The 55,433-nt window shown below is 65.3% G+C and carries 57 protein-coding genes and 1 tRNA gene (1 of these 58 running past the window's edge); 28 read left to right on the forward strand and 30 right to left on the reverse strand.

All coding sequences use genetic code 11. The features are described 5' to 3' along the window. Window positions 1-1,381: 1-deoxy-D-xylulose-5-phosphate synthase (gene dxs, locus RMN99_RS01315; RefSeq protein WP_309621483.1), on the reverse strand; the 1,381-nt coding region annotated here is incomplete at its 3' end. A gap of 85 nt (window positions 1,382-1,466) precedes the next feature. Here dxs and RMN99_RS01320 point away from each other — a divergent pair. Next, complete coding sequence (locus RMN99_RS01320) at window positions 1,467-1,853, forward strand: VOC family protein (protein WP_309621484.1); 387 nt, start codon at window positions 1,467-1,469, stop codon at window positions 1,851-1,853. Window positions 1,854-1,857: 4 nt separating this feature from the next. Here the strand turns inward: RMN99_RS01320 and RMN99_RS01325 are convergent, their stop codons facing one another. From RMN99_RS01325 to rpe, 5 genes are all read right to left on the reverse strand, one after another. Continuing rightward, window positions 1,858-2,319, reverse strand: coding sequence for a transcriptional repressor (locus RMN99_RS01325; RefSeq protein WP_309621485.1), 462 nt, complete (start codon window positions 2,317-2,319; stop codon window positions 1,858-1,860). Window positions 2,320-2,357: 38 nt separating this feature from the next. After that, window positions 2,358-2,549 (reverse strand): hypothetical protein, encoded by a 192-nt coding sequence (locus RMN99_RS01330; RefSeq protein ID WP_309621486.1) that lies wholly within the window; start codon window positions 2,547-2,549, stop codon window positions 2,358-2,360. Window positions 2,550-2,683: 134 nt separating this feature from the next. Further along, window positions 2,684-4,273 (reverse strand): bifunctional phosphoribosylaminoimidazolecarboxamide formyltransferase/IMP cyclohydrolase, encoded by a 1,590-nt coding sequence (purH, locus tag RMN99_RS01335; RefSeq protein ID WP_309621487.1) that lies wholly within the window; start codon window positions 4,271-4,273, stop codon window positions 2,684-2,686. A gap of 43 nt (window positions 4,274-4,316) precedes the next feature. Beyond that, a complete protein-coding gene (locus RMN99_RS01340) occupies window positions 4,317-6,191 on the reverse strand; it encodes a heparinase II/III family protein (protein ID WP_309621488.1) in 1,875 nt (624 codons plus the stop codon). A gap of 3 nt (window positions 6,192-6,194) precedes the next feature. After that, a complete protein-coding gene (rpe, locus tag RMN99_RS01345; protein ID WP_309621489.1) occupies window positions 6,195-6,857 on the reverse strand; it encodes a ribulose-phosphate 3-epimerase in 663 nt (220 codons plus the stop codon). Between the two features lie 159 nt (window positions 6,858-7,016). On the opposite strand from rpe, the gene RMN99_RS01350 reads away from it, so the two are divergent. From RMN99_RS01350 to RMN99_RS01370, 5 genes are all read left to right on the forward strand, one after another. Next, entirely contained in the window at window positions 7,017-7,862 is an 846-nt protein-coding gene (locus tag RMN99_RS01350) for a hypothetical protein (RefSeq protein ID WP_309621490.1), read from the forward strand. A gap of 17 nt (window positions 7,863-7,879) precedes the next feature. Next, window positions 7,880-8,149 carry a PqqD family protein gene (locus RMN99_RS01355; RefSeq protein ID WP_309621491.1) on the forward strand — a complete coding sequence of 90 codons (270 nt, stop codon included), beginning with the start codon at window positions 7,880-7,882 and terminating at the stop codon, window positions 8,147-8,149. Next, complete coding sequence (locus RMN99_RS01360) at window positions 8,136-8,549, forward strand: lasso peptide biosynthesis B2 protein (protein ID WP_309621492.1); 414 nt, start codon at window positions 8,136-8,138, stop codon at window positions 8,547-8,549. Before RMN99_RS01355 ends, RMN99_RS01360 begins: the two co-directional genes overlap by 14 nt. 303 nt (window positions 8,550-8,852) lie before the next feature. Next, window positions 8,853-10,778: an asparagine synthase-related protein gene (locus tag RMN99_RS01365; protein WP_309621493.1), complete on the forward strand. Its 1,926-nt coding sequence runs from the start codon at window positions 8,853-8,855 to the stop codon at window positions 10,776-10,778. A gap of 91 nt (window positions 10,779-10,869) precedes the next feature. After that, on the forward strand, window positions 10,870-12,543 hold the full coding sequence (locus RMN99_RS01370) for an ABC transporter ATP-binding protein (RefSeq protein WP_309621494.1): 1,674 nt from the start codon (window positions 10,870-10,872) through the stop codon (window positions 12,541-12,543). Here the strand turns inward: RMN99_RS01370 and RMN99_RS01375 are convergent. After that, window positions 12,536-13,282, reverse strand: a complete 747-nt coding sequence (locus RMN99_RS01375) for an NTP transferase domain-containing protein (RefSeq protein ID WP_309621495.1) — start codon at window positions 13,280-13,282, stop codon at window positions 12,536-12,538. The genes RMN99_RS01370 and RMN99_RS01375 overlap by 8 nt on opposite strands. 66 nt (window positions 13,283-13,348) lie before the next feature. Beyond that, window positions 13,349-14,449, reverse strand: coding sequence for an inositol-3-phosphate synthase (locus tag RMN99_RS01380; RefSeq protein ID WP_309621496.1), 1,101 nt, complete (start codon window positions 14,447-14,449; stop codon window positions 13,349-13,351). A gap of 352 nt (window positions 14,450-14,801) precedes the next feature. Between RMN99_RS01380 and RMN99_RS01385 the strand changes: the two genes are divergently transcribed. Then, entirely contained in the window at window positions 14,802-15,767 is a 966-nt protein-coding gene (locus RMN99_RS01385) for a CDP-alcohol phosphatidyltransferase family protein (RefSeq protein ID WP_309621497.1), read from the forward strand. 1 nt (window position 15,768) lies between these two features. Beyond that, the gene (locus RMN99_RS01390; protein WP_309621498.1) at window positions 15,769-16,983 is read left to right on the forward strand and encodes a M20 family metallopeptidase; all 1,215 of its coding nucleotides are present in this window, start codon (window positions 15,769-15,771) and stop codon (window positions 16,981-16,983) included. Window position 16,984: 1 nt separating this feature from the next. Here RMN99_RS01390 and RMN99_RS01395 read toward each other — a convergent pair. Further along, window positions 16,985-17,061, reverse strand: a tRNA-Arg gene (locus tag RMN99_RS01395). A gap of 110 nt (window positions 17,062-17,171) precedes the next feature. Here RMN99_RS01395 and RMN99_RS01400 point away from each other — a divergent pair. The 11 genes from RMN99_RS01400 to RMN99_RS01450 all read left to right on the forward strand — a co-directional run bounded on the left by RMN99_RS01400 (window position 17,172) and on the right by RMN99_RS01450 (window position 27,400). After that, window positions 17,172-17,594 carry a hypothetical protein gene (locus RMN99_RS01400; protein WP_309621499.1) on the forward strand — a complete coding sequence of 141 codons (423 nt, stop codon included), beginning with the start codon at window positions 17,172-17,174 and terminating at the stop codon, window positions 17,592-17,594. A 146-nt stretch (window positions 17,595-17,740) separates the two neighbouring features. Continuing rightward, the gene (locus tag RMN99_RS01405) at window positions 17,741-18,223 is read left to right on the forward strand and encodes an MmcB family DNA repair protein (RefSeq protein ID WP_309621500.1); all 483 of its coding nucleotides are present in this window, start codon (window positions 17,741-17,743) and stop codon (window positions 18,221-18,223) included. Between the two features lie 58 nt (window positions 18,224-18,281). Further along, complete coding sequence (locus RMN99_RS01410) at window positions 18,282-19,736, forward strand: hypothetical protein (protein WP_309621501.1); 1,455 nt, start codon at window positions 18,282-18,284, stop codon at window positions 19,734-19,736. Window positions 19,737-19,815: 79 nt separating this feature from the next. After that, on the forward strand, window positions 19,816-20,757 hold the full coding sequence (locus RMN99_RS01415) for an alpha/beta hydrolase (RefSeq protein ID WP_309621502.1): 942 nt from the start codon (window positions 19,816-19,818) through the stop codon (window positions 20,755-20,757). A 10-nt stretch (window positions 20,758-20,767) separates the two neighbouring features. Then, window positions 20,768-22,147, forward strand: coding sequence for a M48 family metalloprotease (locus RMN99_RS01420; protein WP_309621503.1), 1,380 nt, complete (start codon window positions 20,768-20,770; stop codon window positions 22,145-22,147). 9 nt (window positions 22,148-22,156) lie between these two features. After that, the gene (locus RMN99_RS01425) at window positions 22,157-22,900 is read left to right on the forward strand and encodes a DsbA family protein (protein WP_309621504.1); all 744 of its coding nucleotides are present in this window, start codon (window positions 22,157-22,159) and stop codon (window positions 22,898-22,900) included. A 42-nt stretch (window positions 22,901-22,942) separates the two neighbouring features. Then, the gene (locus tag RMN99_RS01430) at window positions 22,943-24,100 is read left to right on the forward strand and encodes a histidine kinase (protein WP_309621505.1); all 1,158 of its coding nucleotides are present in this window, start codon (window positions 22,943-22,945) and stop codon (window positions 24,098-24,100) included. A gap of 16 nt (window positions 24,101-24,116) precedes the next feature. Beyond that, on the forward strand, window positions 24,117-24,911 hold the full coding sequence (locus RMN99_RS01435) for a LytTR family DNA-binding domain-containing protein (RefSeq protein WP_309621506.1): 795 nt from the start codon (window positions 24,117-24,119) through the stop codon (window positions 24,909-24,911). 92 nt (window positions 24,912-25,003) lie between these two features. Continuing rightward, entirely contained in the window at window positions 25,004-25,879 is an 876-nt protein-coding gene (gene nadC / locus RMN99_RS01440) for a carboxylating nicotinate-nucleotide diphosphorylase (protein WP_309621507.1), read from the forward strand. Further along, complete coding sequence (locus RMN99_RS01445; RefSeq protein WP_309621508.1) at window positions 25,876-26,583, forward strand: ribonuclease T2 family protein; 708 nt, start codon at window positions 25,876-25,878, stop codon at window positions 26,581-26,583. The genes nadC and RMN99_RS01445 overlap by 4 nt, the downstream gene beginning before the upstream one ends. A gap of 37 nt (window positions 26,584-26,620) precedes the next feature. Further along, window positions 26,621-27,400, forward strand: coding sequence for a MipA/OmpV family protein (locus tag RMN99_RS01450; protein WP_309621509.1), 780 nt, complete (start codon window positions 26,621-26,623; stop codon window positions 27,398-27,400). On the opposite strand, the gene RMN99_RS01455 is transcribed toward RMN99_RS01450, so the two are convergent. Further along, a complete protein-coding gene (locus tag RMN99_RS01455) occupies window positions 27,397-27,852 on the reverse strand; it encodes a nucleoside deaminase (protein ID WP_309621510.1) in 456 nt (151 codons plus the stop codon). The genes RMN99_RS01450 and RMN99_RS01455 overlap by 4 nt on opposite strands. Before the next feature lie 100 nt (window positions 27,853-27,952). On the opposite strand from RMN99_RS01455, the gene rpmB reads away from it, so the two are divergent. Beyond that, window positions 27,953-28,237, forward strand: a complete 285-nt coding sequence (rpmB, locus tag RMN99_RS01460; RefSeq protein WP_309621511.1) for a 50S ribosomal protein L28 — start codon at window positions 27,953-27,955, stop codon at window positions 28,235-28,237. Between the two features lie 84 nt (window positions 28,238-28,321). Here rpmB and RMN99_RS01465 read toward each other — a convergent pair whose 3' ends face one another. The 5 genes from RMN99_RS01465 to RMN99_RS01485 all read right to left on the reverse strand — a co-directional run bounded on the left by RMN99_RS01465 (window position 28,322) and on the right by RMN99_RS01485 (window position 36,525). Then, the gene (locus tag RMN99_RS01465) at window positions 28,322-28,591 is read right to left on the reverse strand and encodes a hypothetical protein (RefSeq protein ID WP_309621512.1); all 270 of its coding nucleotides are present in this window, start codon (window positions 28,589-28,591) and stop codon (window positions 28,322-28,324) included. After that, a complete protein-coding gene (locus RMN99_RS01470) occupies window positions 28,588-30,063 on the reverse strand; it encodes a putative 2OG-Fe(II) oxygenase (protein ID WP_309621513.1) in 1,476 nt (491 codons plus the stop codon). The genes RMN99_RS01465 and RMN99_RS01470 overlap by 4 nt, the downstream gene beginning before the upstream one ends. Beyond that, entirely contained in the window at window positions 30,063-31,226 is a 1,164-nt protein-coding gene (locus tag RMN99_RS01475) for an aspartyl/asparaginyl beta-hydroxylase domain-containing protein (protein WP_309621514.1), read from the reverse strand. Before RMN99_RS01475 ends, RMN99_RS01470 begins: the two co-directional genes overlap by 1 nt. Then, window positions 31,223-33,268 (reverse strand): sulfotransferase, encoded by a 2,046-nt coding sequence (locus tag RMN99_RS01480; RefSeq protein ID WP_309621515.1) that lies wholly within the window; start codon window positions 33,266-33,268, stop codon window positions 31,223-31,225. The genes RMN99_RS01475 and RMN99_RS01480 overlap by 4 nt, the downstream gene beginning before the upstream one ends. A gap of 95 nt (window positions 33,269-33,363) precedes the next feature. After that, window positions 33,364-36,525, reverse strand: a complete 3,162-nt coding sequence (locus RMN99_RS01485) for a TonB-dependent receptor domain-containing protein (RefSeq protein ID WP_309621516.1) — start codon at window positions 36,523-36,525, stop codon at window positions 33,364-33,366. A 248-nt stretch (window positions 36,526-36,773) separates the two neighbouring features. Here RMN99_RS01485 and RMN99_RS01490 point away from each other — a divergent pair, with 248 nt between their 5' ends. Continuing rightward, complete coding sequence (locus RMN99_RS01490) at window positions 36,774-37,325, forward strand: hypothetical protein (RefSeq protein WP_309621517.1); 552 nt, start codon at window positions 36,774-36,776, stop codon at window positions 37,323-37,325. Between the two features lies 1 nt (window position 37,326). Here the strand turns inward: RMN99_RS01490 and RMN99_RS01495 are convergent, their stop codons facing one another. Genes RMN99_RS01495 through xseA form a run of 3 tightly spaced genes read right to left on the reverse strand, consistent with a single transcriptional unit; the run spans window position 37,327 to window position 39,836 of the window. Beyond that, window positions 37,327-38,199 carry a M23 family metallopeptidase gene (locus tag RMN99_RS01495; RefSeq protein WP_309621518.1) on the reverse strand — a complete coding sequence of 291 codons (873 nt, stop codon included), beginning with the start codon at window positions 38,197-38,199 and terminating at the stop codon, window positions 37,327-37,329. A gap of 5 nt (window positions 38,200-38,204) precedes the next feature. Continuing rightward, complete coding sequence (locus RMN99_RS01500) at window positions 38,205-38,408, reverse strand: DUF2093 domain-containing protein (protein WP_309621519.1); 204 nt, start codon at window positions 38,406-38,408, stop codon at window positions 38,205-38,207. 27 nt (window positions 38,409-38,435) lie between these two features. Further along, window positions 38,436-39,836, reverse strand: coding sequence for an exodeoxyribonuclease VII large subunit (gene xseA / locus RMN99_RS01505; protein ID WP_309621520.1), 1,401 nt, complete (start codon window positions 39,834-39,836; stop codon window positions 38,436-38,438). On the opposite strand from xseA, the gene purD reads away from it, so the two are divergent. Further along, window positions 39,835-41,115 carry a phosphoribosylamine--glycine ligase gene (purD, locus tag RMN99_RS01510; RefSeq protein ID WP_309621521.1) on the forward strand — a complete coding sequence of 427 codons (1,281 nt, stop codon included), beginning with the start codon at window positions 39,835-39,837 and terminating at the stop codon, window positions 41,113-41,115. The genes xseA and purD overlap by 2 nt on opposite strands. Here purD and RMN99_RS01515 read toward each other — a convergent pair. Continuing rightward, a complete protein-coding gene (locus RMN99_RS01515; protein WP_309621522.1) occupies window positions 41,112-42,035 on the reverse strand; it encodes a division plane positioning ATPase MipZ in 924 nt (307 codons plus the stop codon). The genes purD and RMN99_RS01515 overlap by 4 nt on opposite strands. 159 nt (window positions 42,036-42,194) lie before the next feature. Further along, entirely contained in the window at window positions 42,195-43,187 is a 993-nt protein-coding gene (locus tag RMN99_RS01520; RefSeq protein ID WP_309621523.1) for an adenosine kinase, read from the reverse strand. 73 nt (window positions 43,188-43,260) lie between these two features. Between RMN99_RS01520 and RMN99_RS01525 the strand changes: the two genes are divergently transcribed. The 4 genes from RMN99_RS01525 to RMN99_RS01540 all read left to right on the forward strand — a co-directional run bounded on the left by RMN99_RS01525 (window position 43,261) and on the right by RMN99_RS01540 (window position 46,117). Next, window positions 43,261-43,971: an EI24 domain-containing protein gene (locus RMN99_RS01525; RefSeq protein ID WP_309621524.1), complete on the forward strand. Its 711-nt coding sequence runs from the start codon at window positions 43,261-43,263 to the stop codon at window positions 43,969-43,971. Next, window positions 43,961-44,368 carry a hypothetical protein gene (locus RMN99_RS01530; RefSeq protein WP_309621525.1) on the forward strand — a complete coding sequence of 136 codons (408 nt, stop codon included), beginning with the start codon at window positions 43,961-43,963 and terminating at the stop codon, window positions 44,366-44,368. The genes RMN99_RS01525 and RMN99_RS01530 overlap by 11 nt, the downstream gene beginning before the upstream one ends. A gap of 97 nt (window positions 44,369-44,465) precedes the next feature. Beyond that, window positions 44,466-45,425, forward strand: coding sequence for a hypothetical protein (locus RMN99_RS01535; protein WP_309621526.1), 960 nt, complete (start codon window positions 44,466-44,468; stop codon window positions 45,423-45,425). A gap of 77 nt (window positions 45,426-45,502) precedes the next feature. Next, window positions 45,503-46,117, forward strand: coding sequence for a phosphatase PAP2 family protein (locus RMN99_RS01540; protein ID WP_309621527.1), 615 nt, complete (start codon window positions 45,503-45,505; stop codon window positions 46,115-46,117). Here RMN99_RS01540 and RMN99_RS01545 read toward each other — a convergent pair. The 10 genes from RMN99_RS01545 to RMN99_RS01590 form a co-directional block, all read right to left on the reverse strand. Continuing rightward, window positions 46,107-46,460 carry an iron-sulfur cluster assembly accessory protein gene (locus tag RMN99_RS01545; protein WP_309621528.1) on the reverse strand — a complete coding sequence of 118 codons (354 nt, stop codon included), beginning with the start codon at window positions 46,458-46,460 and terminating at the stop codon, window positions 46,107-46,109. The genes RMN99_RS01540 and RMN99_RS01545 overlap by 11 nt on opposite strands. 113 nt (window positions 46,461-46,573) lie before the next feature. Further along, window positions 46,574-47,062, reverse strand: coding sequence for an SUF system Fe-S cluster assembly protein (locus tag RMN99_RS01550; protein WP_309621529.1), 489 nt, complete (start codon window positions 47,060-47,062; stop codon window positions 46,574-46,576). Further along, window positions 47,059-48,225: a cysteine desulfurase gene (locus RMN99_RS01555; RefSeq protein WP_309621548.1), complete on the reverse strand. Its 1,167-nt coding sequence runs from the start codon at window positions 48,223-48,225 to the stop codon at window positions 47,059-47,061. Before RMN99_RS01555 ends, RMN99_RS01550 begins: the two co-directional genes overlap by 4 nt. A gap of 74 nt (window positions 48,226-48,299) precedes the next feature. After that, window positions 48,300-49,016 (reverse strand): SufD family Fe-S cluster assembly protein, encoded by a 717-nt coding sequence (locus tag RMN99_RS01560; RefSeq protein ID WP_309621530.1) that lies wholly within the window; start codon window positions 49,014-49,016, stop codon window positions 48,300-48,302. Then, the gene (sufC, locus tag RMN99_RS01565) at window positions 49,013-49,756 is read right to left on the reverse strand and encodes a Fe-S cluster assembly ATPase SufC (RefSeq protein WP_309621531.1); all 744 of its coding nucleotides are present in this window, start codon (window positions 49,754-49,756) and stop codon (window positions 49,013-49,015) included. The genes RMN99_RS01560 and sufC overlap by 4 nt, the downstream gene beginning before the upstream one ends. Continuing rightward, window positions 49,756-50,259 (reverse strand): GNAT family N-acetyltransferase, encoded by a 504-nt coding sequence (locus RMN99_RS01570; RefSeq protein ID WP_309621532.1) that lies wholly within the window; start codon window positions 50,257-50,259, stop codon window positions 49,756-49,758. The genes sufC and RMN99_RS01570 overlap by 1 nt, the downstream gene beginning before the upstream one ends. Then, window positions 50,256-50,753 (reverse strand): DUF559 domain-containing protein, encoded by a 498-nt coding sequence (locus RMN99_RS01575; RefSeq protein ID WP_309621533.1) that lies wholly within the window; start codon window positions 50,751-50,753, stop codon window positions 50,256-50,258. The genes RMN99_RS01570 and RMN99_RS01575 overlap by 4 nt, the downstream gene beginning before the upstream one ends. Further along, window positions 50,750-51,211, reverse strand: a complete 462-nt coding sequence (locus tag RMN99_RS01580) for an SRPBCC family protein (protein ID WP_309621534.1) — start codon at window positions 51,209-51,211, stop codon at window positions 50,750-50,752. Before RMN99_RS01580 ends, RMN99_RS01575 begins: the two co-directional genes overlap by 4 nt. Further along, window positions 51,208-52,683 (reverse strand): Fe-S cluster assembly protein SufB, encoded by a 1,476-nt coding sequence (sufB, locus tag RMN99_RS01585; protein WP_309621535.1) that lies wholly within the window; start codon window positions 52,681-52,683, stop codon window positions 51,208-51,210. Before sufB ends, RMN99_RS01580 begins: the two co-directional genes overlap by 4 nt. Further along, window positions 52,680-53,090, reverse strand: a complete 411-nt coding sequence (locus tag RMN99_RS01590; RefSeq protein WP_309621536.1) for an SUF system Fe-S cluster assembly regulator — start codon at window positions 53,088-53,090, stop codon at window positions 52,680-52,682. The genes sufB and RMN99_RS01590 overlap by 4 nt, the downstream gene beginning before the upstream one ends. 333 nt (window positions 53,091-53,423) lie before the next feature. Here RMN99_RS01590 and RMN99_RS01595 point away from each other — a divergent pair, with 333 nt between their 5' ends. Beyond that, a complete protein-coding gene (locus RMN99_RS01595; RefSeq protein WP_309621537.1) occupies window positions 53,424-54,449 on the forward strand; it encodes a quinone-dependent dihydroorotate dehydrogenase in 1,026 nt (341 codons plus the stop codon). Between the two features lie 10 nt (window positions 54,450-54,459). Beyond that, window positions 54,460-55,433, forward strand: the 5' portion of a protein-coding gene (ggt, locus tag RMN99_RS01600; RefSeq protein WP_309621549.1) for a gamma-glutamyltransferase. It continues 760 nt past the right edge of the window; 974 of the gene's 1,734 nt are visible here — the first part of the coding sequence; its start codon is at window positions 54,460-54,462; the stop codon falls past the right edge of the window.

A 55,433-nucleotide genomic window follows, 5' to 3' on the forward strand; every position in this document is an offset into this window, starting at 1 on the left:
TGTGGACCAGCTCGGCCTCGTCCGCCGGGGCCATGACCACGAAATTGGGCAAAGTGGCAAGATAGGCGATGTCGAACGATCCGGCGTGCGTCGCGCCGTCGGCACCGACCAGCCCGGCGCGGTCGATCGCGAAGCGGACGGCCAAGTTCTGGATCGCGACATCGTGGACCACCTGATCGTAAGCGCGCTGGAGGAAGGTGGAATAGATCGCGCAGAACGGGCGCATCCCCTGCGCGGCAAGGCCCGCCGCGAAAGTCACCCCATGCTGTTCGGCGATCCCGACATCGAACGCCCTGTCAGGGTGCGCTGCCGCAAACCTGTCCACCCCGGTGCCGCTGGGCATGGCGGCGGTGATCGCGCAGATTGTCGGATCGCTGTCGGCCAATTTGGCCAAGGTTTCGCCAAACACGTTCTGATAAGCAGGAGCGCTGGCCGGAGCCTTGACCTGCTGGCCAGTGATGACATCGAATTTCTGCACGCCGTGATACTTGTCCGCGCTGGCTTCAGCCGGGGCATAGCCTTTGCCCTTTTGCGTGACGACGTGGATCAAACACGGCCCTTCGGCGGCATCGCGCACGTTCTCAAGGATCGGAACCAGCTGATCGATATTGTGGCCGTCGATCGGGCCGACATAATAGAAGCCCAGCTCTTCAAACAAGGTCCCGCCCATCGCCATGCCGCGCGCGAATTCGTCGGTCTTCTTGGCGGCGCGGTGCAGCGGTTCGGGCAATTTGCGGCTCAGCCGCCGGGCGATATCACGCAAGGACAGGAACGGGCGCGAGGACACCAGCTTGGCGAGATAAGCCGAAAGCCCCCCCACCGGCGGCGCGATCGACATGTCGTTGTCGTTGAGGATCACCACCAGCCGGTTGCCAGCTGCCTCGGCGTTGTTCATCGCCTCATAGGCCATCCCTGCGCTCATCGCGCCGTCGCCGATTACTGCGATGCCTTTGCCCGGCGTGCCCGCCAGCTTGCCCGCTATCGCAAAGCCCAGCGCGGCCGAGATCGAGGTGGAGGAGTGCGCCGCGCCGAACGGATCATAGAGGCTTTCGCTGCGCTTGGTGAAGCCCGACAGGCCGCCGCCGCTGCGCAAGGTGCGGATCCGGCTGCGGCGCCCGGTCAGGATCTTGTGCGGGTAGGCCTGATGACCGACATCCCACACCAGCTTGTCGTCGGGCGTGTTGAACACATAATGGATCGCCACGGTCAGTTCGACCACGCCCAGACCCGAGCCCAGATGCCCCCCCGTCTGCCCCACCGCGCTGATCATTTCAGCACGCAGTTCGTCGGCCAGCTGACGCAATTGGTCGGGGCGCAGTTTTCGCAGGTCGCTCGGCAGTTCAACCGTGTCAAGCAACGGGGTGGACGGATTGGCGCTCATCGCCCAGCGCCTTACACGCTGGTTTCAATCGTGTCGATTGTAACTAAAGTGCACGTTCGATGGCCGTTTTATGGAGAGCCGCATCATGTCCCTGCCCGCCAATGCCCCGCCAGTGGTTTTCATCCTGACCTCTGCGCGCGATCTTGCCGTCCCGTTCTATCGCGACGTGCTGGGCCTGCGCCTGATGGGTGAGGATGGCTATGCCGCCACATTCGACATGGGCAATCGCACCCCGCTGCGGCTGACCGCGGTAGAGGGCCATCACCCCGGCGCGCACACCGTGGCGGGCTGGCACGTGGCCGATATCGCGGCGACGGTCGACGCGTTGAGCGCCAAGGGTGTGCTGTTCAAGATCTATGAAGGCTTTGATCAGGACGCGCGCGGAGTCTGGTCAGTGCCCGAAGGCGGCGCCAAGATCGCCTGGTTTGAAGATCCCGACGGCAACCTGCTGAGCCTGACGCAGATTGGCTGACGGCTTAGCTACACGCCGCGCAAACCCCGCGCAGTTCGACCACCGGGCGGATATCGTCGAACCCGGCCGCCCTGGCGGCTTCGACCAGCGCACCGGTCAGCTTGTCGTCATCGATATGCACCGCGCGGCCGCAGGCATCGCAGATCAGAAAGATGCAATCGTGGCGGCAGCCGGGGTGCGGGTTGGCGATATAGGCATTGGCGCTTTCCACCCGCCGCGCGAGGTTGTTGGCCACAAACAGATCGAGGATGCGGTAAACCGAATTGGCCGCCACCCGCTTGCCGCGCGCCTTGGACACGTCTTCGGCGACATCATAGGCTGAGGCCGGCTTGTCACGCGCGGCCAGCGCTTCGAACACTTCGGCGCGCATGCCGGTCCATTGTTCGCCAGCTTGCGTAAGTGCTGCGGATGCGGCTTCGACCAGGCTTTCGCCGGTCGGTTCGTGATGATGATGATGGGCTGCCATCCGCGCGATATAGGCGCAGCGGCGGCGCGCTGCAATTGCTAGCGCTGTGCGGCCTCAGCCGGGAGGGCCATAGTCTGGTCGGGCAGCACCGGTGCGGCGGTGGCAGCCGGGATAACCTGATCGGCAATGCTCTGTTCAAACGGCGAGCCCAGTACCGATACCAGCGCGGCAACCCCCAGCATGAAGCCGATGGTGAATGCGCGGAACAGGTCGGACTTGAACAGGGCCATGGGAGAATCGCTTTGTCAGGTGTGAATTGCTTGAGGGCCCTCGTGCAGAATTGAGGGTTACCGTCCAGTGAACATCCCTGTCAGCTTCGCGACAGCACGATGAAGCGCGTTCGCCCTGCGGTGAATGGAAGCGATCAGTGCCGGAAGTGGCGCATGCCGGTGAAGACCATGGCAAGGTCGGCCTGGTCGGCAGCGTCGATAACTTCCTGGTCGCGCATCGATCCGCCCGGCTGGATCACCGCGGTGGCCCCGGCCTGGGCCGCGGCAAGCAGGCCGTCGGCGAACGGGAAGAACGCGTCCGAGGCAACCGCACTGCCGGCCGTGCGGCTTTGCGCCCAGCCGAATTTCTCGGCCGCTTCGGCTGCTTTCATAGCCGCGATCCGGCTGCTGTCGCGGCGGTTCATCTGGCCTGCGCCAATCCCGGCGGTGATGCCATCGCGCGCATAGACGATCGCGTTCGATTTGACGTGGCGCGCCACGGTCCAGGCGAACAGGCAATCCTTGAGTTCCTGCTCGCTCGGCTGTCGCTTGGTCACCACCTTGAGGTCGGCTTCGCTGATTGCCCCGTTATCGCGGCTCTGCGCGAGCAGTCCGCCGGTGATCGGCTTGATCAGCAGGCCAGTTCGGCGCGGATCGGGCAGATCGCCGGTGATCAGCAGCCGCAGGTTCTTCTTGCCGGCGAAGACGGCGCGCGCCGCTTCGTCGGCGGCGGGGGCCACGACCACTTCGGTGAAGATCGCGCAGATCGCTTCGGCGGTGGGGCCATCAAGCGGGACATTGACCGCAACGATCCCGCCAAACGCCGAGACATCGTCGCACTGCAGCGCGCCCTGCCAGGCTTCGAGCAGGCTTGCTGCTTGCGCGACGCCGCAAGGGTTGGCGTGCTTGACGATCACGACCGCGGGCGCCTGGCCTTTGAATTCAGCGACAAGTTCGAGCGCGGCATCGGCGTCATTGTAATTGTTGTAGCTGAGCGCCTTGCCCTGCAGCTGCTCGGCCTGGGCAATGCCTTTTGCATGCGGGCCGACCGGCACGTAAAGCGCGGCACGCTGGTGCGGGTTTTCGCCATAGCGCAGCTCTTCCACCCGCGCGGCCGTAACCGCCAGCATTTCGGGGAACAGTTGCTGCTGATCGGCGAAGGCGAACCACTGGCTGATCATCGCATCATAGGCCGCGGTGGCCGCATAGGCGCGCGCCGCCATCAGTCGGCGGAAATCATAGCTGGTTGCGCCGTTTTCTTCGTCCAGTTCGGCAAAGAACGCCGCGTAGTCAGCCGGGTCGGTCAGAACCGTAACCCAGGCGTGGTTCTTGGCGGCCGAGCGGACCATGCTGGGTCCGCCGATATCGATGTTCTCGATGATCTCGTCGCGGTCCGCGCCTTTCATCACGGTCTGGACGAACGGGTAGAGGTTGACCACGACCAGATCGATCGCGCCGATATCGTGTTCGGCCATGGCCTTGGCATGTTCTGGATTGTCGCGCACCGCCAGCAGCCCGCCGTGGACCTTGGGGTGCAGCGTCTTGACCCGGCCGTACATCATTTCGGGAAAGCCGGTCAGATCCGATATGTCCATCACATCGAGCCCGGCATCGCGTAGCGCCCCCGCCGTGCCTCCGGTGGAGACCAGTTCCACCCCGCGCGCCGCCAGCGCCTGGCCCAGTTCCACCAAGCCGGTTTTGTCGGACACCGAAAGCAGCGCCCGCCGAATCGTCACATCGCTCACAATTCAAACCCTCGTCGTGGTGGCGCCCAGCTTATCGCTACGTTCAGCCCATTTTCTTGAGCAGCCAGGAGAAGCTTCCCCCGCCGCGCGAAACCAAGCCCTGGATCACCAGTTGCTGCACCGGATGCGGGCGGCCCTGGCCATCGGCCCACAGGCTTTCCTCGATTGTCACCTGGCCTTCGCCGCCGACGCGGAATTGCCAATAAGTTCCGTCGGCAAGTGCGAGGCCCGCGCCCTTGCCGTCCTCGGACAGCCCGACATCGACCCCGGCGCCGAGGTGAAAGCGGATCGCGAAGCCGACCTTGCCGGCCTTGCCCTTGCCGCTGGCAGGCACCAGCAGATCTTCGCCGCGCAGTTCGCTGCCATCGTCGCGCAGGATCAGGATGCGGCGGTGGATCAGGCCAAAGCGCGAGGCATAGCCATTATGGCTGGCCTCGATCCGGGTCGCCCCGGCGTTCCTTTCGCTAATCAGCGTGCGGCGATCGACATCGACTTCGGATACCCCGCCGCCGATCCGGCCATTGATCAGCACGGCGGTCGAATTGGCATCATCCAGCACCAGCGTCGAATGCGCGGCACTGGCGCGCAGGCCCTGCTCAAGCCGCGCCGGGATCAGCCCGCCGGCGCAGCCCGCGCCGCCGCAGTTGATCACGATCCGCTGCCCGGAATGGCTGAATTCGAACGCCAGGGTCGAGGCGCAGCCGGTGCGGGCATGCTTGGCCAGCGGCGGCGGCGCGGCATCGAACTGCAGCACGCCCTTTTGCGCCACCACCCGCTGGTAACCCCATTGGCGGATATCGCGCAGTGGCCGAGTGCGCACCCCGCTGGCTTCGACCAGCGCGGCAACGTCGCCAGCGTCGATCGCCCAGCCGCCCTGCCACGATCCCAGCGAGCCATCACCGTGCGTCAGCGCCAGCAGCGGCGGGACCAGCAGATCCAGCATCGTTTCAAGCGCCTGCGGCATGTCGCGCTTGACCGCCTGGTAACAGGCCCGCAGCCGCACCAGCAGCGCAATCGCCTCGATCTGGCCCAGCGGGCTGCGCGACAGCACCCCGCCATCATCGCCAACCATCTCGCCCAGCGCGCGGATCAGCCCGCTTTCGCCGAACAGGCGGCGCGGCTTGCCCTGTGGCAACAGCAGGCCTGCCGCCACGATCCCGCACCACCCAGCCACTTCGGCAAGGCGGTCTTCCGCCCGGCCGACGTTCTTGTCGAGCCAGCGCGCGGTATCGGCCATCGCTTCGAAAGTGCGGGTGCGCAGCGCGCGATCCTCGCCGCCAAGGATCAACGGGGCGTGGACCAGCCAGCTGAGCAGCCGGTTGCCGGCGTTGTCGATGCTCCACGCAGGACCCTTGCCGGGTTTCGATGGCAATTTGCGGTTAGCATCGAGCCAGGCAGCCAGCACCCGCTGCGCCACCGGAGCCACGGTTTCGCGCGGGGCGCAGGCTTCAAGATCGGCCAACCAGGCAAACGAATGGACCGTGCGTTCAAGCGGCGGGGCCATCCGCCCGGCCCCGGCAAAATCGATCTGGGCGATCGGGCTCTTGACCCCGTGGACCAGAAAATGCCCGGCCCGCAGCGCAGTACCCGCCATCTTGCTGCCGGGCAGCGGGCTGACCACCGTGGCCAGCAGGCGCGGCCGCGCAGCCTTCGTAAAAGGGGCGTTCAGTGTGGATCCGGGAATCCCGAGGCGATAGGCGAGGCGGATGAAGCGTTCCCCCAGCCCCAGCGCAGGCGGCCCGAAATCCGCCAGGGCCAGCGCCCGGCCCGGCTCGACCAGTTCGCCCGGTGGCGGCAGCACATCGCGGACCGGCGCGCCTGTCACCAGCCCGCCCTCATCGCTTGGTCCCAGTCCGATTGCCGAACGCGTGGCCGTTTCCGGGGACGCTGCGCGCGAAGAGAGCAGGGTGTCGGCCATCGTTCATCCCGCCGCCTTCAGGGCCGCGATATTGGCGGCATAATGATCCGGCCCGCCCTTGAAGCTGGCAGACCCCGCCACCAGCACATCGGCGCCTGCGGAAACGCAGAGCCGGGCGGTTGCGGCATCGACCCCGCCATCGACTTCGAGGTGGATCGCCCGCCCGGTCTTGTCGATCATCTTGCGCACCGCTTCGATCTTCTTGAGCTGGCTGGTGATGAAGCTTTGCCCACCGAACCCGGGGTTGACGCTCATCACCAGGACCAGGTCGATCTCGTCGATCAGGTAGTCGAGCATCTTGGCGGGGGTTGCCGGGTTGAGCGAAATTCCCGCCTTCTTGCCCAGCGCCTTGATCGCCTGGACGGTGCGGTGTGCGTGTGGTCCGGCTTCGGGGTGGAAGGTGATGATGTCGGCCCCGGCTTCGGCAAAAGCGGCGATGTAGGGATCGACCGGGGCGATCATCAGGTGGACGTCAAACGGCTTGGCGGTGTGGCCGCGCAGGGCCTTGACCACCGCCGGGCCGATCGTGATGTTCGGCACAAAATGCCCGTCCATCACGTCGACATGGATCCAGTCGGCCCCCGCCGCATCGATCGCGCGCACTTCTTCGCCCAGCCGGGCAAAGTCGGCGGACAGGATCGAGGGCGATATAAGCGGCGTGGCCATGAGCGTCGGACGGCTCCCTTCCCTCGCGCTTAGCCAGCACCTGTGGTCCGAACAACGGGAAACCCCGTGTTTTCCACATTGCTTGCCCGCAGTTCGCCGCGTGACGGCCACGGCGCAGCGCGATTGACAGGCGCAGGGGCAAGGCGGCACAGCCGGTGGATGCGCACCCCCGCCCACCTGATCGCGCTTCTGGCCCGCGAAACGCAGCTGTGCGATGGCCGCGTTGCGCACGAAATCGATGGTCGGCCGGTCCCCGACAACAGCCGCAGTTTTGCCCACGGCGAATTCGTACTGCGCACCGGTACGGGGTATGGCTTCCACTACCGGCCGGGCCAGGGCGTGGCCTGTGAGCGCGGGCCGGACGCTGATCCGGATGAGCTTGAGCTGTGGCTTTACGGCAGCGTTTACGCGGCGATTGCCTGTCTCCACGGACTTTACCCGGTCCATGCCTCGGCAGTGGCCTGGGATGGCCGGGTGCACGCCTTCACCGGGCCCAGCGGGGCGGGCAAATCAACCTTGGTCGCGGGCCTTGGCCAGCACGGACTGCCGCTGTTCTGCGACGATACGCTGCTGTTGGTGCTCGACGATCCGGCGCAGATTGTCGCGCTGCCCGGGCACAAGCGGCTCAAACTGACCGGGTCGGCGCTGGCACTGACCGGGGCGGAGGCGCTGGCCCCGGTTGGTTCCGATACGGGCAAGAGCTATGCCGCGCCGCCCGCAGGAGCGCTGCGCGAACCGCTTGAACTGGCCAGCCTGACCTTTCTTGAGCAAGGCCCCGCCGCGCTGCTCGAGCCGATCACCGGGGCGGCGCGATTTACCGCGCTGGGCGACGATCACTACACGCAGGACCTCTATCGCTGCGCTCGGTCGCCCAGCCTTGACGCGCTGTTCGCCGTGCGCGCGCGGCTGGCGTCGGGCCTGGCCATGGCGCGGCTGGTGCGGCCGTTCACGCGCGAAGGGTTTGCAAAGTCACTCGATCTCGCCGAAACCGCGATTCGCAACTGACTTCCGGAGATAGAGGCGTGAGCCAGATACTGCGCAAAGCCGATGGCGCGTACAGCGAAACAGCGATCGACGACGAGATCGTGGTGATGAGCCTTGACGACGGCGATTTCTTCTCGCTCACCGGATCGGCACGGGCGATCTGGCTGCTGATCGATGGTACCCGCAGCCGCGCCGCTGTTCTGGCCGCCCTGGCTGCAGAATTTTCGTGCCCAGAGGGCGAAATTGCGCCCGATCTTGATGCGTTTCTTGCCGACCTGAGCGGGGCTGGGCTGCTTGCCCAGACGTGAGGTCTGGGCGGCGCGGCAGCGTACGCTTAGCGCCATGGCGCTGCTGTGCGTGGCCCGCCTGCTGGTCGCGCTGGCGCCGTTCGGGCTGTGGCGGGGGCACCTGGGGGCACGACCGGATTGCCGCGACGGCGCGGACCTTGCGGATGTGCGCCGTCTTGCCGCGCATATCGAGCGCGCCGCCTGGCGGCTACCGTTTGCGCTCAAATGCCTACCCCAGGCCATGGTCCTGAGCTGGCAGCTGCGCCGCCGGGGGCTGCGCCACCGGATCGTTTTTGCAGTCCGTCCGCCCGGCGCGCGCGGCGGCGATGATACCTTGCACGCCTGGATCGAATGTGGCGGGCAAGTGGTCCTGGGGTTGTTGCCCGGCCCATGGCTGGAAGTGCATGCGCAACCGGGCTGAAGAATGCTGCCCGAAGGGCAGATTGCATTTGCCAACTGCCTGCAGATCAGGGCATAAACCCTGCAAGATCAAATCGAACCGGCAAAGGCCTTGTGCGGTTCTGCGGAGGCAATGAACATGACCAAAATCAAGCAGACCTGGACCAAACCCGAACTCGTGAAGCTGGGCAAGATTGCGCAGGTATCCGGCGCGCAGAACCCGGTTGCGCAGGCTGCCGGCAACGTGAAGTCCTGATTCCCGGCCACCCTTTCGGCAGGCCTGGCCCGTTCTTGCCAATAGTCTCCTCCTTGAAGAATTGCTGCCGTGCTTGCATTTGCCTGGCCTTGGGGTGAAGCCGCGCCGCAAGCAGCCGCGCAATTGGCCGACAGACTGGCGGCTTCGCTAAGCGCCGGGATCGGCGGCGCTTCTGCCGCTTGCGCTGTTGATGGCCTTGCCTGCGCGGCCCGTGCGATTCCGAGTGACCCGCAAGCGATGCAGCGCTGGCGGCCGGCAAGACTACCCGGCGGCGAACTCGCGATCTTCAATGGCTGGATCGACAATGCAGCCCAACTGGCCCCCGAACTTGGTTGTCCCAGCGATGATCCGGCGCTGCTCTATGGCCTGGCGGTGTCGCGCTGGGGGATTGCTGCTGAAGATCGCCTGATAGGCGAATATTGCGCACTGATCGCCGATCCGCAGGCTCGCACGGTGCGTCTCTCGCGCAGCCCGCTTCGCGCGCCTCCGCTGCACTATGCGCGCAGTTCTCAACGTGTCGCTGCCAGTTCTGTCCCCCGCGCATTGTTCGCTGCCGGGATCGAGCGGCGTCTGGACGAAGACCGCTCTGCCGACAGCGCCATGCTCAATTTCACCAACCCCGAATCGACCTGGTTCGCAGGTGTTGCCAAAGTTCCGCTGGGATCGGTTGTCACACTTCGGCCTGAGCAGGACCGGCAGTTAGAGACCTGGTACGATCTGCTCTCGCTACCCGACGTCCGACTGGGTTGCGATGCGGATTATGTCGAGCGGGCCAATGCTCTGCTTGGCGAGGCCGTGGCGGCATGCCTTGGAAACGCCAGCAAGCCCGGCAGCACTTTGTCGAGTGGGCTCGATTCCTCGCAGGTTGTGGTCCATGCCCTGCGCTGCCTGCCCGAAACCAAATCGCTACCCACTTTCACTTTCCATCCTGAAACGGGCTGGGATGGACTGGTGGAAACCGGGATGAATGGCAATGAACGGCCAATGGTTGAGGCTTTTGCGGCGATGCACCCCCGGATCGAGGCGCATTTCACGGACAATCGCGGCTATGGGCACGATCACCGCTGGAACGACTTTTTTCACGTGATGGGCGGCGCGCCTTCGGGCCTGTGCAACATGTATGTGTTTCATGGCCTGTTTACCGAAGCCCGCAAAGCCGGCTGCGACCGGCTCCTGATGGCCGAATGGGGCAACTACACGTTCAGCGACAAAGGCGAATGGGGCTATGTCGAATTGCTGCTAAAAGGCCGGTGGCGGCAATACTATCTGGCGCTGAAGAACCACCCCAACGACACCCGCAGTCTGTGGCGCAAGTTCCTGGCCCTGACCTTGATGCCGCTGCTGCCCCAAAGGCTGTGGCGGCTGGTCAAGCGGCTCGTCCATCCAGATGAAGAGGTTGCCGTTGAATGGATGACCCCGCTGCACAAGTCTTACCGTGAAAGCTCAGGCGCCGATACGCGCTATCGCGCTTCGGGCCTCCAGATTGATCGCTATCAGCCCTGGAATCGCCGTGAAGGCCAAGCGCTTATCTACCAGAACCATGATGCTGAGTCGGCTGAGATCTACCAGGCCTTTGCGCAGCTTTATGACATTCCGATGCGCGATCCCACTGCCTACCGGCCCCTCGTTGAGTTTTGTCTGGGCTTGCCGGTTGAAATGTTCATGCGCGATGGTGTGCCGCGCTGGCTGGCCAAGCAGATGGCGCGCGGTATCATGCCAGAGCACCAGCGCACGAACCAGTTGAACGGGCGCTGGGACTCTGATTGGCACTTGCGAATTGGCCGTCAGCGCGCCGGGTACTTCGAAGAGCTAGACCGGATCGCAGGTGACCCTCGCCTCGCCGAAATGATCGATGTCGAGCGGCTGCGCGAAGCGCTTGAAGCCTTCCCGGAACAGACTGTGCTGGACCTGAAATGCAAGTACACCATCGAATTTGCCTTGCCGCGCGCGATGCTGGCTGCACGGTTCGTGCGCTGGGTGGAAGGGCGCAATTGAGCCTCGGGAGAGCGATATCAGCACGCCAATCCAGACCACGGCGCACGTCTGAGCTGTTACTCAGACCAGGCAAGCCTGTTACCACATCGCCATGACCGCATCCCTGCTTCGTTTGATCGGCCCCGGCTTGCGCGCGCAGGCCGGCGTTCTCGTTGCCCTGATGGCGGCTTCGGGCCTGACCGAGAGCATCGGTGTAATGCTGCTGGTCCCGCTGTTGACCGCGATTGAGCCAAACCAGACCGGGGCCATCTCAGGCGCGCTCGCCGAACTTGGGCTATCCTTGTCGCTGGGCGGGATGCTCGCGGTATTCGTCTTGCTCGTGACGGCACGCGGGCTGATCAATCTGGCTCGCAACAGGGCGGCACTCAGGCTTGAACTGACGGCGGTCGAAGGACTGCGGGGGCGTGCCTGGCGCGGCATACTGGATGCCGATTGGCGCGCGCTTGGCAGCATTCGGCAGGCGGATGGCGCAAACCTCCTGATCGACAACATCGACCGTGCGGGATACGGAATGAATCAGGTGGTAGCGGGTTTGGCCGCCGGGATCACCCTAAGCGGCCTGGCACTGGCCGGATTGGCGGTGGCACCGGTCGTGACGCTGGGGGCCGGGCTGGGCGGAATTCTTGTTCTTCTGGCCTACCGCGGCCTTCGGCAGCGGGCGGCGGCTTTGGGCGAACGGCTGGGCTTGGCCTACCAGACCATGCACCGCAGCATCGGTGAGAGCCTTGGTGCGCTGCGCACGATCAAGAGCCTGGGCGGTGAGGCCAGGGCCGAAGCGTCTGCCCTGGCTGGATTTGCCAGCCTTCGTGAAGCAAGCCTGTCGTATCAACGCGTGGTTGGGGTGGGTCAGTTCGCGTTGCAAGCGGGCGGTGCCATAGTCCTGGCCGGGTTGGTCTGGCTGGGCGTCCAGCGGTGGGGACTGGGGGCTACGGCAATCCTTCCGGTCGTTGCACTGTTTGCCCGCGCCTTGCCGCTGCTTGGAAGCCTGCAGGAAAATTGGCAGAACTTTGAGCACACCCGCCCGGCAATCACAGCGGTTTTTGCTCTGATCGACCAAGTCGAAGCCGCGCGGGAGCCGGAACTGCCATTGTCTGCGCCGCCCGATCTGCGGCGGGCTATCGCTCTGAGTGCCATTACCGTGCGCCATGAAGGTGCGGAAAAACCGGCGCTTGATGCCATCACCCTTACGGTACCAGCCCGGGCGCTGATCGCGCTGACCGGCGCATCGGGGGCGGGAAAAAGCACGCTGGCGGATGTGCTTGGCGGGCTGATCAGCCCCGATGCCGGATCGCTGCTGATCGATGGAACGCCGCTTGATGCGGCCCAGCGGCGGGCCTGGCGATCGCAGGTAGCCTATGTTCAGCAAGATCCGGCGCTGCTGGCCGATACGGTCCGCGCCAACCTGTTGTGGGCCGCGCCCGCTGCCGATCAGACGCGGATCATGGCAGCGCTGCGCGATGCGGCCTGCCAGTTTGTGTTCGGCTGGCCGCAAGGGATCGATACGCCGATCGGCGATGGCGGACGCGCGCTTTCAGGCGGAGAGCGCCAGCGCCTGATGCTGGCCCGCGCCTTGTTGCGCGATCCGGCGCTGCTGATCCTGGACGAGGCGACCAGCGCGCTCGATGCCGAGAATGAAGCTCTGATTGCCCAGGCGCTCGCGGGGCTCAAGGGCCGCATGGCTATTCTGATAATCGCCCACCGCGGCGCGCTGACGGCGCTGGCCGACCGCACATACCGGCTTGATCAAGGAAAATTGGTCAGCTGAGCGTCGCGGCGTAGATTTCCGGCAGTTCGCGCGGGGCCTGCTGTTCGGCCAGCTGGTGCGCGCGCGGATCGTCGACATCGAGCCACCACGCGCCGCCCACTTCCCAGGTCGCGGCGCGGCCCTGATCGGCCAGCAATTGCATCCCTTCGGACAGGCTCCCGGCCTTGCCCTGCGCAATCGCGGCGCGGATCGCCACGGCCAGCTCGGGGGTGCACAGGAATGCGCCGCAATCGACCGCATCGTAGGTCGCAATGGTCTTGCCGATCGCGCGGATGAAACCGCGTTCGTCACGTTCTACCCAGGTCGCGTCGTCGGGATCGATCTGCGGGTCGGCGGTGCGCTGATCGACCGCCAGCGTTACCCCGCGATCCGGCCCGCCTTGCTGCGCCAGACCAGAGAGGATCGGTGCGGAAAAGATATGGTCCGACATCATCAGCAGATAGTCGCCCGCAATCGCGTCAGCCCCGGCCAGCACCGACCAGCCATTGGGCTTTGACCAGTCCGCCACCCGCTGCGCTACCACTGCAATTCCGGCCCGGTCCGCCAGCCCGGAGAAAGCTGATTCAAGCCGCTCGGCCTCGTGCCCGGTCACCACCACCACGCGCGCTGCGCCCGCAGCCTTGGCCTGACGGATTCCCAGTTCGAGCAGAGGCACGCCGGCGACCGGGGTCATCGGCTTCGAATCCGAAATATCGCGCAACCGGCTGCCGAATCCGGCGGCGATGATCAAAGCGTCCATTTCAAGTCCTCAAACAGAAACGGCGCCGGTTGCCCGACGCCGCGTCTGAATTCGATCACGCGGGCCTTATTCGGCCGCGAGCGCGGTTTCCGCGATGTATTCATCGACCATCTGGGCGGCCAGATCGTCGTTGAACTGCTGCGGCGGATGCTTGCAGAAATAGGCCGAGGGGCCGATCAGCGCGCCGCCTTCACCCCGGTCGAGCGCCAGCTTGGCACAGCGGATCGCGTCCATCACGCAGGCAGCCGAATTGGGGCTGTCTTCGACCGACAGGCGCAATTCCAGCTCCATCGGCACATTGCCCCACTGCAGCCCTTCAAGGCGCAGGAAGCACAGCTTGTTGTCCTTTTGCCAGGGCACATAGTCCGACGGGCCGACGTGGATGTTTTCATCCGCAAGCCGCTGCGCCAGCATCGCCTGAACCGCTTCGGTCTTCGATTCCTTCTTCGAACCGAGCCGTTGGCGATCGAGCATGTTCATGAAATCGGTATTGCCGCCGGTGTTGAGCTGATAGGTCCGCTCAACCGTGACGCCGCGCGCCGCAAACAGGCTGGAAAGCACGCGGTGGACGATCGTCGCGCCAACCTGGGCCTTGATGTCATCACCCACGATCGGCAGGTTCTTTTCGCGGAAGCGCGCTTCCCATTCGGGGCGGCTGGCGATGAACACCGGCATGCAATTGACCACCGCAACGCCCGCTTCAAGCGCACATTCCATGTAGAATTCGGTTGCTGCCTGCGAGCCGACCGGAAGGAAGTTGATCAGCACTTCGGCGCCCGAAGCCTTGATCGCTGCGATGATCCCGGCCTTGTCGGGCTCGGCATCGTTTGCAACGATGAAGCCCTTTTCGCCCACCGTGGTCATGTGCGCGGCAACGCCATCGGACACTTTGCCCATGATCACCTTGGTGCCGGTCAGCGGCACGTCCTGCTGGAACACCTTGGTGTTGTTGGGCGCGGAAAAGATCGCTTCGGCGATGTCCTTGCCAACCTTGCGCGCATCGACATCGATACCGAGCACGAAATCGACATCGCCGGCGCCGTAGCCGCCGATCTTGTCGTGAATCAGGCCCTGCGAGGAATTGTTCTGGCGGTAGTATTCAACCCCCTGGACCAGCGAACTGGCACAATTGCCGACGCCGATCATGGCGACTTTGATAGGCTTCATTATCTCTGCTTCCCTTTCGAGCGTCGCAACGCGCCCCCTTGAAGGGACGCGGCAATAAGAATTTGCACGCCAAAAGCAAGAGGTTTGGCGCAGGTCATACCGAAAGCCGCACCCGGCGCGTAGGACTCAACGCCGCGCACCAGACCGCATCCGGTGCCGACTCTGGCGCAGATCCCGGGGGATTTGCGCTGCACGTCGGCAATGTGCCTGCGCAATGCAGGCTTACAAGCATAGCACCAAACGCGCGCTGAGCAAATCCGTGCAACATGCCGGTCAAGCCGGTGACGTGTCGGCTGCGGTCCAGGGCTGCGCCTTACCCCTGTTCGCGCCGCCGCAAGCCCGATAAGGAGCGGTGATCGAAGCCGCCGGCCAGGTCCGGCAAGGCCGGTCAAGGGAGCGCAAGGACGTGAAGCAGACTGCTGCGGGGAGCAACAAGGATCGGCCGGCCCGCCCCGAGCGACCACGCGAACTGCAGGATTCGCTCAACTACTACCTGTATCATCCGCTGGCCTGGCAACTGGCGCGCGCGCTGGCCAGAACGCCGATCACCCCCAACATGGTTTCGCTGCTCGGGGCGGCGATGGTGGTGGCCGCAGGGCTTAGCTACACGACGCTTGCATGGCCGGCTTCGGCGGCGCTGGGCATGGCGCTGCACATGGGCTGGCACGTGGTCGACGGGGCCGATGGCGATCTCGCCCGGCTGACCGGGCGGACCAGCCCGATCGGCGAGATGGTCGACGGGCTGTGCGACTATCTCAGCCACCTCGTGCTTTACATGCTGCTCGCCGGGTTCATCGCCCCCAGCCCGGCATGGTACGGCGGCTGGCATGCCGGCATACTGGTGCTGGTCGCCGCGCTGAGCCACGCGGTCCAGTCCAACCATGTCGAAGTCCAGCGGCGGCAGTACCAGTACTGGGTCTATGGCACGCCGTGGCTGCGCAATTCGCACGCCGCCAGCGATTCGGCGACGGCGAAAAGCTGGGCCGCGGCGCTGGTTTCCACTTACATCGGCCTCGCCAGCGGGATGACGCCCTATGCGCTTCGGATCGATGCCGCGGTTGCGGCGGCCAAAGGCGACCGGGCCAGGCTTGATACGATCGCTGCCGCCGTTCGCTCCGAATCGCCCCCGCTGCTGCGGATGTGCAAGCTGCTGGGCCCCAATCCGCGCGCGGTAGTGCTGGGCTTGTCGATGCTGATCGCCAATACGCCGCTGTGGTACCTGCTGTATCAGGTGCTGGTGCTCAACGTGCTGCTTGTGATCTCGGTGCGGATGCACAATGCTGCGGCCCGGCGGATCGCTGCGAACATCGAGGCCTGAAATGCTCCACGAAGACCTGCTGGAAAATGCCCGCGCCATATCGGGCGATATCATCGCGCTGCGCCGCGCGATCCATGCCGAGCCCGAACTGGGGCTCCAAACCCCCCGGACAATCGCCAAGGTCCGCGCGGCGCTGGCCGATCTGCCGCTTGAATGGCGCGAAGGCCGCTCGACCAGCGGTGCAGTGGCGATCCTCAAGGGCGGCGCGGGTGAAGGGCGAACGGTGCTGCTGCGCGGCGATATGGATGCGCTGGCGATGCCTGAGGAGACCGGGCTAGACTTCGCCTCGCAAGTGCCCGGCACGATGCATGCTTGCGGCCACGATGCCCACACCGCGATGCTGGCCGGCGCAGTCCGGCTCTTGTGCGAACGGCGCGCCAGCCTGAAGGGCGAAGTGCGGTTCATGTTCCAGCCGGGCGAGGAAGGCTTCCACGGCGCCAAATTCATGCTTGAGGAAGGCCTGCTGGGCGGAACGGCTGGTTCGCCGCTGCCCGAAGCCGCCTTTGCCTTGCACGTGATGCCCAATGCCCGCCACGGCCAGGTGGCCGGGCGGACCGGCGCGCTGATGGCTTCGGCCGACCAGTTTGAAGTGGTGGTCACCGGGCGCGGCGGCCATGCCGCCTTGCCGTACATGGCGCTTGATCCGGTGCCGATCGCCTGCGAGATCGTGACTGCGCTGCAGACGCTGGTCGCGCGCCAGTTCGATCCGCACGATCCGGTGGTGGTCACCGTGGCGCAGATTGGCGCCGGCACCGCGCACAACATCATTCCCGATTTCGCCCGGCTCAGCGGAACCTTGCGCACGCTATCGCCGCGCCACCGTGATCAGCTCCACGCCGCGCTTGAACGGCTGGCCAAGGGTATTGCCGAAGCCCACGGGGCCAGCGCCGCCGTCACCATCACCCCGGGCTTTCCGGTCACCGTCTGCGATGGCCGCGCGGTGGCGCTGGGCGAAGCGGTCAGCACCCAGCTGTTCGGCGAAGGCACGTTCCGCCGCCTCGACCAGCCGATGATGGGCGCCGAGGACTTCTCCTACGTGCTCGAAAAGATCCCCGGCGCAATGCTGTTCCTGGGCGTCGCCCACGAAGGCGTCGATTGGCACAACTGCCCGGCGATCCATTCGCCGCGGATGATGATCGACGAAAGCGCCCTGCCCGGCGGCGCGGCGCTGCTGGCCGGCTGCGCGGAACGGTTTCTGGAGCGGGGGTGGGAATAGTTGGTGCACCCGACAGGATTCGAACCTGTGACCCCTGCCTTCGGAGGGCAGTACTCTATCCAGCTGAGCTACGGATGCGTTGCGCTGGCGGTTAGCAGCGTGTTTGCGGCTGCGCCAGCCACTTTGTGCGCCTTTCGCTGCGGCAATTAGCAATTTGGCAAGCGAAGCTGCGTTATGGCAGTCTGGATATGAACGCCTATTCCAGTTTTTCCGCGCCCATCGGCGGCGTCCTGCCCACATCGGGGCGGCCTGAATTCGGCCAGGCTTCGGCCTCGGCGATGAGCATGAAGTGGTCGGCGCTGCACGATGCGGTGGGCGTCGCCGGGATGCTGGCCGGGATCGCGGCCGAACCGATGCGCGCCGAAGTGCGCAATTTTCCCGCGGTGATGCGCGATGCCGGGGGCTGGCGCCGCCAGCGCGCCGAAGACGGGATCGACGATCTGGCCGCGATCATGGAACCGGGACTGGCGGCGCTGCTGGCGGTCAATGCCCGCGGCGTGAACCCCGCCGTGGCCGCGCTGGCCTTGTGGCAGGAATTCCAGGCCGCCCGCGCCGTGCTGCTCGCGCTGACCCCGCCGCCGACGACGACCACGCTGCGGCGGTTTACGTAGTTCCTTCCGGCTCGGGCTGGTGTTGCAAGTCATCCGCGGAGGCGGATAGCGCACCCAACCAAGAATCAGCCGGACGGCCTGTCCGCACCGCCGTGAGGCGGATAACATTTGCACAGTTCCCGCTCTGTTCTTATGGTGCGCTGGTCATGCAAGCTCCCGCACCGATTCCCGACGATCCCGATCTCAAGGCGGCGCAGGCTGTGGCGCGGGGGATTTGCCGGCTGTTTGCCCGCAATGATATCTGGTGCATGCCCGAAATGCCGCTGCGCAATGCCCGCCGCGCCGATCTGATGGGGATCGATGCCAAGGGCCATCTGATCATCGTTGAAATCAAGGTTTCGCGCGCCGATCTGCTCGGCGATGCCAAATGGGGCGAATATCTGGACTATTGCGACCGGTTCTATTGGGGGCTGGCGCCGCATCTTGACCGGGCCTGCATGGAAGGGCCGGCCTTTCTGCCGCAGCGCTGCGGCTTGATCGTCGCCGATGCCTATGATGCCGAGGTTTTGCGCCCCGCGCCGCTGGTCCCGCTCAATGCCGCGCGGCGCAAGGTCGAGACCGAGCGGCTGGCCCGCGCGGCGCTGCGCCGCGGCCAGTTCCTGAGCGATCCACGGGTCGGCACAACTTAACGGTTAATTTACCATGTTGCGCCAGAACCGGGTCTGAAAGGGACACCGGGGACACCACATGGACACTTATCGCGGCCGATTTGGCGACCATAACGACGAGGCCGGTGATTGGCCCGAAATCGCTTTTGGCACCGAAGCCGAAGACGAAGAGGAGCTTCACGAAGCTCCGCCCAGCCCGGTCGGCCAGGACGAGCGGCGCATGCAGGTGCGCGCGTACAACCACTGGGCCAGCTTGCTCGATGGGCGCAATTTTCCTTCGATCGAGGACCTCGACGCGGAAGGCTTGCCCGATTTCGGCCCTTACAGTGTCCTGCTCGATTTCACCGGCGGGATCGAGAACCCCTCGATCCAGTTCCTCGGCGACAAGCTGGCCGTTGAATGCGGTGCGGGCGGCGAGATCGAAACGCTGTCCGATGTTCCGGCGCGTTCACTGCTGTCGCGGATTACCGACCATTACATGCAGATCATCGCCAACCAGGCGCCGATCGGCTTCGAGGCGGAATTCATCAACCAGCGCGATCACACGATTCTTTACCGCGGCATTCTGCTGCCGTTCTCGAGCGACGATGATACGATCGATTTCATCTATGGCGTGATCAACTGGAAGGAGCTGGCCGACCAGCAGACCACCGACGCGTTGATGCGGGAAATCGACCAGGCGCTTGAGCTTGAAGTACCGCAGATCCCGCAGCGCGATCTGCCGCTGACCGACTGGGCCGATGGCCCGGCCGATACCGCAGGGCTGGAACCGCTGGATCTGGGCAGCGCCGACTTTGGCAGCGCCGAACCTGGCGATGATGACGGGGTGTTCGATCTGGCCGGCTTTGCCGCCGAAACCGAAGCCGACCGGGATGACGTGCTCGACCTGACGGTGCCCGCTGATCAGCCTGAGGTGCTCGATGATGCCGCCGATATGGCGCTGGCCGACTATCTCGCCTCGGCGCGGGCCCTGGCTGAAGCCGCGCGCGGCAGCGAAGACCGCACCCGTCACGCGCTCTATGCTGCGATTGGCCGCGCCTATGACTTTGCCCTCGCCGCCGAAGCGCTGCCCGGGGACTTTGCCGAACTGGTCGCCGATTCGGGCCTGACGGTGCAAGACCGCGCGCCGATGACTCCGGTGGTCAAGCTGGTGTTCGGTGCCGAATACGACAAGACCCGCCTGACCGAATATGCCTCGGCACTGAGCCATGCCCAGCGCATCGGCCTGGCCCGCGGCGAATTGACCCCGTTCCTGAGCCATGCCGCAGGCGGGCTCAAAGGTGTGGTTGCCGAGGAACGCCGGTTCAAACGCAGCGAAAGCGGCAAACCCGATGCCATGCGCGACACCCCGCGTGAAGCGCTCGCCAAGAAGCTGCGCCAGTTGGCTTATGCCCCGCTTGACAGCGTGGCTGACGAAGGCAGCGAATTCACGCTGCTGGTCGCCCGCCGTCTGCCTTCGGGCGAAGTGGTGCTGCTGGGCGAAGTGTCCGATGATGTTGCCCTGATCGAAAAGGCCGCGCGCAAGCTGATCTGATCGGGTTCTTCTTTCCCCTCCTCGGGCGCCTGCCTCGCGGCATGGCGCCCGTTGTTTTTGCGTGTTAGGCACCGGGCCAATGGACTGGCGCTTGGGCAAATGGGGGACTGTGGCCGTGGTCGCGGCGCTGATCGCGCTGGGCCTGGTGCTGGCCTTGCGCTGGGCCATTGCCAATCACGGCCCGGCCTTGCTCGATTGGACCGATCGCCAGTTCGGCGGCAACCACGGCTACCGGATCGCACTGGCCGATGGCCGCTATGGCGCGGATCCGCAGCACCGGATCACGGTGATCGCACCCGAAACGCCTGCCACGCAGCCCTGGCCGGTGGTGGTCTTCATCCATGGCGGCGGGTGGCGCAGCGGGGATCCGCGCGATTACCGGTTTGTCGGACGGCAGCTGGCGCGGCGCGGCTTTGTGGTGGTCTCCGCGGGCTACCGGCTGGGCCCGGCAGGCCGCTATCCGGCGATGCTGGAAGACGGGGCCGCCGCGCTGGGCTGGGTCCAGGCAAATGTCGCGCGGTTCGGCGGCGATCCCGGCGGGGTCTGCCTGATCGGGCATTCGGCAGGAGCCTACAATGCCGCGATGCTCGGGCTGGAACGGCAGTGGCTGGGCCGCCAGGCCTTGCCCGAAGGGTTCGTGCGCGGCGTGATCGGTTTGGCCGGGCCATACGATTTTTACCCGTTCACCAGCGATTCGGCGCGCAATGCCTTCGGCCATGTCGAGCAACCGGCGCTGACCCAGCCGATCAGCTATGTGCGCGGCGATGCCCCGCCGATGCTGCTGATTACCGGCGATGCGGACGAAACGGTCAAGCCGCGCAACACCGCCGCCCTGGCCAAGGCGCTGGCCGCGCTCGGCCACCAGCCAACGGTCGTCGTGCTTCCCGGCATGGGCCACAACGATCCGGTCAAGCTGCTGGCCGCGCCGTTCAACCGGGATACCCGCGTGATCGAACCTGTGCTAGACTTCCTTGAGGCCCACTGCCGGGCTTCAGCGCCGGTTCAGGCGGCTAACCGATAGGTCACTGCCCATGGAGCGCCCACTGACCCGCACTTTGCCCCGCCTGCTGGCATCGTTCCTGGCGATGCTGGCGGCGCTGTCGCTGGGGGTCCAGCCGGCCCTGGCGCAAGGGGTGCTGCGCGATACCGAAACCGAGGCTTTGCTGCACGATCTGGCCGCGCCGCTGGTGGCCGTATCGGGGCTCGATGGCCGCAATGTCGACGTCGTGCTGTATGGCGACAATTCGATCAACGCCTTCGTCGCTGGCGGGCAGGTCATCTACATCAACGCCGGGCTGATCAATGCCGCCGATAGCGCCGCCGAAGTGCAGGGCGTGATCGCCCACGAACTGGGCCACATCACCGGCGGCCACGTGATCAACGATGGCGGGGCGAAGGCGGCGGCAGGGATCAGCATCGTTTCGCTGATCCTGGGCGGGCTGGCGGCGGCGGCCGGCGCGGGCGATGCCGCGATCGGGGTGATGATGGCCGGCCAGCAGGCTGCGCTGGGCAAATACCTCTCCTTCAGCCGCGCGCAGGAATCCACCGCCGATGCCGCCGGTGCCACGTTCCTGTCCAAGGCCGGGATTTCCGGGCGCGGTTCGATCGCGTTCTTCAAGAAATTGCAGAACATGGAAATGCGCTATGGTTTCAAGCGCACTGCCGACAGCGAGTTCTATTCCAGCCACCCGATGACCTCGGACCGGATCCAGACGCTGGAGGATACCTATCAACACGATCCCGCCTGGAACACCCCGGCTGATGCGCAGATCGAGGCCCGCTTCCAGCGCATCAAGGCCAAGCTGCTTGGCTATACCGAAACGCCGGCCCGCACGCTGCAAGTCTATCCCGAACCGGTGCAGACCGTGCCGGCGCACTATGCCCGCGCTTATGCCTTCCACAAGGAAGCCTTCATCGACAAGGCGCTGGCCGAATGCGACGCGCTGTTGGCGATCGCGCCCGAAGACCCCTATTTCCTTGAACTGAAGGGCCAGATTCTGCTCGAATCGGGACGCCCGCAGGATGCGCTGGAGCCGCTGCGCCGGGCCAGCGAGATCACCCAGTTCGCGCCGCTGATCGCCACGCTGTTCGGCCATGCGCTGATCGCCACCGAAGATCCCGCCAACCTGCCCGAAGCCGAACGCGTGCTCAAGGCGGCGCTGTCGCGCGACCGCGACAACCCGTTTGGCTGGTACGTGCTGAGCGTGATCTACGGTCAGAAGGGTGATATTCCCCGCGCCCGGCTCGCTTCGGCCGAACAGCAGGTGCTGCAGCTCAATTTCGGGGCGGCGCTGGTCAGCGCCGAAGCCGCCGAAGCCGCGCTGCCCAAGGGTTCGCCCGACTGGCTGCGCGCGCAAGACATTGCGATGCAATCGCGCGCAATGATTGAACAGTCGGCCAAACGCAGGTAGCGACGGCGCATGTCCGAACCCTCGCAGCGCGCAACCAATCTGCTCCTCACGATTTCAGGCGTAATCTTGCTGATCGCCGGGGCGGCGGCAGGCTGGGCGTTCGAACGCGGCCGCACGGCCGGGGGCAGCCAGGAGGCGTTCGAGGCGCGGGTGCGCAATTATCTGGTTAGCCATCCCGAAGTGCTCGCCGAAGCCGCCGAAGCCTATCGCAAGAAGAGCACCGGCCAGCAGGTTACCGATGTTGCAGACGCATTGGAAAAGCCGTTCCCGGGGGCCGTGCTGGGCAATCCCCAGGGCACCCTGGTACTGGTCGAATTCTCTGATTTTGCCTGCACCTATTGCCGCGCGAGCGTGGCCGATGTCGAAGCGCTGATCGCCGAAAATCCCGATCTCAAGGTGGTGATCCGCGAATTGCCGATCATCGCACCGACCAGCCCGGATGCCGCACGCTGGGGGCTGGCTGCGGCGCAGCAGGGCAAATATCCGGCGTTCCACAAGGCAATGTTCGCGATCGGCCACACCGACATGGCCTCGATCGAGGCGGCGGCGCGCAATGCCGGGCTGGATCTGGACCGGGCCCGCGCCGATGCCGCCTCGCCCGCGATCAACGCGGAACTTGCCGCCAATGTGGACCTTGCCCGCAAGCTGGGCATCGATGGCACGCCGGCCTGGGTGGCGGGCGATCAGCTGGCCAGCGGCGCGCTGGGCAAGGTGGAACTGGGCAAACTGGTTGCCCAGGCAAAAGGCAAGTAATCCATTAGCGGCGGCCGGCAATTTTCTGCTAGAATAGCAGCCATGGCCGTCCTGCCTTTTCGCCCGATCCCGTTTTTTGCCAACAAGAACCAGGCGTTCTGGCGGCTGCAGATGGCCGGCTGGGGCGGCGCGCTGCTGCTGCGCACGATGTCGGGCCTGGCCAATGCCAAGACCCTGTCGTTCCTGGTGCTGGTGCTGATTTCGACCATCACCGGTCTGTCGCTGACGCTGATCCTGTCGGTGGTCTACCGCAACCTGATCAACCGGCGGCCGCTGGTGACCTGGGGGGTTACCGCGCTGGTGCTGAGCGTTGCGGTGGCACTTTACGCGCTGGTCGATGCCTGGGTGAACGGGCTCTACAACGGCGATCAGACCTTCGATGTCAGCCGGGTGATCGGGCTGATCTATCTTGATGCCACGCTGCTGCTGGCCTGGTCGGCGCTCTATTACATGATCAATTTCTTCCTCCAGATCGAGGAGCAGAACGACCAGCTGATCCAGCTGGAAAATCAGGCGACCAGCGCGCAGCTGGCGATGCTGCGCTACCAGCTCAACCCGCATTTCCTGTTCAACACGCTGAATTCGATCTCGACGCTGGTGCTGCTCAAGCAGACCGAGCCGGCCAATGCGATGCTCAGCCGCCTGTCCAGCTTCCTGCGTTACACGCTGGTCAACGAGCCGGCCGGCCGCGTCACCGTGGCGCAAGAGGTCGAGACGCTGAAGCTCTACCTCGAGATCGAGCGGATGCGGTTCGAGGAACGGCTGCGCACCGCATTCCGGATCGATCCGGCCACCGAAAAGGCGCTGCTGCCCTCGCTGCTGCTCCAGCCGCTGGTCGAAAACGCGATCAAATATGCGGTCGGCCCGCAGGAAGCCGGGGCGGAAATTACCATTTCAACGCAGCTCGTCGGCCAGAACCTTCGTATCACCGTCTCCGACACCGGGCCGGGATTGCAATCGACCGGGGCCTCCAACAGATTGAGCGGCGTAACGTTCGATGGCGGCGAGCCTGTGTCGACCGGTGTGGGTCTTGCCAATATCCGTGATCGGCTGGCCCAGGCCTATGGAGAAGACCACCGGTTTGAAACGATGGAACCGCCCGAAGGCGGATTTGCCGTGCTGATCGAACTTCCATTTGAACGCCGCGAGGCTGCGCCCGCCATGAGCCAGCCCGAAAAACGCCCGGCGCTGACGGGTTGAACAGGATTTTTTGTAGATGACCATCCGCACCATCATCGTCGATGACGAGAAACTGGCGATCCAGGGGCTGATGCTCCGGCTTGAGAAATTCCCCGATGTCGATGTGATCGAGACCTGCGCCAACGGGCGCGAGGCGATCCGCCGGATCAAGACCGAAAAGCCCGATCTGGTGTTCCTCGACATCCAGATGCCGGGGTTTGACGGGTTTTCAGTGGTCAAGGGCCTGATGGACGTTGAACCGCCGCTGATCGTGTTCGTCACAGCCTATCAGGAACATGCCGTCCGCGCCTTCCAGGCCAATGCGGTCAATTACCTGATGAAGCCGGTCAACGAGGACGAACTGGCCGACACGATGGAGCGCGTCCGCACCCGCCTGTCCGAAAAGGGCGCGGCGGGCGAAGCCGAAATGCTTAAAGCCGTGCTCACCGAAGTGGCGCCCGATGCGATCGAGGCGATGCCCGACGATATCGAGCATGCCAACCGCTATGAAAAGCTCATCAACATCAAGGATCGCGGGCAGATTTTCCGGGTCGACGTCGATTCGATCGAACGGATCGAGGCGGCCGGCGATTACATGTGCATCTATACCGCCGACAACAGCCTGATCCTGCGCGAAACGATGAAAGACCTTGAACGGCGGCTCGATCCGCGCGTGTTTCAGCGGGTTCACCGCAGCTGGATCGTCAACCTCAACCAGGTCCGCCAGGTCAAGCCGCACACCAATGGCGAATGCTTCCTGGTGCTGGAATCGGGCGCCGATGTGAAAGTCAGCCGCAGCTACCGCGACGTGGTCGCGCGGTTCGTCCACTGACGTCGTCCCGGGCTTGACCCGGGACCGTTGGCCGCTAGGTCGGTCATTACCGGCCAGCGATCCCGGGTCAGTCCCGGGATGACGAGGAACACATGACCAGCTTCATCCTTCCCGGTTTCGATCTGCCTCAGTTTGTCCGCGCCACGCTGGACGAAGACCTCGGCCTGGGTCTGCCCGGCGGCGGGCATGATGTGACCAGCGAAAGCGTGATCCCGGCCGACGCGCGGTTTTCGGGCGTGATGGATACGCGCGACGCGATCGTGGTGGCAGGCCTGCCGATCGCCGCAGCGTTCTTTCGTGCGCTCGATCCGGCCATGGAGATCGCGGTGCTGGTGGAGGAAGGCGCACAGGTCCCTGCGAAGACCGACCTGATGCGCTTGTCCGGCAATGCCCGCGCGATGCTCACCGCTGAACGCTCGGCGCTCAACACTGCGCAGCACTTGTCGGGTATCGCCACGCTAACGCGGTCTTATGTGGACGCTATGCAGGGCCCAAATGGTAACAAGAGGGCGACCCTGCTCGATACCCGCAAGACCATTCCCGGCCTGCGTCACCTTGAAAAGTACGCGACCCGGATGGGCGGCGCGCAGAACCACCGGATGGGGCTGTGGGACGCGGCGATGATCAAGGACAACCACGTGGCTGTTGCTGGCGGCGTTGGCGAAGCGGTGGCCCGCGCCAAGGCCGCGGGTGTCCGCAGCATCATCTGCGAGGTTGACCGCGTGGCCCAGATCGAACCGGCACTGGCCGCAGGGGCCAGCCACATCCTGCTCGACAACATGAGCCTTGACCAGTTGCGCGAAGCGGTTGCGCTGATCGCCGGGCGCGTCCCGTGCGAAGCTTCGGGCGGGGTGCGACTCGATACGATCGGCGCGATTGCGGCAACGGGCGTGACCTACGTTTCGGTCGGCCGCCTCACCCAAAGCGCGCCGGCCGCCGATATCGGGCTCGATTTCACGCCGCTATGATGCGCCGCGTGCTGTTCCTCGTTGCGCTCGCAGCCCCCGCTCCGGCGCTGGCGCAGGCTTACCAGTGTGCCGCCCCGGCCGTGGTCGAAGCCCCGCCGCCGGTGCGCCCCGATGGCCCTGCTTCGCGCGTTCCGATCACCGGCTATACCCTGGCCGTCAGCTGGTCGCCCGAGTTCTGCCGCGGCGGCAAGGCGGCACGCGATCCCGGCAATTACCAGTGCAACGGGCAGATCGGCCGGTTTGGCTTCGTGCTCCACGGGCTGTGGCCCGATGGCGCAAACGGCCAGTATCCGCAGTGGTGCGCGGTGACCCCGCGTCCGAGCCAGGCCGATTACCGGGCCAATCTGTGCATGACCCCGGTGCCGTGGCTGATCGACCACGAATGGGCCAAGCACGGCAGCTGCATGGCCAGGACGCCCGAAGGCTATTTCAAGGTTGCGCGGATATTGTGGCAGAGCTTGCGCCTGCCCGATGCCGATCGCCTGTCGCGTCAGCCGGGGCTGACCGCGGGGCAGCTGCGCCGCGAATTCGCCCGCCTCAACCCGGGATTTCCGCTTCCGGCGGTCGGTCTGGTCGTGTCGAACGGCGGATGGCTACGCGAAATGCACCTGTGCTATCGCAAGGACTTCAAGCCGCGCGCCTGCTCCCGGCGCGCGTTCGGATCAAAAAATGACGTACCCCTTAAAATCTGGCGCGGGCTGTGACCCGGGAACCGGGCCCGCAACACGCCGTTTGCATGGCATGACCAAGCTTCTCCTCGTCACCCTCGCCGGCACCTGCACCGCCTTGGCCATGCCCGCAGCCGCGCAAGAGGCGCAAACCTCGGGCCGCAATGTCGTGATCGGTGCCGGGATCGAGGTGGTGCCCAAGTACCCGGGTGCGTCCTCAGGCCGGATCGGCGTGCTACCGCTGTTCGATACCTGGCGCGCAGGGGCACCGCAGCCGGCCGAATCGCCGGACGAATCGATCGGCTTTGCGCTGCTGGGTGAACGCGGCAGCGCCCTGTCGGCCGGGCCCAGCTTTACTTTCGCTTCGGGCCGTTCGGCTAAGGACTTGCCCGGCCTTGCCGAAGTCGGCAGTGCTTTCGAACTGGGCGGCTATGTCGAAGCCTGGCCGCTCCCGGCGCTGCGGCTGCGCGGCGAACTGCGCCAGGGGATCGGCGGGCACAAGGCGCTGACCGGCGATCTAGCTGCTGATGCCGTGTGGCGCGGCGCGGGGGACGGCATCATGCTGACCATCGGTCCACGCCTGCACTGGGGTTCGGACAAATACAACCGCACCTTCTTTTCCGTGCCTGTGGCCAACAGCGCTGGTTTCGCGCCGTTTGACGCTGGACCCGGGATCTACAGCTATGGCGCCGCGGCGGGGCTGCGGCTGCCGCTGGGCCAGCGCTTCGGCCTCTACTCCTATGTCCGCTATGACCGGCTGACAGGCCGCGTCGCCGCATCGCCGATCGTTGTCAGTGGCAGTGCCGATCAGTTTTCGGGCGGCCTTGCGCTGACGTACCGGTTCGGGATTTAGCGACGGTCCTGAAAGAAGCCCCGCAGCAGCGCGGCCGCCTCGTCCTCGCCCATCCCCGCATAGACTTCGGGCCGGTGCAGCGCCTGATCGTGTTCGAACACCCGCGCGCCGTGCTCCACCGCACCGCCTTTGGGATCGCCAGCGGCGTAATAGAGCCGGGCGATCCGGGCGTGGCTGATTGCACCTGCACACATCGCGCAGGGTTCCAGCGTCACCCACAGTTCACAGCCATCGAGCCGTTCATTGCCGAGGGCTGCGGTTGCCGCGCGAATCGCCAGAACTTCCGCGTGGGCGGTGGGATCGTGAAGGGTGCGGGGCTGGTTGTGGGCCGCCGCAATCACCGTGCCATCCTTGACCACAACCGCACCAATCGGCACTTCACCCGCAGATTCGCCCGCACGCGCCTCGGCCAGCGCCAGTTGCATCGGTTCGGGCAGGGGCCAACGGCTCATTTGCAGCGGATTGGCCGGTATATCTTGACCCTGCAAGGGCGTTTCGCTATGCGCGCGCCTTCCCCATCACGGGTATCCAGTTTTCGAAGCGAGTTTAGCCATGTCCCGTATCTGCGAACTGACCGGCAAGGGCCGCCAAGTCGGCCACAATGTCAGCCACGCCAATAACAAGACCAAGCGCGTGTTCCTGCCCAACCTGCAGAACGTGACGCTGATGTCCGAAGCGCTCGACCGCAGCTTCAAGTTCCGCGTTTCGACTCACGGACTGCGTTCGGTTGAACATGTCGGCGGGCTCGACAACTGGCTTCTCAAGACCTCGGACGATGATCTGTCGGTCGGTGCAGTCAAGGTGAAGCGCGAACTGAAGAAGAAGGCCGCCGCCTGATTCGCGGCGTTCCGCGCTGAAACGCAAAAAAGGCGTCCGAAGCGATTCGGGCGCTTTTTGCTATGCACAAGCGATGCGTTTCGATCAGCCGCCGGGCTTGCAGCCGCGCTGCACCTGCGTGCGGTCAATCATCATCTTTTCTTCCTGATGCTGGCGCTGCCATTCGGTGCGGCGCATGCAGATTTTCTTGCGCTTGATCCGCGAGCCGAGCACCTTGTCGGACTGGCAGATCATCGGATCGGCTTCTTCCTTGGCATCGGCAGGCATGGCCGTGCTGGGCTGGCTGGGCTGGCTGGTGTTTTCTCCGGCAGAACCTGCGGCGAGAATCAGGAGGGCGGCGGCAGCTATGCTCATCGAATGTCTCCACTTGTCGGTCGTGCGGTATCAAATGCGATCGTCATGCGTTCGCCCGCGCTAAGCGGGAATGTAGCATGCCACATGGTCGATGGAAAGATCGCCAACCGTCCAGGCCGGGGCGCAACCTTCTGGAATGGCGCGAGATCGAGTCCCAATTCGGCGGGCGGGGCTCCAAGCACCAGCTGCCCTTCGTCGCCCGCAAGAGTATCGGGCACCGCGACATAGAACACCGCGCTGAACCAGCCCATCGGATGATGATGGCTGGTATGAAAGCCCTGATCCTCAAGCCTGACCGACCAGCTGCCCGCAAAACGCACCGCCCGGTCACGGCGCAAGGCCAACTGCGGATGGAACGCATCGTGCGCGGGCAGGGCCGCAGCGTGCTGCGCCATGGCATCGGCCATCACTTTGCGAAAGGCGACGATCTCGGGCTCGATCCGCGAGAACAGCGGTCCATCGGTTTGGGTGCCGCCGCGCACCGACTGGTCGATGAAGCGCCCCGATCCGGCATGAATCCTGCGCAGGCTCCTGCCGAGCGCGGCGAGATCGACCTGATCGCCAAGTTCAGCGGTGGCGATCAGCCCGTCCTGCCGTTCAAGCCATTCAGCATGATCATCGCCCAGCATCCGCCAGATGAGCGAGACATAGGGCCAGATCTGGGTGGCGCCATCGCGCGTCAGCCACGGCTCTGCCACGGCCAGTGCCGCCTTGGCATCGCCGCGGCGCAAATGGTGGCGGATCAGCCACGTGGCATGGCCGACATCGGCTGGCTCGCCGGCGCGGGCAAACAGCGCCGCTGCCGCATCGCCGTGCCCCAATTCATCCAGCGCCGCCGCGCGGTCAACCAGCAGCAGCGGCACATCGCCCAACCGTGCGATGGCCGCTTCGGCCAGATCGGCAACACGGGCATGATCGCCCGCCAGCAGCAGCAGGCCGAGCATCTGGGCGCGCAGTTCGAGCCGATCGGGGAAGCGTTCGATTGCGGCCAAAAGCGTATCGACCGCGCGCTGCGGCTGCCCGGTCAAGGTCGCCAGCTGCGCGTACTGGGCATGGCCATCATGCCAGCCGGGATTGGCCGCCAGCGCCGCTTCGAGCAGCGCCAGCCCCTGCGCGCCCTTGCCGGCGGCGAAATAGGCCGAAACCAACCCGCGCCGGGTGGGCACGCTGGCGGGATCTAGCTGCAGGGCCTGTTCAAACAGGTCGTCGGACGGCAGCCCCGCTTCGAGTGAAACCTGCGCCAGATTGCGGACAAGTTCAGCATCCCCGGGCACGCGCGCGAGCGCATCGCGCAGCAGCACGATCGCCTCGCCGTGCCGGTCAAGCCCGCGCAGCAACAGCGCGCGCCAGTGCAGCACTGCGGGATTGGGGCCGTTGGCGGCCAGCCACAGCCCGAGCTTGCGTTCGGCGCCGGCTTCGTCCTGGTTGGCCAGGGCTTCAAGCGTCACGGTGTGGAGCGCCTTGAGTGCCATCACAGCCCCCCGTCGAGGCCGCCATCGGCTGCAATCACCGCCGCCACCGCTTGCTGTTCGGCCTCGCCAAGATCGGGATGCCAGACATCGAAAATCAGCACGACGCGCAACGCATCGGTGGGGTTCATCGCTTCGTGTTCTACCGTGTCATCGAACACGAACGCCGCGCCTTCGCGCCATTCCCGCGTTTCGCCGCCGACGCGGAACCAGCAGCCGGCGGGCACGACCAGCGGCAGGTGGCAGACCAGCCGGGCATTGTTGACCCCGACATGCGGCGGGATTGCGGTGTGCGGGGCGAGCAGCGAAAACATCGCGTTGGGCGAGGCCCCGGCGATCTTCGGCTGCGGCAGGCGCGCCAGCAGGGCCATGGTCTGCGGGCAGAGCGCGGCATTGGCCTCCACCACCGCGCCTTTGCGCAGCAGGTGGAGCGCAGTCCAATCAGCACTGTGGTTGAGCGGGCGCCACTGCGCGAGCGCCTCGTGTTCGCCGTATTCGATATAGGGCACCAGCTCTGCCCGGGTTGAGGCAATCGCATGCTGCATTTCGGCGCGGACCACTGCGGTCGCCGCTTCGAGCTCGGCCAGCCAGGGGAAGCGGGCGCGCGGGTGGTATTCGCGCTCGACCAGGCCGGGGAAGTGGTAATGCGTCGGTTCGCTGTGCCACACGCGGGTCTGGCGCAGCACATTGCTGCGAAACCGCGCGATCTTCCACGCGGCATCGGCATCGGCTGCCGTTTCGCTGGCCTCGGTAGCCTTGCCAAAGCGATCGGCGCGCCCGGCCAGCCACCCATCGCGCAGCACTTCGCCGTGGGCCACGCTGACCGTCATGCCTTGCGGCAGCGCGCCTTGCGGGCGCTGCGCGAGCGCTTCGGCCCAGGCTTCGCCAGCGCGTTCGGGTTCAAGCTTTTCGAGCAGCCCGGCCCGCAGGCTGAGCGCGACGAAATCGAACGGGGCATGCGCCAGCGCCTTGTGCACCGCATCCAGCGCACGACGCGGCTGGCGCAGCGCGCGGCGCAGGCCGGCCAGTCGAAGCCAGACCGCGGGGCCAAGATCCTCCCCGGCCAGCGCCGCCTCGATCAAGGAGGCAGCTTCGGCCAGATTGCCGGCTGCGGCGGCAGCATCGGCCGCGGCAAGTTGTGTGGTGCGGTCGTCAGGCGCGCTCATCCAGCTTTTTCCGCTGTGTCCGGCCAATCCGGAATGCGGCCATCGTCCAGCGAATAGCCAAACTTTTCGGCCCATGGCCGCATCGTTTCAAGCACCGGTTCAAGGTGCGCGCGGTAATTGAGCCAGCGTCCGCGCGCGCGCTGGTAGATCGGTTCGGTGACCTGGGCATAGCTGGCGGTCTTCACCACGCCGCGCGCACGCGCGGCTTCGCGGTGATCCAGTTCATCGCCCGGCCAGTCAAGCCCCAGCCAGTCAAACAGCGGGCGCAGTTCGCGCGTGGTATCCTCGACCAGGCGTTCATAGACCACAGTCTTGACCGGCAGATCGAACACCGCGCGCGCCTTTTCCCAGTGCGTGAAGGTCAGATCGTAAAGCGCCGCTGCGTCTTCCAGATCGAGGAAGTTCGCCATCGCGTTGTTGATGCGGAAATTGGTCAGGTAGCAGCTGAGCAGCGCATCGATCGGGTGACGCATCGCCATGATGAAGCGCGCGCCGGGGAAGAAGCGCTTGATCACGGCAATGTTGTTCGCGTGCAGGGGGTGCTTGTCGATTATCAGCGTGTCCGAGGTCACTGGGCCGAGCGTGGCAACACGGTCGTGATAAAACGCACGGCCTTCCTTCAGGGCGGCTTCGTCGAGCGCCGCCAAAGCGTCGAGTCCGCCAAAGCGCTGTTCGAGTTCGGTGAAGAACGGTTGCTCCTCCATCACCAGCGCGCGCGGTGCGCCCATCAACATGGTATCGAGGAGCGTCGTGCCCGATCGCGGGAAGCCAAGCAGAATGACCGGATCGGGCAGATCGCCCCCGGCGGGTGCAGGACTCCAGCCGCTCACCCAGTCGCGGTTGGTCAGCGCCATGTCCTGCTCGATCTTGTCGCGGTACATTTGGGCCCGCTGCCTGGGCTGCGTCGGGTCCGCCAGCCAATAGTCGTTCATGGCCCGCCATGCGGCGAAAGCCTCGTCGTGTTGACCCAGACGGTCCAGCAGAACGCCGCGCAAATGGAAGCGCCGACCCGGAACGACAACCTCGTTGGAGGCATCGAGCGCCACCAGCGCGCCTTCAAAATCCCCGGCTCGGCGCAGGTTCATCGCATCGATATACGAAACTGACTCGGCATCGACCCCATTTTCCGTGGCCCGTTGCAGCAACGGAATCAGCGCGTCTTCGCGGTTCATGCGTTCGAGCATCGAAGCCATGCCAACGATCGCGGGCCCGAGCCGGGGGTCCAGCGCGAGCGCGGCTTCGTACTCGCGCTCGGCGATGGCATAATCGTTCTGCTTGGCCGCTTCCTGCGCATAGTCCGAGCGGGTTTGGGCATGGCCGGGATTGCGCCGCGCGGCTTCGGCGATTGCCGTATAGGCATCGTCCTCGCGGCCTTGTTTGGTGTAAACGGCATAGAGCGCCATCACCGGATCGACGAAATCGGGCGCCTGGTCGGCCAGCTTCTGCAACCGTGCGATGGCCTCTTCAAGGTCACCGCGCGCGGCATAGGTGTTGGCGAGGTTGATCGCGATGGTGCGGTCGCCGGGTTGTTTGGCAGCCGCCCGTTCCAGCGCGGCAATCGCGCCGTCATAGTCTTCAAGCGAGCCAAGCGTGTTGCCAAGGTTGTTCCAGCTCGACCAATCGTCGGGTGCGTTCGCGACAATCCGGCGATAGAGATCTGCGGCGCGGTCAAGCCGGTCGCTCTCTTGCGCGAAGTAGGCCCCGAGGCGCAGCAGTCGCCCGCTGGCATCGGAGGCAATGGCGGTGTCGCTGCACAGCGCCAGCGCGCCGGCGGCATCCCCGGTATGATAGCGCGCCTCGGCCAGATTGGCACGGATCGTCACGTCGGCCGGATTTTGGGCATGGGCCGGGCCGAGCAGTTTGAGCGCGCCGGCAAACTGGCCGCGTTGCATCTCGATTGCGCCGCCCAGCGCGCCTAACCGGCTGTCGCCGGGATGATCGGCAATCGCACTCGCACACAGCACGGCGGCCTCGTCGAGACGGCGGCTGCGGGCCGCGATCAGGATGCGCTGCAGGGTTTCGGGCGGCGCGGCTTGGGTCATGATATGAGCAGGTCCGGTTTTTCTGATGATCAAAACAAAGGCGGCGGCCACCCGGAAAGGGAGGCCGCCGCCTGTTTAGCCGGTAATCGCCTGGCTTAGAAGTCCAGGGTCACACCGGTGTAGATGTACCGGCCAAGCGCATCGTAGGTGCCCGGGAAGGTATTGCCGTTGCTGGCGCCGGCACTGGCGCCGAAACGTCCGCTACCCGAAGTTACCAGCGGCGGTTCCTTGTCCAGCAGGTTGTTGACGCCCAGGCGCCAGCTGAAATTACGACCCACGTTCGCGGTCATCGACAGATCAAAGTAGTCCTGCGACGGGAGCGTCGAACCGAAGTTGTAATAGTTGCTGGAAAGGCTCGAGCTCGGGTTCTTGTAGTCGATATCGACCGGGCCGAAATGCCGCCACTGACCCGACAGGCTGATGCCCATCTTGGTGTTGAAGGTCATCCGCAGCTTGTGGCGCCATTCGGGAGCCGGGCCGCCGCAGGTGGTGCCATAGTAGCCAGCACAGTTGTACTGCGGGGTCAGACCGTTATCGACTTCGTACTTCTCAAGGCGGGTGCCCACGAAGTTGAGGTTGATCGAACCGAGGCCGCCGACTTCATGGCTGTAGTTGCCATTGAATTCGAGGCCGCGGGTACGGGTCCCACCGACGTTCTGCGGAAGATCGCTGACATAGCCTTCAGAGGTCAGCCACAGCGAACCGGCTGCGTTGCGGTTGATCAGTCCGCAAGCCAGGCTGGCATTGGCTGCTGCAAGCGTGGGCGAAGCCCCGCAAGCGTTCAGGATCGCGTCGGCGCCATAGCCCTGGATCGCATTGACGATCTTGATGTCGTACCAGTCAACCGAGAACGACAGGCCCGGGATCACCCGCGGCTGGAGCACCACACCAATGGTCTTGGTGGTGGCGATTTCCGGTTGCAGGTTGGTGTTGCCGCCGAGCAGGCCGTTGTACTGGGCAGCCGGGTTGGCAACGACGTTCTGGCCAACCACGAGACCCTGAGCAAGGCAACCGTACTGGGTCGCCGTGATCGGCGCACCAGCGCACGGATCGGTCGAGCCGTCGAGACCCACGAACTGCGTCGAGAACAGTTCCTGGATGTTCGGGGCACGAACCGCGCGGTTGTAGGCGGCACGGAAGCGGATGTCGCGAACCGGCGCAAAGTCCACACCGATCTTGTAGGTGTCGGTGTTGAAGGTGTTGCCGTTCGAGATCTTGTAGTGCGAATAACGATAGCCGGCATTCACGCTGAGGTTGTAGATCCCGTTGTCCTGGACCAGCGGAATTTCCGCTTCGCTGATGAACTCGGTCACCGTGTAGTTGCCGGTGATCGGCAGCGTCGGCGCGCCCTGGCCGCTGAGATCCCCAGTGGCAAAGGCGTTATCGACCTGCAGTTCAAGCGCTTCACGGCGGTATTCGCCGCCGATCGCGATGCTCACCCCATCGGTCGCCGCGGGCGACTTGATGCCGTAGGCACCCAGATCACCGTTGAAGATCGCACTGACAACCTGCTCACTTACCTGGCCCTTCTGGAACCCGGTAGCCGAAAGGTAATTCAGCGCCGCAGCCGAAGGCGCAGCCCCGCTGAACACGTCATAGGGAGCGCACAGCGGATCCTGGCCCGACAGGGCCACACGGCAGATTGCCTGGACACCGGCTACGCGCGGATCATCCACTACATCGAGCGCGTTGGTGAGGCGGGCGACCGAGAACTCGTTCCGGTAGACTTGCGAGTAGTTCATCCGGCCATACTGGTAGTACGCATCGTACGACCAGGCATCGCCCAGATCACCCTTCAGGCCCAGCACCGCACGATAGGCGGTGTGCTGCAGATCGTTGATGCGGGGACCGCCTTCAACGTTGCGGCGCAGCAGCTGGAAGAAGCCCTTGTTATAGGTGTGGCCATCGAACGGATCGACGAAATTGATCGCCGGCGAAGCCGAATTCGGGTTGTAGTTCGCGTTGGTTGCCACCGGGAAAGTACCGATGAAATTGTTGATCAGGTTGCCGTTGGCGCACAGCAGGCTGGCCTGCTGCGCCGAGAGCAGCGGGTTATCGCAATTGATCGTCAGCGTGTTGCCGAAATCGCCCGAAGGGGCGATCTGGGCCAGCGTACGATCGTCCATGAACATGAATTCCATGTACGGATTAAGCGCCGGGCTGATTTCGTAATCGATGAAAGCACCCGCGGTGTAGCGTTCATCGGGACGCTGGAAGTAGTTCAGCGGCGCGAAGTTGTAGCGGTTGAGCGGCGCAATGCCCAAAGTGCCTGCGCCGAGCGCCGCGACGGTCGACGACGAAGACGAGGTGGTGAAGTAGATCGCCGTGCCGGTCGCCGAAGTGAGCGAACCACCGCACTGCAGCGGTGCCGCCGGATTCAGGCGAACCGGATCAACCGGAAGCGGGAACGTAGTGCCAGTGCCCAAAGAAGCACCCGTGTTCTGGATGGTGCAGGCACTGTAGTCACGGCGCGCCTGGAGCACCGGATCGGCTTTGCGATAACCGAAATAGGCCATCGCATGGCCGCGGCCTTCGTCAAACTTGGTGCCGAACGAGACGGTGGCATCGAACTGGCCGCCATCAACAACGCTGCCCTTGGGATAGCCATATCCGGCGAGGCCGGCAGCGGCGCGGCGATCAAGGATCGGACGGACCGTCGCGTTGCGGTTGTTGTGCTGATAGACGCCATAGTTGGCATCGATCCGCAGCCCTTCCATTTCGGTGTCCATCACGAAGTTGACAACGCCGGCAACGGCGTCGGCACCATACGTGGCCGAAGCACCGCCGGTCAGCACGTCGACGCGCTTGACGATCGACGACGGCACGAAGTTAAGATCGGCGGCCGAGCTCGTCACGTCGCCCGGCATCAGGCGGCGGCCGTTGATCAGCACCAGGGTGCGCTGCGAGCCGAGGCCGCGCAGATCGACCGTGGCGGTGCCGGTGGCACCGTTCGACAGGGTCGAGGTCTGGCTGGCGAACACCTGCGGCAGCGAGTTGAGCAGGTCTTCGGTACGCTGCGTACCCGACTGCTTGATATCGGCATTGCCGATCGAGGTGACGGGCGAAACCGCGGTCAGGTTGGCGTTGGTGATGCGCGTCCCGGTGACAACCAGGGTGGGCTCATCAGCGGTCGCTTCAGTCTGATCGTCAGCTGCGGCGGAATCTTGTGCAAAAGCGGGGGCAGCGATCAGCGCGATGCCAACCGCAAGCGGGGCAGCACTGAGCCGGAGGTTCGAGAATTTTTTCACGATTTTCATTCCCTTGTCGCGAGGGCCATGCGGCCCCCCGGTGGATTTCCTGGTATGGATTGAACCCGGCAAGCCGCGCGTTACCATCCCAGAATGCGGTTCTGTTGTCCGCTGGGCCGGAATCTGTAAAGTTAATCAGGCATAAATCTGCGGTTTTTCAGTCCAAGTGTGGTCATTTTGCAACGGTGATTTGGTCGGGTCTGGACAGTTGCGCGGGGCGCTGTAACGCTGCCGTTCAATTCGCAAAGGAACAGGCCATGAAACGGAACAAAATCAGTCGCTCAGGCGTTTTTGCGGCCACTTTCTTGCTGGCGCTGGTGATCGGTAGCGGCGCGCAGGGTGCTGACAAGCGCCAACCTCCCCCACCCCCAAAGGTGCTCAGCGACTTGCTGGCGTGCCGGCAGATCGCCGATCCGGCAGCGCGGCTCGCCTGCTTCGACGCCCAGACGGCGGCGCTGGCCAGCGCGGCCGAGCGCAGTGACATTCTGGTGGCCGATCGCCAGCAAGTGGAAGAGGCCCGGCGCGGGGTATTCGGCTATGCGGTCGGCATCTCGCCGCTGCTCGACGCGGCGGGCGGCGGTGCCGAGGCCAAGCGGCTGGATACCACGGTTACCGCGGCCCGGCGCTCACGCGGGGACGGGTGGATCATCGCCATGGCCGAAGGCGGCACCTGGGAACAGATCGATTCCAAGCCGCTCGCGCTGTCACCCAAGCCAGGCCAGAAAGTGGCGATCACCAAGGGCTCGCTGGGCAGTTACTTTGTCAGCGTCGATGGTCAAGCCGCGATAAAAATGCGCCGGATTCAATGATTTAGCGCTTCGGCATCGCGCCCACAAACAGCAGCGGATCGAGCCGGGCATCGCGCCATTTGACCGACCAGTGCAGGTGCGGGCCGGTCGCCCGGCCGGTCATGCCGATCCGGCCGATGAACTGGCCCTGGCGGACCACATCGCCCACTTTTACGGCGTGGGCCGAGCAGTGCAGGAAGGCGCTGTTGAGCCCCATCCCGTGATCGATCATCAAGAGCCGCCCTTCGAGCGAAAACGAACTGGCGGCGGCCAGTGTCACCACCCCATCGGCGGGCGCGACGAACGGCGTTCCGCTGGTCCCGGTGGCGATGTCCATGCCCGAATGGTAACTGCCAGGCGTGCCGTTATAGATCCGCTGCGAACCAAACCGGCCCGAGATGCGGCCATAGGCCGGCCAGATGAATTTCTGCCGCCAACCCTCGATTGCGTGATCGACGCCCCGCGCCGCATTGATCTGGGCCAGCTCGCCCTCGCGGCGGCGGGCATATTCGGGATTGGGCGGCGCGCCAGGCTTTGGGCCGAGCGGAATCCGCTCGATCTGCCAGGCGCGCGGCGCGATCGTCAGCTGCCCGCGGGTGGTCGTTCCATCGCCCAGATCGGCAAGGATATCGGCGCGAAGGGCGGCATCGCGATCAAACGCGATGAAAAAGCTGCGATCCGGCGCGACGGCCACGGCCCGGCGATTGAAGCCGAGCAGGCGCGTGCCCAGCGGGGCGCGGCCGCGCGCCCAGCCGCCTTGCGTCAACTGCCCGGTCAGCGCGAAATCGCTGGTCGCATCATAGCCCAGTGCTTCGGCGGCAAGGCCGCGAATCTGCCAAAGTCCGATGCCCAGCGCGGCACCACCCCCGGCCAGCAGCATGCGCCGATCGATCATTGCGCTCAGCCCTCTCCCAGCAGCCGCGCGGTCGCCTCACGGGGGCCGGCGTAGGCCTCTTGCCGCTCAACGTTCCAGTAACGCAGCGCCTCGAGCGGCACAGGTTCGCCGCTGACCGCACAGACCACATGGTTGCCCGGGCTCAGCACGCGAAAGCCATTGTGCTGGTAAAACAGCATGGCGGGACGATCGGCAGAATTCATCAGCATGGCCGCACGCTTAGCGCGTCAAAGCTTTCAGAGCAATTTACCCTGCGCTTCGGACGCGCCCGGTGGTGGGCTTTTCGGTCTGGGCGGATTGCGCGGCGATGTGGGCGGCGCATCGCCGACCGCAACCCCGAGTGCGCCATCGCGGAAGTGCAGCGTCAGCGCCGTTTCGCCCGCTGCTGCGCCTTGGCTCATCACGGTTCGGCCTGCTCCATCGGTGACGCGCACATAGCCGCGCTGCAGCACCCGGTCTGGATCGAGCGAGACAAACAGGCGGGCCAGCCCGTCCAGCCGCCCGCGCGCCTGTCCGGCCCGCGCCGTGACCAGCGGCAGCGACAGGCGCCCGGCGACGCGCTGCAACTCGCCGCGCGCCAGCTGGGTCCGGTCGGTCAGGCCGCGGCGCAGGCGCTCGGCCTGATCATCCAGCCGCTGGGCATACGGGCTGAGCAAAGTCTGCGGCTGCGGCATACGCTCGGCCCGCGCCGCCAGCCGCTCACGCCCAAGTTGCAGCGGACGCTGCACCGCGCGGCGTTTGCGCAGCGCAAGTTCGCCAATCTGATTGATGAGTTCACTGCGCACCGGCACCGCCAGTTCGGCGGCAGCGGTGGGGGTAGGCGCGCGCAAGTCGGCGGCGAAATCGGCCAGGGTGGTGTCGGTCTCATGGCCTACGGCGGAAATGACCGGGATCGTGCAATCGGCGATCGCGCGGACGACTTCTTCTTCGTTGAAGCCCCACAGGTCTTCGATCGAGCCGCCGCCACGCGCCACGATCAGCGTATCGGGGCGGTCCGGGCCGGTCATTGCGGAAAATCCGCGCACCGCAGCCGCAATCTGCACTGCCGCGCCCTGGCCCTGGACCAGTACCGGCCAGACCAGCACGCGCACCGGAAACCGGTCTGACAACCGGTGGAGAATATCACGGATCACCGCGCCGGTCGGCGAGGTTACCACCCCGATGGTGCGCGGCAAGAACGGGATCGGCTGCTTGCGCGCCGGGGCGAACAGCCCTTCGGCTTCGAGCCGGGCCTTGGTTTTGGCCAGCAGCGCCAGCAGCGCGCCTTCGCCTGCCACTTCCATCCGTTCGATCACTAGCTGATAGTTCGAACGGCCGGGATAGGTCGTCAGCTTGCCGGTGGCGATCACCTCCAGCCCGTCTTCGGGCACGAACGGGAGCCGCCCGGCAGTGCCACGCCACATCACCGCATCGAGCCGCGCGTTCTCATCCTTGAGGCCCAGATAGAGATGCCCCGATGCCGCACGTTTGAAGCCGGTGATCTCACCGCGCACCCGGACAAAACCGAACCGATCCTCGACCATGCGCTTCAGCGCCGCGGAAATCTCGCTGACCGAGAGCGCTGCGGCGTTGTCGCCCACCACTTCCTTCGCTACCAGCCCGGCGGGTTGATCATCGGGGTAAGGCGAATTGGGCATGAATATCCTGTTGCTGGGATCGGGCGGTCGCGAACATGCGCTGGCGTGGAAGTTGGCGCAATCCTCGCTGTGCGACAAATTGTTCGCAAGCCCCGGCAATCCCGGTGTGGCGCACTATGCCGAACTGGTGGCGCTCGACGTCACCGATCACGGCGCAGTGCTGGCTTACTGCGAGGCGCAGCGGATTGGTCTGGTGGTGGTCGGCCCCGAAGCACCGCTGGTCGATGGCCTGGCCGATAGCCTGCGCGCGGCAGGCGTGCCGGTATTCGGACCCAGCAAGGCGGCCGCGCAGCTTGAAGGCAGCAAGGCCTTCACCAAGGAGCTGTGCGCGCGCCACGCCATTCCTACGGCCGGTTTCAAGCGCGTGACAAGTGCGGATGAAGGCCTGACCGCGCTCGATAGCTTTCCGATCCCGGTGGTGATCAAGGCCGATGGCCTGGCCGCGGGCAAGGGCGTGACCGTGGCAATGACCCGTGCCGAAGCCGAAACGGCGCTGGCCGAAATCTTCGATGGCCGCTTCGGCGCTGCCGGGGCCGAAGCGGTGATCGAGGAATTCATGGAAGGCGAGGAAGCGAGCTTCTTTGCCCTGACCGACGGGCACACCGTGGTCCCGTTTGGTTCCGCTCAGGACCACAAGCGGGTGGGCGACGGGGATACGGGGCCCAACACTGGCGGCATGGGGGCCTACAGCCCCGCCCCGGTGCTCACACCGCTGCTCGAAGGCGAGGCGCTGGAGCGGATCGTGGTGCCCACGGTGCGGGCCATGGCCGATGAAGGCATGCCCTATTCGGGCGTGCTCTATGCCGGACTGATGCTGACCCCGGAAGGCGTCAAGCTGATCGAATACAATTGCCGCTTCGGTGACCCTGAATGCCAGGTGCTGATGCTGCGGCTGGAAGCGGACCTTGGCGAACTGATGCTGGCGGTCGCGGAAAACCGCCTCGCCGCGCTGCAGCCGCCGCGCTTCTCGGCCGATACCGCGCTGACCGTGGTAATCGCGGCCCAAGGCTATCCAGACACGCCCACGGCGGGCGGCGCGATTGCCGGGATCGCGCGGGCTGAGGCGGGCGGCGCCAAGGTGTTTCACGCCGGCACCCGGCTTGAAGGCGGCGCACTGGTGGCCAGCGGCGGGCGGGTTCTCAACGTGACCGCGCGCGGCAATAGCGTTGGCGCGGCGCAGGCCGCGGCCTATGCTGCGGTGGACATGGTCGACTTCGCCGAAGGGTTCTGCCGCCGCGATATTGGCTGGCGCGAGGTGGTACGCGAGCAGCGCGGCTAGGCGCCGACCGCCTCTATCTCGGACAGGCTGCGCACGATGCCCGCCAAAGCGCCGCCGATCTGATCGAATTCACAATCGTCGAGCAAGGCATCAAGTTCGCTGAGCGCAATCGGCGTGCTGCGGGCCAGATCAGGAATGCGGCGCAGATCGAGGTGAGTCAGCCCCAGCGCGAACAGTTCGCGGTAAGCGACCCGTTCGGACAGCCCGGCGCCAAGCCGGAAATCGAGCCGCGGGGCAAGGCGGCGCAGCGCGCTGTCGACCTTGCCCTGGTTGTGGCTGGTATCCCGGCGTTTGCGGTTCTGCAGCACCAGCCAATCGAGCGCGGGCAGGCCGGCATCGCTGCGCGCAGCGCGCAGTTCGGCGACCATTGCCGCAAAGCAGCCCGGCCCCAGCAACCTGCCGTTGACCGGGTGGAACCGGCCGAGCAGATCGAGATCGACGAAGCTGGAATTGACCGGCGAGACGAGCAGTTCGGCCAAGGCAATCGCGCGCCGGGCGATCGGCGAATCGTGCCCGGCGGCATCGATCACGACATAGTCGCAATCCCACCCGGCGCGGGCAATTTCCTGGCACAATTGCGCGCCCGAAGGGTGCTGGAGCAGCAGGTGGCGCGGCATCGGCAGGCGCATGCCCAGCCGTTTTGCGGTGCCGCCGCGGCCAATCAGCGCGCGGCTGAGCGACTGCTGGCGGCGGTCCAGATCGATCGCCAGCACCTTGTGTCCGCAATCGGCCAGCGCCACGGCGAGATGGAAAGCCACGGTCGATTTGCCGACCCCGCCCTTTTCGTTGGCAACGGTGATGATCCGGGCATTGGTGCGGGGACGTGCGGCGATATCGGCCACCACCACGCGGGGATGTTCGCCATCCACCGCAACATCGCGGCGGCCCGCAAACTCCCCAATCGGCGTGACCACGTTCATGCGCCCGACCCCCTTTTTCCGCGCCCGGTTAACCCCCACGCGAATCGGCTATGGGGAAGGGCTAGTGGAAAAATCTGTGGAAATCGAATCTAGTGGGCTTGCGTTAAGGAATCGCGACAAGCCGGGATTAACCTTCGGGTAAGGCTGTTCCCGCCGCCTTCAGCCGAGCGCGTCAGCCAGGACACGCAAATCGGCCTCGGGCCGCGCGCCATAGTGCGCGATCACCTCGGCCGCGCAGATTGCGCCCAGCCGCAGGCAGTGTTCGGGGCTGCGGCCATTAACGTGCCCATGCAGGAACCCGGCGGCGAACAGATCACCCGCGCCGGTGGTATCAACCACGCGTTCAACCGGTTCGGCCGAGACCTGATACAGCGCCCCGCCGGTCGCCGCGACCGCGCCGTGTTCACCGCGCGTGATCACCAGCACCGGCACCTTGGCCTTGAGCAGATCGATCCCGTCGCGGAAATCGGGCAACCCGGTCAGCGCCGCCAGTTCGATGTGGTTGGCGAACAGGATGTCGATCTCGCCCGCTGCGATCATGGCGCGGAAATCGTCGCCGTGGCGCGCGATCACGAAGGCATCTGACAGGGTGAAGGCAACCTTGCGCCCGGCACCGCGCGCCGCCGCAATCGCCCGGCGCATCGCTGCACGCGGTTCTTCGGGATCCCACAGATAGCCTTCGAGGTAGAGCACTTCGGCGTCCGCAATCGCAGCTTCATCCAGCGCTGCAGGCGGCAGGTACTGCGAGGCGCCAAGATAGGTGTTCATGGTCCGCTGGCCATCGGGGGTGACGAAAATGAGACAACGCGCGGTCGGCGGATCACCGGCGCGGGCGGCCGTATCGAAGCGGATCCCGCCGGCGCGGATATCGTGGGCAAACACCTCGCCCAGCTGATCGTCGGCGACCTGACCGATGAAGGCGCAGCGGCTGCCGAGCGCGGCCAGGCCAGCCAGGGTGTTGGCCGCCGAACCGCCCGAAATCTCGCGCGCCGGGCCCATCGCATCATAAAGTTCGTGCGCCCGCCCGGTATCGACCAGCGTCATCCCGCCGCGCACCAGCCCGAGCTGCTCGATCAGCGCGTCTGCGCACGGCGCCATGACATCGACGATCGCATTGCCGATGGCGATAACCTGGGTGCTGGGCTGGGGCACGGGGGAACTCCTTGGCGCGAAAGGGCAATCGGGGCCGCGCCTAGCGGCTTTCGCGCCGCGATGGAAGCGGGCGTTGACAGCACGCGCCGGTGCGGCAATCCCCGTTGCCATGCTGTCCGCGCTGACCCTTGCCCTGGCCGACCTGTTTGACCGGCGGCTGCTGCCAATCTGGATCAAAAGCGCCCTTGCGACCCTGCTGGCAGTTGCGGTGCTGGGCGTCGCGGCATTTTTCGCCCTGCGGATGACTGCGCGCCATGTGATCGCAAATTCCGAACTCGCCGAAGTTCTGGTTCTGCTGCTGGCCCTGTTCGGGTCCTGGTTGCTGTGGCGGATCGTGGCGCTGGCGGTGCTGCAATTCTTCGCCGATGATGTGGTCGCGGCGATCGAGCGGCGCGACTATCCGGCCCACGCCGCGCAGGCCCGCAAGATCGGCTGGCAGGCCGAACTGTGCCGCGCCGCCGCATCGGCCACGCGGGCGCTGCTGTTCAACCTGTTGGCCCTGCCTTTCGCCTTGGCCCTGCTGGTCACCGGCGTGGGCGCCCCGTTGGTGTTCATCGCGGTCAACGCCGTGCTGCTGGGGCGCGAATTGCAGGATATGGTGTGGCTGCGCCATGGCGCCGCCGCGCAGACCGCTTCGCCGCTCGGGACGGGGGAGCGACTGGTGCTGGGCGGGGTGACCGCGCTTCTGCTGACCGTGCCGGTGGTCAATTTTGCCGCACCGTTCCTTGGCGCGGCTTGCGCGGTGCACCTGATTCATCGCAAGGGCTGGCTCCATGGATCGTAAAACCCTGATCGCGCTGGCCCTGGCCCCGGCGCTGGCCGCCTGCGGCACCACTTCTGCAAGCCCGGGTCCTGCTGCAACCCAGCCGCGCCCCCGCACCACCGCGCCGGTGCGCACCGCGCCCGCGCCGCCGCGGGTGCAGGTTGCGCCCGGCCTCGAAGCGGTGATCGGCAACAGCCGCGAAGGATTGATTGCCCAGTTCGGCGCACCCCGGCTCGACGTATGGGAAGGCGATGCTCGCAAGTTGCAGTTCACCGGCGGCCCGTGCGTGCTTGACGTCTATCTTTACCCTCCCGCTCCCGGCGGCGAGCCCGAGGCCTCCTACGTCGATGCCCGCCGCGCCAGCGACGGCCAGGATGTCGACCGCGCATCGTGCGTGGCGGCGCTGCGGAAGCGCTGATCGCAGAGGCGATCAGCGCACCCAATCACAAAGGTAACCACGATTTAAGGATAGTCTGGCAACTAGGCCCAAGGTTTGACTTGGGGGCGAGTTCGCCATGAGTATGGAATTTGGAAATCTGGCCGCTGTGGCCGCTGCAGACGGGGTCATTTCGGCCGCAGAAGTGCTTGAATTGCGCCGCCTTGGCTGGGCCGACGGGACAATGGATCCAGAAGAGGCGGAGGGGCTGTTTACGGCCAACGATGCCTGCACCCAGCCGACCCCGGAATGGTGCGATTTCTTTGTCGAGGCGCTTTCGAACTTCATCGTCCGGACGGTCGATCCCAAGGGCTATGTCGATGATGAAATGGCCGACGAGCTGATTTCGCGGATCGACCGCGACGGCCGGGTCGGCACCATGGCCGAGCTCGAGCTGCTGGTGCAGGTCTGCGAAGTGGCGCTGAACGTGCCCGAACAGCTGAAGGCTTATGTGCTCAAGCAGGTCGAGGACGCGGTGCTGAACGGCGAGGGTTTGACCCGCCACGGCGCGCTTGATCCAGGCGGCATCAACGCCGCCGAATGCACGCTGCTGCGCCGTCTGATTTTCGCCCCGGCCAGCGATCGCCCGGCCGCGGTCAGCCGCCGCGAGGCGGAAATGCTGTTCCGGATCAAGGACCACACGCTGTACGACGTGAACGCGCCCGAATGGGAAAAGCTGTTCGTGCAAGGGGTGGCAAACTACTTGTTCGCCTTTGGCGGCAATGCGCCGCTGAGCACTGTCCGCGCCGCCGAACTTGAGGCCTTCATGGGCAGCGAAGGCGCCGGGATTGGCGGCTTCCTGGGCAAAATGCTCACCTCCAAGCCCGATTTCAGCGGCGCTTTCGCAAGCCTGCTCGACCTTGGTCCGCATGCCCCTGAGGGTGACGCAGAAGCTGAGGAAGCGGGGCAACTATCGCCCGATGAAAGCGCCTGGCTGACCGACCTGCTCGATGCCGACGAGGAACTCGATCCGATGGAAAAGGCCTTGCTCGCGTGGATCGCGGAGGAAACTGGCGAAGTCTTCGGGGTGAAAGTCTGAATTTGGGCAAGGCGGCGGCTATGACCGGCCGCCCGCCCATGTCATCACGGCCGCAGCGAGGCTGAACCGGGATGAAGATGAGACCGCAAATATATCTCGCCGCGGCGTTGCTTCTGGCCGGTACCGGCATGATCGGCTGGGCTGCAGCGCACGGATTGATGCTCTGGCTTGACCAGCCGGTGTCTGCGGCGCTGGCGCTGCGCCATGGGCCAGCGTCCGACCGGCTGATCGCGGCAATGCAAGCGATCTCATGGCTCGGCGGCGGGCCCCAGCGCACCCCGATCGTAGCCGCAATCGCACTTGGCCTGTGGCGCTGGCGGGGCGCGGCGGCAGGCTGGTCGCTGGTGCTGACCGCGCTCGTTTCGAACCTGGTCAGCGGCTGGCTCAAGCTGAGCTTTGCCCGCGTCCGACCCGATCTGGTGCCGCATCTCGACAATGTTGCCGGCAGCCTGTCCTATCCCAGCGGCCATGCGACCAACGCGGCGGCGGTCTATCTGGTGTTTGCGCTGCTGGCTCCGGCGGAATGGCGCGGGCGGATGCTGGCACTGGCCGCACTGCTGGCGTTTCTGACCGGGCTTTCGCGGATCATGCTGGGGGTGCATTTCGCCAGTGATGTACTGGGCGGCTGGATGCTGGGCGCGGCCTTTGCGCTGCTCGCGGCCGCGCTGTGCCAACGCTGGTCTAAACCGTAAAGCTTTCGCCGCAGCCGCAGCTACCCTTGGCATTGGGGTTCTGGAACACGAATCCGGCGGTGAAATCGTCTTCCTGCCAATCCATCGTGCTGCCGATCAGGTAGAGCACCGAGGCGCTGTCGATGAAGAACAGCCCGCCCGGGGTCTCGATCTTCTCGTCCAGTGGATTGGCCTGGCTGACATAATCGACCGAATAGGCCAGCCCCGAACAGCCCCGGCGCGGGGTGGAAAGCTTGACCCCGATGGCATCTGCGGGCGCGTCAGCCATCAGATTCGCCACCCGCGTTTCGGCAGCAAGCGTCAGGATAATGGCAGCGGGGCGTTGGCGCGTGGTCGTGGTCATCTGCTGTCTTTCCCCCCTCCTGCTTGCGGGAGGGGCCGGGGGTGGGCCTGTCTCAGATAGGAATGCGCCAGGCCCTTGCCCACCCCTAACCCCTCCCGCAAGCGGGAAGGGAACTACAGCATCCCAAGCTCCAGCCGGGCTTCATCGCTCATCTTGGCTGGGTCCCACGGCGGATTCCAGACCAGGTTCACTTCGGCATCGCGCACCCCGGGTACTGCGCCGACGCGCAGCTCGACCTCGCCCGGCATCGATTCGGCCACCGGGCAATGCGGGGTGGTCAGCGTCATGGAAACAACCACGCCGCCATCTTCAGCCACATCGACGCCATAGATCAGCCCAAGGTCATAGATGTTGACCGGAATTTCGGGATCGAAAATGTCTTTCAGTGCGGCGATCACATTCTCATAGAGATCGCCGCCCGGCGCGGTGGGGTCGGCGCTCGCCGGTTTCGCATCGAGGAACCCGGCGAGGTAATCGCGCTTGCGTTCCAGTTTGTCGGCCGGGGCTTCGGCGTCATCGACTTTGGCGCGCGGCGGCGGGGCAACGCTATCGACTTCTTCAACCGTGAATTTCGGTTCCCCGATGTGCTCAGAAGCGTTCATCCGAAGATCCTCCGTGTCCGTTCAATTCCTGCCATCAACGCGGCAACATCGTCAGCGTCCGAATAGAGCCCGAAACTGGCCCGCGCAGTGGCGCTGACCCCCAGGTGCGCCATCAGCGGCTGGGCGCAGTGGTGCCCGGCGCGGATCGCCACACTGGTTCCATCGGGGCCAGGTTCGTCCAATATGGTGCCGAGATCGTGCGGATGCACCCCGTCCATTGCGAACGAAACGATACCTGCCGCATCCTCGGGCCCGAACAGCGTGATATCATTGCGCGCGCGCAAGGCCTCGCGCAGCTGGCCAACCAGCCGCGTTTCGTGGGCATGGATCGCGGCAAGTCCGATGCTTTCGACGTAATCGATCGCGGCATGCAGCCCCAGCACCTCGACGATCGCCGGGGTCCCGGCCTCGAACCGGGTAGGCGCGGAAGCATAGGTGGTGCGTTCAAAGCTGACCTTGTCGATCATCGAGCCGCCGCCTTGCCATGGCGGCATGGCTTCAAGCAGCGCCGCGCGGCCCCAAAGTGCACCGATACCGGTGGGGCCATAGAGCTTGTGCGCGGAGAAAGCATAGAAATCGCAGCCCAGTGCCGCGACATCGACCGCCATCCGCGGCACCGCCTGGCAGCGATCGAGCAGGAGCCTGGCCCCGTCCCGGTGCGCCAGATCGGCAGCCCGCGTGCAATCGAGCGTTGAGCCCAGCACGTTCGAAACATGCGCCAGCGCCACCATGGTGTGTTCAGGTGTGAGCATCTTCTCGGCAGCATCCAGATCGATGCACCCATCAGCGGTCAGCGGGCAGACATCGACCTGCCAGCCGGCCAGTTGCCACGGCACGATGTTGGAATGATGCTCAAGCACCGAAAGCAGCACGCGGCCCTTTTTCGGAAAGCTCTGCGCGACCAGATTGATCGCCTCGGTCGCGCCGCGCGCGAACACCACTTCGTCGGCCTTGCCGCCGATGAACTGTGCCACCCGTTCGCGCGCCGCTTCGTAGGCCAGCGTCATGTTCGCTGAACGCGCATAGACCCCGCGGTGGACCGTGGCATAATCCGCGCCCATCGCTCGCACGGTGGCATCGATCACGACTTGCGGTTTCTGCGCCGTGGCAGCGCTATCGAGGTAGTGCCAGCCACCGGCGAGGCCGGGGAAATCATCGCGCAGTGCCGCAGGTAGCGCCGCTCCGCCCTCGCCTTCCCAGCGCGACAGCGCGCGCGGGGTGGGGTTTTCAGCCACGTTCACAGCATCGCCTCCAGCGCCGCGATCGCCTGCTCGATCAGGGCATCCTCGTCCGCGGCCCCGGCGAAGGCTTCGGCCACGAAGGCTTGCAGCATCAGCCGCTTGGCGGTTTCGGGCGGCAGGCCGCGCTGCGCCATGTAGAACAGCGCACCGGCGTCCAGCTCACCCACCGCGCAGCCGTGGGCGCATTTCACATCATCGGCAAAGATCTCAAGCTCGGGCTTGGCATTGGCCGTGCTTTGCCGGTCAAGCAGCATCGCGCGGACCGATTGCGAGCCATCGGTGCCGTCCGCGCCCTTGGCGACGTGGACCTTACCGAGATAGTTCACGGTCGAACCCCCGCCCGCAACCGAACGCACCACCTGGCGGCTGACTGCATCGGGGGAAAGGTGTGCCACTTCGGTTACCACTTCGAGCACCTGCCCGGCACCCGCCAGCTGCGCCGCGCCGAACGTGAACCGCGCGCCTGCGCCCAGCTCGGCCCGCACCGCGATCCGGCCATAACCCGCAGCGGCGTTCAGCACATGCAGATCAAGCGAAGCACCTGCCGCCAGTGTGATCGAAAGTTCGCGCGCGCCGGTGTTGGCGAAGGACATAGCCCGGGCCTCGCCGGCAGCCACCACGATGGTCTCAACCGGCACCGGCCACAGCGGTGCTAGCGCGCCCAAATCCGCGTAGCGGAACTCCTCGTCCCTGCGGGTGGGAAGTGCAGTCACCCCGCCACCTCCTCATAACCATGCTCTTCCAGCTCGAGCGCCAGCTCCGCGCCGCCAGTACGGACGATCCGTCCATCCGCCAGCACGTGAACGAAATCGGGCTTAACGTAATCAAGCAGGCGCTGGTAATGGGTAATCAGCAGCACCGCCTTGTCAGGCGCGCGCATGGTGGCATTGATCCCGTCACCCACGATCCGCAGCGCATCGATATCGAGCCCGCTGTCGGTTTCATCGAGCACCGCCATGCTGGGGCCGAGGATCCCCATCTGGACCATTTCAGCGCGCTTCTTTTCGCCGCCCGAAAAGCCGACGTTGACCGGGCGCTTGAGCATTTCCATGTCCATCTTGAGCAGCGCCGCCTGCTCGCGCGCCAGCTTGAGGAACTCCCCGCCCGAAAGCGGCGCTTCACCGCGCCCCTTGCGCTGGGCGTTGAGGCTTTCGCGCAGGAACTGGACGAACGAGACGCCGGGAATCTCGACCGGATACTGGAACCCCAGGAACAGCCCCGCAGCCGCGCGTTCGTATGGTTCGAGCGCCAACAGGTCCTGCCCCATGAAGCTCACCGAACCCTCGGTCACCTCATAGCCGGGCCGCCCGCCCAGCACATAGGAAAGCGTCGATTTGCCCGCGCCATTGGGTCCCATGATCGCGTGCATTTCGCCCGCATTGATGGTCAGCGACAGCCCCTTGAGGATCGGCTTGTCGGCTACGGTGGCGTGGAGGTTTTCGATTTTGAGCATCAGGTCTCTCTGGAAATCAGGCTGTAACGCTTGTGCACCCGGTCAACCGGGGTGCCGTCGGCCAGCGGCATGGCGGGGGTCACGCCGTGATCGGCGAAGCCCAGCTTGGCGTAGAATGCCAGACCGCCCACGTTGTCGGCACGGATCGTGGCGTTGATGGCGCTATGGCCCAGATCGCGGGCCCGCGCTGTGGTGGCGGCGAACAAGGCTGAGCCGGCGCCTGACTGTTTGCGATCCAGCGCGGCGAAAGTGCCGATATCGCCCACATCATCGGGCAGGCCGGGATAGCGGCCGAGCGTCTGGAACGCGGCCACCTCGCCCGTCTCATCGATTGCGACGTGGCAGCAATGCACCTTGGGGCCGGTGAGGTAGACGGCATCGAGCGCCCCGGCGGTGAACTCGGCTTCAAGCGCAGTGGTGTTGCCCGCGCGGATGATCGGGTTGATCAGGCTGGCCAGGGCAGGTGCGTCAGTACTGGTGACGGGGCGGACGGTGAAGCTCATCGGTAGTCCCCGCGCGGCGGGGCGCTGCGCGTCTGATACGCCGGTTTGCGCGCCCGGCCGCGCTCTTCGTAGCGGGCCTTCATCGCCGCGACGATCTCTGCCACAACTGCGTCGGGTTCTTCCAGCACGCGCGCGGCGGGGAAGCGCAGCAGCTTGACGCCGACCGCTTCAAGGCTCTTGTCGCGCCGCGCGATCAGCGCCGGATCGCCGCCCTCATCGATCGACACCGCGACCTTCAGCGGGTTGCAAGCAAAATCGAGGATCGCCGAGCCGATCACCTGCTGGCGGGTAAGCTTGAACTTGCCGAGGTTGGCCTCGCCCAGCTTTTCGCCCAGCAGCTTTTGCGCTGGGGTCTGTTCCATCCGGTTGTGTCTGGCGCGGTCGTGAATCTTGTCGAGCCGCTGGTCCGAAATCGCCCAACCACGCCCGCGCTTCTCCAGCTCGGGGGCCTCGGTGCGCTCGTCAAGCGGGCGGACGGTGAGGGTTTTCTTCATTCAGCCCGTCCTGCAGGACCAATGCCGTCCGGCTGCTGCATTCGCGCAATCTGGCGTTCCATGAGGCCCACCCCATATTTGTACATGCTTTCGAACAGCGCGGCACCTTGCTCGTCGCTCATTCCGTCTGGTTCGACCGTACCGCGCCAGGTGAGTTCGGATGTTCGCGCATCGACCGAAGCGACCGACATGGTGGCGGCGTAGGATTTGACCGGGAACGGCGAGCTAACGATCGAATAGCTGTAAAAACGATCACCCTCGGCTTCGAGCCGGTCGACGACTTGCCGGCCATCATCAAGCGTCAGCGTCCGCAGCGCACCGATACCTTCGCCCTCCTGAACGCAAGCCTCGGGCGGACGACCCGACCATCTGCCAACCTGGCCGAAATCACCAATCAAGGCCCACAATTCTTCAACCGGAAGAGCGAACCGATGCTGCAATTGGGCAATGCCTGTCATCCGACACTCCCTTCCAGTGAAATCCCCAGCAGCTTCTGCGCCTCAACCGCAAACTCCATCGGCAGTTGCTGCAGCACCTCTTTCGCAAAGCCGTTGACGATGAGCGCCACAGCCGCTTCGGCGTCCAGCCCGCGTTGCATCGCGTAGAACAGCTGGTCGTCAGAGATTTTCGACGTGGTCGCCTCGTGTTCGATCTGCGCGCTGGGATTGCGCACCTCGATATAGGGCACGGTATGCGCGCCGCAGTCTTTGCCGAGCAGCAGCGAATCGCACTGGGTGAAATTGCGCACGCCTTCGGCGCCCGGTGCCACGCGGACCAGGCCGCGATAGGTGTTCTGACTCTTGCCGGCCGAGATGCCCTTGGAAATGATCGTCGAGCGGGTGCCCTTGCCGTTGTGGATCATTTTTGTGCCGGTATCGGCCTGCTGGTAATTGTTGGTCACCGCGACCGAATAGAACTCGCCAACCGAATCTTCGCCGTTGAGAACGCAGCTGGGATATTTCCACGTCACCGCTGAGCCGGTTTCGACCTGGGTCCACGAAACCTTGCTGCGCTTGCCCTGGCACAGCGCGCGCTTGGTGACGAAGTTGTAGATCCCGCCCAGCCCTTCGGCATTGCCGGGGTACCAGTTCTGCACGGTCGAATACTTGATCTCGGCATCGTCCAATGCGACCAGTTCGACCACGGCGGCGTGAAGCTGGTTTTCATCGCGCATCGGCGCAGTGCAGCCCTCCAGGTAGCTGACATAGCTGCCCTTTTCGGCAATGATCAACGTGCGTTCGAACTGCCCGGTGTTCTCGGCATTGATCCTGAAATAGGTGCTGAGCTCCATCGGGCAGCGCACGCCTTCGGGAATGTAGACGAAGGTCCCATCGGAAAAGACCGCACAATTGAGCGCCGAAAAGAAGTTGTCCTGCATCGGCACGATCTTGCCGAGCCACTTCCTGACCATGTCGGGATATTCGCGGATCGCCTCCGAGATCGAGAGGAAGATCACCCCCGCGCGCTTCAGTTCCTCGCGGAAGGTGGTGGCGACCGAAACCGAATCGAACACCGCATCGACCGCAACCTTGCGCGCGCCTTCAACTCCGGCGAGCACCTTTTGCTCCTCCAGCGGAATGCCAAGCTTTTCGTAAACCCGCAGGATTTCGGGATCGACCTCGTCAAGGCTCGCCAGCTTGGGCTTCAGCCTCGGCGCGGCGTAGTAGTAGGCGTCCTGATAATCGATCGGCGGAATGTTGAGCTTGGCCCAATCGGGCATCGGCATGGTTTGCCAGTGGCGGAACGCCTTGAGCCGCCAGTCGAGCATCCATTCGGGCTCGTTCTTCTTGGCCGAAATGAACCGGACGGTGTCCTCATTCAGCCCCTTGGGCGCGAAATCGGTTTCGATATCGGCCGACCAGCCGTGCTCGTAATCGGCGACTTTGGCAGCGGCATCGCGCGCGGCCTGGTCTTTTACCATCTCGTTCATGCCGCCACCTCTGCCAGACGCGAGAGCGAAACTTCGGCCAGCGCGCCGCGCATTGCGGTGTTGACCAGCGCCCAGTGCGGGCGGACCGCGCAGCCGGTTTCCATTCCGCAATCATGCTTGCCCTCGGGCGCGCAGGCGGTCAGCGCGATCGGGCCTTCGACCGCCTCGATGATATCGGCCAGCGTGATCGCGGCGGCTGGGCGTGCCAAAGTCAGCCCGCCGTGCGCCCCGCGAACCGAACGCAGCAGGCCCGCTGCCGTCAATCGGCTGACCAGCTTCTGCACGGTCGGCGCGGGCAGCCCGGTTTCCGCCGCCAGCTGGCTGGCCGAAACGCGTGCGTGGCCGCAGTGGCGCGCGGCGGCGCTCATCGTGACGACGGCATAATCGGCCATGCTGGACAGGCGCACGGGGCAATTCCTTCAAATCGGACTGATTCGTTCCGAATTGCACCTAGGCGCAGCGCGCGGCGGATACAAGATGCCTGAAGGGCAAAAAAAGAGCGACCTTCGGGCCGAAGCCTGAAGGTCGCCTTTAAAGTTAGGACCTTTCTCGCAAGCGAGTCGGGGTCCTTCGGGTCGCACCAGTGTGATACGAGGCGATTTCTGCGACGAATTGTATGGATTCGACAGATAAACCGTTTAAAATCCCATGATATCGCTCCCAAAATCGATTGCAGGCAGACGAGGCGGATCGTTCACCGCGAATCGACTCGGCGCGGCCGCGATGCCATAGGCGCGGCCATGCTCTATTCGCTGCTGCGCCCCGCGCTGTTCCTGCTCGATCCCGAACCCGCGCACGCCATGTCGATCGCTGCGCTGAAATTGCTGCCGGGCGGTGCGCAAGCGGCCGGACCGCTGGCCACCACGGTGGCGGGCCTCGCCTTCCCCAACCCGTTGGGGATGGCGGCGGGCTATGACAAGGATGGCGAAGTGCCCGATGCGCTGCTGGGGCTGGGCTTCGGCTTTGCCGAGGTCGGCTCGGTCACCCCCTTGCCCCAGGCTGGCAACCCCCGCCCCCGGCTGTTCCGGCTGACCCAAGACCGTGCGGTGATCAATCGCATGGGCTTCAACAACGGCGGGGCCGAAGCGGCAATAGCGCGGCTGGCGCAGCGGGCTGGCAGGCCCGGAATTGTCGGGATCAACGTCGGTGCGAACAAGGATTCGCCCGACCGGGTGGCCGACTATGCCACGATGGTGCGGCTGATGGCACCGCTGGCCAGCTATCTGGCGATCAACATCTCCAGCCCCAACACCCCGGGCCTGCGCGCGCTGCAGGATGAAGGCGCGCTGGCCGCGCTGCTCGATGCGGTGTTGGCCGCGCGCGGGGCAAGCGGCCCACCGATTTTTCTCAAGGTCGCCCCCGATCTTGAGCCGGGCGATATCGATGCAATCGCCCGGATCGCCATGGACAAACGGATCGACGCGCTGATCGTCTCGAATACCACGACCAGCCGCCCGCCGCTCCGCTCGCGCCATGCACAGGAAATCGGCGGGCTTTCGGGCGCGCCGCTGCACGATCTGGCGCTGGGGCGGCTGCGCACCTTCCGAAAGGCCACCGGCGGCGCGATGCCGCTGGTCGGGGTGGGCGGGATCGCCAGCGCTGCGCAGGCCTGGCAGCGGATCCGGGCCGGGGCCAGCCTGGTGCAGCTCTACAGCGCGATAACCTATGAAGGCCCGGGGATCGCCCGGCGCATCGTCACGGGGCTGGAACGCCTGATGAAGCGCGATGGCTTTGCCGCCATTGCCGAAGCCGTCGGGAGCGAATAGCGTGGCGCTCATGCAGATGAACCGGATTGCCTTGCTCTTCGCCCCGCTGGCCCTTGCCAGCTGCGCTACCGCCGACACGCAGCAGGTCCGGGCCCTGCCCGGCGCCGCGCAGCAGCGGCTTGATGCCGGCATGGTCAGCGCGGCCGATCCGCGCGCCGCCGAGGCCGGGGTGCAGATGCTGCGCAGGAACGGCAGCGCCACCGATGCCGCGATCGCGACGATGATCGCGCTGACCGTGGTTGAACCGCAAAGCAGCGGGATCGGTGGCGGCGGACTCTACGTGACGACCAATGCCAAAGGCGAGGTAGCGACGATCGACGGGCGCGAAACCGCTCCGGCGGCGGCCAGCCCGCAGTGGTTCGTCAAGGACGGCACGCAGCTGACCTATCCCGATGCCGTGCCCGGCGCCACCAGCGTGGGTGTGCCCGGCAACATCGCGCTGGCCGCCAAGGCCCACCGCGCGCACGGGCGCCTGCCCTGGGCGGTGGTTTTCGCCCCCGCGATCACGCTGGCACGCGATGGTTTTGCCATCACCCCGCGGCTTTACGGCGCGCTCAAGGTTGCCAAGCGGTCGGCTGCGTTCTCCGCCGAGGGCCGCGCGCTCTACTATGGCGCTGACGGCGAACCGCGGCCGGTTGGCACCGTGATCAGGAACCCGGCGCTGGCCGCTACGCTGCAGGCGATTGCCGATCAGGGTGCCAAGGCGTTCTACCGCGGCGCCAATGCCCGCGGAATCGTGGCGCAGGTTACCACTGCGGCGCGCAATCCCGCGCCGATGACGGTGGCCGACGTGAACGGCTACCAGGCCAAGGATCGCGCGCCGGTCTGCGCCACTTATCGGCGGTACAAGATCTGCGGGATGGGCCCGCCCAGTTCGGGCGCAACCACGGTGCTGGCAACGCTGGGCCAGCTTGAACGGTTTGACCTGGCGGCGCTGGGCAGCGGGTCGCCGGTCGCCTGGCACCTGATCGCCGAAAGCCAGCG

Source organism: Novosphingobium sp. (assembly GCF_031417815.1).
Taxonomy (GTDB): Bacteria; Pseudomonadota; Alphaproteobacteria; order Sphingomonadales; family Sphingomonadaceae; genus Novosphingobium.

What these genes read in the sequence shown, in the direction of transcription:
- RMN99_RS01575 (WP_309621533.1), bottom strand. Translation starts at nt 50,753, where the DNA reads ATGAAGAAAACCCTCACCGTCCGCCCGCTTGACGAGCGCACCGAGGCC.
- RMN99_RS01495 (WP_309621518.1), bottom strand. Translation starts at nt 38,199, where the DNA reads ATGATCGATCGGCGCATGCTGCTGGCCGGGGGTGGTGCCGCGCTGGGC.
- RMN99_RS01535 (WP_309621526.1), top strand. Translation starts at nt 44,466, where the DNA reads ATGAGTATGGAATTTGGAAATCTGGCCGCTGTGGCCGCTGCAGACGGG.
- RMN99_RS01545 (WP_309621528.1), bottom strand. Translation starts at nt 46,460, where the DNA reads ATGACCACGACCACGCGCCAACGCCCCGCTGCCATTATCCTGACGCTT.
- RMN99_RS01550 (WP_309621529.1), bottom strand. Translation starts at nt 47,062, where the DNA reads ATGAACGCTTCTGAGCACATCGGGGAACCGAAATTCACGGTTGAAGAA.
- RMN99_RS01485 (WP_309621516.1), bottom strand. Translation starts at nt 36,525, where the DNA reads ATGAAAATCGTGAAAAAATTCTCGAACCTCCGGCTCAGTGCTGCCCCG.
- RMN99_RS01430 (WP_309621505.1), top strand. Translation starts at nt 22,943, where the DNA reads ATGGCCGTCCTGCCTTTTCGCCCGATCCCGTTTTTTGCCAACAAGAAC.
- RMN99_RS01380 (WP_309621496.1), bottom strand. Translation starts at nt 14,449, where the DNA reads ATGAAGCCTATCAAAGTCGCCATGATCGGCGTCGGCAATTGTGCCAGT.
- RMN99_RS01330 (WP_309621486.1), bottom strand. Translation starts at nt 2,549, where the DNA reads ATGGCCCTGTTCAAGTCCGACCTGTTCCGCGCATTCACCATCGGCTTC.
- RMN99_RS01540 (WP_309621527.1), top strand. Translation starts at nt 45,503, where the DNA reads ATGAGACCGCAAATATATCTCGCCGCGGCGTTGCTTCTGGCCGGTACC.
- sufB (WP_309621535.1), bottom strand. Translation starts at nt 52,683, where the DNA reads ATGAACGAGATGGTAAAAGACCAGGCCGCGCGCGATGCCGCTGCCAAA.
- rpmB (WP_309621511.1), top strand. Translation starts at nt 27,953, where the DNA reads ATGTCCCGTATCTGCGAACTGACCGGCAAGGGCCGCCAAGTCGGCCAC.
- RMN99_RS01370 (WP_309621494.1), top strand. Translation starts at nt 10,870, where the DNA reads ATGACCGCATCCCTGCTTCGTTTGATCGGCCCCGGCTTGCGCGCGCAG.
- RMN99_RS01325 (WP_309621485.1), bottom strand. Translation starts at nt 2,319, where the DNA reads ATGGCAGCCCATCATCATCATCACGAACCGACCGGCGAAAGCCTGGTC.
- RMN99_RS01420 (WP_309621503.1), top strand. Translation starts at nt 20,768, where the DNA reads ATGGAGCGCCCACTGACCCGCACTTTGCCCCGCCTGCTGGCATCGTTC.
- RMN99_RS01435 (WP_309621506.1), top strand. Translation starts at nt 24,117, where the DNA reads ATGACCATCCGCACCATCATCGTCGATGACGAGAAACTGGCGATCCAG.
- RMN99_RS01375 (WP_309621495.1), bottom strand. Translation starts at nt 13,282, where the DNA reads ATGGACGCTTTGATCATCGCCGCCGGATTCGGCAGCCGGTTGCGCGAT.
- RMN99_RS01350 (WP_309621490.1), top strand. Translation starts at nt 7,017, where the DNA reads ATGCGCACCCCCGCCCACCTGATCGCGCTTCTGGCCCGCGAAACGCAG.
- RMN99_RS01455 (WP_309621510.1), bottom strand. Translation starts at nt 27,852, where the DNA reads ATGAGCCGTTGGCCCCTGCCCGAACCGATGCAACTGGCGCTGGCCGAG.
- RMN99_RS01445 (WP_309621508.1), top strand. Translation starts at nt 25,876, where the DNA reads ATGATGCGCCGCGTGCTGTTCCTCGTTGCGCTCGCAGCCCCCGCTCCG.
- RMN99_RS01475 (WP_309621514.1), bottom strand. Translation starts at nt 31,226, where the DNA reads ATGAGCGCGCCTGACGACCGCACCACACAACTTGCCGCGGCCGATGCT.
- RMN99_RS01415 (WP_309621502.1), top strand. Translation starts at nt 19,816, where the DNA reads ATGGACTGGCGCTTGGGCAAATGGGGGACTGTGGCCGTGGTCGCGGCG.
- RMN99_RS01515 (WP_309621522.1), bottom strand. Translation starts at nt 42,035, where the DNA reads ATGAACGTGGTCACGCCGATTGGGGAGTTTGCGGGCCGCCGCGATGTT.
- RMN99_RS01490 (WP_309621517.1), top strand. Translation starts at nt 36,774, where the DNA reads ATGAAACGGAACAAAATCAGTCGCTCAGGCGTTTTTGCGGCCACTTTC.
- RMN99_RS01500 (WP_309621519.1), bottom strand. Translation starts at nt 38,408, where the DNA reads ATGCTGATGAATTCTGCCGATCGTCCCGCCATGCTGTTTTACCAGCAC.
- RMN99_RS01580 (WP_309621534.1), bottom strand. Translation starts at nt 51,211, where the DNA reads ATGACAGGCATTGCCCAATTGCAGCATCGGTTCGCTCTTCCGGTTGAA.
- RMN99_RS01320 (WP_309621484.1), top strand. Translation starts at nt 1,467, where the DNA reads ATGTCCCTGCCCGCCAATGCCCCGCCAGTGGTTTTCATCCTGACCTCT.
- RMN99_RS01480 (WP_309621515.1), bottom strand. Translation starts at nt 33,268, where the DNA reads ATGACCCAAGCCGCGCCGCCCGAAACCCTGCAGCGCATCCTGATCGCG.
- RMN99_RS01595 (WP_309621537.1), top strand. Translation starts at nt 53,424, where the DNA reads ATGCTCTATTCGCTGCTGCGCCCCGCGCTGTTCCTGCTCGATCCCGAA.
- RMN99_RS01400 (WP_309621499.1), top strand. Translation starts at nt 17,172, where the DNA reads ATGAACGCCTATTCCAGTTTTTCCGCGCCCATCGGCGGCGTCCTGCCC.
- RMN99_RS01570 (WP_309621532.1), bottom strand. Translation starts at nt 50,259, where the DNA reads ATGAGCTTCACCGTCCGCCCCGTCACCAGTACTGACGCACCTGCCCTG.
- purD (WP_309621521.1), top strand. Translation starts at nt 39,835, where the DNA reads ATGAATATCCTGTTGCTGGGATCGGGCGGTCGCGAACATGCGCTGGCG.
- xseA (WP_309621520.1), bottom strand. Translation starts at nt 39,836, where the DNA reads ATGCCCAATTCGCCTTACCCCGATGATCAACCCGCCGGGCTGGTAGCG.
- RMN99_RS01470 (WP_309621513.1), bottom strand. Translation starts at nt 30,063, where the DNA reads ATGGCACTCAAGGCGCTCCACACCGTGACGCTTGAAGCCCTGGCCAAC.
- RMN99_RS01390 (WP_309621498.1), top strand. Translation starts at nt 15,769, where the DNA reads ATGCTCCACGAAGACCTGCTGGAAAATGCCCGCGCCATATCGGGCGAT.
- nadC (WP_309621507.1), top strand. Translation starts at nt 25,004, where the DNA reads ATGACCAGCTTCATCCTTCCCGGTTTCGATCTGCCTCAGTTTGTCCGC.
- RMN99_RS01340 (WP_309621488.1), bottom strand. Translation starts at nt 6,191, where the DNA reads ATGGCCGACACCCTGCTCTCTTCGCGCGCAGCGTCCCCGGAAACGGCC.
- sufC (WP_309621531.1), bottom strand. Translation starts at nt 49,756, where the DNA reads ATGCTCAAAATCGAAAACCTCCACGCCACCGTAGCCGACAAGCCGATC.
- rpe (WP_309621489.1), bottom strand. Translation starts at nt 6,857, where the DNA reads ATGGCCACGCCGCTTATATCGCCCTCGATCCTGTCCGCCGACTTTGCC.
- RMN99_RS01530 (WP_309621525.1), top strand. Translation starts at nt 43,961, where the DNA reads ATGGATCGTAAAACCCTGATCGCGCTGGCCCTGGCCCCGGCGCTGGCC.
- RMN99_RS01405 (WP_309621500.1), top strand. Translation starts at nt 17,741, where the DNA reads ATGCAAGCTCCCGCACCGATTCCCGACGATCCCGATCTCAAGGCGGCG.
- RMN99_RS01425 (WP_309621504.1), top strand. Translation starts at nt 22,157, where the DNA reads ATGTCCGAACCCTCGCAGCGCGCAACCAATCTGCTCCTCACGATTTCA.
- RMN99_RS01465 (WP_309621512.1), bottom strand. Translation starts at nt 28,591, where the DNA reads ATGAGCATAGCTGCCGCCGCCCTCCTGATTCTCGCCGCAGGTTCTGCC.
- RMN99_RS01450 (WP_309621509.1), top strand. Translation starts at nt 26,621, where the DNA reads ATGACCAAGCTTCTCCTCGTCACCCTCGCCGGCACCTGCACCGCCTTG.
- RMN99_RS01410 (WP_309621501.1), top strand. Translation starts at nt 18,282, where the DNA reads ATGGACACTTATCGCGGCCGATTTGGCGACCATAACGACGAGGCCGGT.